The organism is Rahnella sp. 2050 (assembly GCF_040544515.1).
In the GTDB taxonomy this organism is placed as follows: Bacteria; Pseudomonadota; Gammaproteobacteria; order Enterobacterales; family Enterobacteriaceae; genus Rahnella; species Rahnella aceris.
Map to the genome: position 1 here is coordinate 113,540 of NZ_JBEPKE010000007.1, position 57,236 is coordinate 170,775.

The window sequence follows — 57,236 nt, forward strand, 5'->3', positions numbered from 1 at the left end:
GTCTCCGCCTCGACCGGTGAAATGAGCAAGCGCTACGGCTTCGTTTATGTCGACCGCGACGATGCAGGTAATGGCACGCTGGAAAGAAAGAGAAAGAAATCGTTCTGGTGGTACAAGAAAGTGATTGCCAGTAACGGGGGGGATCTGGGCTAATGCCGTAACGGGGAATATCCGCAGACCGGGTATTCCCCGTTACCGGAAGGTATTAATTAATCATTTCATTTACTGAAGTTATTTTCGTCATTATTTATTATAGTTTTAACGTTATTATTTCCTGTAACAAACATGCAATATAATTATCCCATTGCATCCACTCTGCTATTCTTTTTCTCCTTCTCCATTAATTCTATTTTAATTTCACCCTCTGTCACGCGGGGAAATTTGCCTGTTGGCTCAGCAAATTAGGTAAAAAGAGTGTGATCTTAATTGCAGAACCTGAGCATGCAAATTGCAGCTATTGTTCGCAGGTAATAAAAAGCAGCGAATAATATGAGTTAATGCATTTTAACATCAGGAGTGATGAATGAAAAAGCAATGGAGCAGGGAACAGGCGGCTGCGTGGAGTGAGCAACAGGGCTGGATTTGCGGATTTAATTATCTGCCGCGCACGGCGGTTAACTGGACCGAACTGTGGCAGCGTGAAACTTTTGATGCGCCGGTGATTGATCAGGAACTCGGCTGGGCACAGGAAGCGGGTTATAACCAGTTGCGTATCAATCTGCCGTTTATCGTCTGGCAGGCCGATCGCGACGGTTTGCTGGCGCGCATCGATCAGTTTCTCAGTATTGCCCGTCGTCATGACATCAGGGTCATGCTCACGCTGATGGACGATTGCGGATTCTCCGGCGACGAGCCGTTCCTCGGGCCGCAAAAAGCACCGGAACCGGGCAAACATAACAGTCAGGCGGCTGCCAGTCCGGGGCGGGATGTGGTCTGCAACCGCGATATGTGGCCGGAGGTGGAGATTTATGTGCGCGACATCATCCGTCATTTCCGCACCGACGACCGTATTGCCATCTGGGATTTGTACAACGAACCGGGTAACCGTGGCACGTTCGCCACCGGACTGGAAGAAACGATGTATGACGAAAAACTGGAAGGGTTTGCGCTGGAACTGATGCATAAGGCATTTGTCTGGGCGCGCGGGGAAGATCCCGTCCAGCCGCTGACCGTCGGTGCCTGGCATTGTTCACAGGATCCGGACCAGCCGGAAAGCGAGTTTTTCACCCATCCTATTGATGTGGCGGCGGCTGAACTTTCTGACGTCATCAGTTTTCACGCGTATGTCGCGACGCCGAAACTTTTACAGACACTGCGTTTCTGGCAGAAATTCAACCGCCCGATGTTATGTACCGAATGGCTGGCGCGCCATGTCGGCAGCGTGTTTGAGGAGCAACTGCCGCTGTTCAGCGCGTTCAATGCGGGCTGTTATCAGTGGGGATTAGTGCGCGGTAAAACCCAGACCACGCTGCCGTGGCCCTCAGTGCGCAAGGGCAATCACGATTATGCCCATTTATGGTTTCACGATGTGCTCGACGAATACGGCATTCCGTTCCGTCGCGCCGAAATGGATCTGGTCCGCCGTTTAACGCGCATTAAAAGTACAGGTTGATTATTCAGGTTTTGACATGCTGAATTATTATGCTGCTGAAACAGCATTATGTTTCCATGTTACAGGCCGAAATTTGAAAGAAAAGGCGTCCGTTGGCATCCGGGAAACTGCGTGCTGACGGACTTTTTTTTACTTCATTAAGTTGTTCATATTTTTTCGTGATGAATTCCCCTAAAAATTTAAGTTTTGTCAAAAACGGGCGATAAAAGAGAAGTACCGAATGGGTGACTGACAAACCCTGTCAGTGAGTTATGGATAATCACCACATCACCTCACTGTAGCTTTAGGATTAAACGATGGCGCGTCGCGTAAAATGCCGCTCGGCGGAGCGGCTGGTTGATATATTAACGGAGCTACACCTGAATGGCGTTGTTAAACGCAATTCGCTGATGGAGAAATTCTCAATCACTGAACGGACGGTCTATCGTGATTTGAATGCACTGTCGACGGTCATTGAGCACTGTGGCGAAGGTGAATACCGGCTTTCATCCGCCCTGCAATCGACACAAACGGAAAATTTGCATCATTCGCTGGCAAAATTTTTGCAGGCTGACAGTTACTTCCCCGAACGTGGAAGTGATTTTTGGCAGTATCTCGATGCCCGATTGAACGAAAAACATATCAGCATTCAGAATGCCAGCCCTGAACATACGTTAAAGGCCGATCTTCGTCGTCATTTCCCGGCCATCGAGAAAGCCATCAGACAGCGGAATCTCTGTAAACTGACCTATAAAGGTAAAGACCGGGAACTCCACCCGTACCGGCTTATCAATCAGCACAATATCTGGTATTTACAGGCGACAGATAAAGGGAAGCTGAAATCTTTTTCACTGAGTCAGATCGAGTGGCTGGATATTAAAAAAGAAACCTTTATTCCTGATATTACGGTAATGGCTTTACTGGAAAGCAGTCAGGATCCCTGGATTAGCCGGGAAGGCTTTGACGTGAAACTTCATGTGAAAGGACGCCATGCTCATTATTTCAAAAGACGTGACTTACTGCCTGAACAGAAAATGCTTCAGGATGACGGAAATGGTGTTGTCGTGAGTTGCCGGGCTGCGCATGAAAATCAAATATTACCGCTGATACTTTTCTGGTTGCCTGAGATAGAAATTCTTGAACCTTTCTGGCTCAGGGATGCGCTTTTCCGTTTATTAAAAGGCTACCTGTCCTCAGCTGAAAAATCCTTACTGCCCGCAGAGGCAAAATAATTTAAATAACAATGGAGATGTATTATGGCAATTCCTGTAATCATTTTAGGTGCCGCAGCAATTGCAACTGCCGTCGGCGGTAAAAAAGCGTACAAAGGCTATCAGGACAAATCTGAAGCCAATGAGATCCTTGAGGGGGCTAAAAATCGCTATGACAGTCGCAAGAAAGCCTTCGATATCGTCAATGATGACGCTTCCCGCAAACTTGAACGCCTGGGTAAAAAAGAATTAAGAATTGGCGAGGAATTCCGCGAGTTTGACACCATAGCTAAAGAACTTTTGGCAAAAATGGAGCAAGACGGCCATACCCAGTTGCGTCTGGAAATACCACAGCATCGTTTAAACAAGATTGAGAAGCTGGCTATTTCGGCGACCGAATATCTCGGAACTGTTGTGGGGGCCGGAACATCAGGTGCAGCGGCCGGATTCGCTGTTTACAGTGGTGTCGTGGCGTTTGCGGCGGCCTCCACCGGCACACCTATCGCAGCACTCTCAGGTGCAGCAGCCTATAATGCCACGATGGCTGCCATTGGCGGAGGCTCGCTGGCGGCAGGCGGTTGGGGTATGGCCGGTGGGGCGATGGTATTGGGCGGCGCGGTGGTTGCACCCATCCTGATGATCGCCGGCTGGGCTTATGCGGCACATGCGGAGAAAGCACTGGAAAATGCACAGGATGTCGCCCGTCAGGTGAGATCTGCCGTAGATAAAATGAATCTGGCCGAGTCGCATCTTAAAGTGGTGAATAAATATGTTGATTCTATTTATACTTCCTTGTCTCAGCTTCACACCCTTTTTGCGACCTATTTCACCCCGCTGAAAGAAATGCATCAGAAAATTCTCGAGCGTCGTAATAACAATATTCAGGATGCTATTGAAGACTCTGAAGAATGTCTGCGTATGATTGAGAATGGTTACATGCTGGCGGCTATTATGACTGATGTCATTACCACGCCGTTATTTAAACCAGTGACCAATGAAAAAAATGAAGCTGTTATTGAGAACGGTGTCGTGCAATTGCAGACCGATACGGATGGGATCAACGTGCTGAATAAACACGCACTGGATAAGGCGTTGGCTAAATCCGAAGTGGATAGCACGAAATATACCTTAAAAGCTTAAAACTGACCGGGCCTGCGTGCCCGGTATTTTTCAGAGTGGCTATTTATACAACAGGTGGCATTATCCTATGGCGACGCAGGAAATAGATTGGGGAAAGGAATTACATGAGACTGTGGTGAAAAGTCTCGCAACATCATTTGGCCTTGATTTTCTGCTGCTTAAAGATCAGGACGGCGGTGATGTTAATACGATTCAAAATGTCCGAAAGGGGATTTACGCTACTGAAGAAGAACGCACGCGGTATGAAAACCGTGCAGCCTATGATCCTGATGTCTACCATCAACATGCAAACTATAAAAAAAACAACGCCAGCGTCAGTGCGCAGCGCAAAGCCGGGACATTAACGGACAGCTACACGGGCGAAACGCTAAAGCCCAATGACAAGGTGCATCTTGACCATATTATTGCCGCCAACGAAATTCATCATGATGCGGGTCGGATCTTGTCAGAACTGAACGGAGCCGATCTGGCCAATGATGACAGCAATCTGACGCCGACCGGAGCAACGCTAAACACCTCTAAAAAAGCACAGCCGATGTCGGATTTCGTGAAAAAATTGCAAAAGGAATATCAGGTTAATCAGCAGGAAATCGCGACCTTAAAAAGTCAGCCGGTGCTGACGGAGAAACAGCAGAAGCGCCTGCAAAGTCTGGAAAACAAGTCTAAAGCAGATTTTGAACGGATGCAGAAAGCAGATGAAAAAGCACGGGGGCGTTATGAATCAGAAGTCAACCTCAGCTATTACACCAGCAGCAAATTTGCCCTGAATGTCGCCAGTGCGTCGTTATCAACCGGATTGCGGATGGGAAGCCGTCAGATGCTGGGGCTTATCCTCGCAGAGGTCTGGTTTGAAGTTCACGAACGCATCCCTTCCCTCTATGCCCGCCAGCGTAAACGCTTTGATGCCAGAGAATTCCTGGGTGATATCGGTGAAATATTGGTCGCCGCATGGGAACGGGTAAAAGCAAAATTTCGTGATTTTCTCACGGCCTTTAAAGACGGCGTATTGGGTGGCGTGCTGTCGGCTATCACCACGGCGTTGTTTAACATAGTTTTCACTACGAAAAAGATGCTGGTCAGATTGATCCGCGAGATGTGGAATAATCTGGTTCAGGCATTCAAAATCATGGTGTTCAATCCGGATAATCTGCCGCCAGGCCAGCAGGCCAAAGCAGCGAGTCGCGTGATAGCCGCGGGAATTGCCGTCGTAACGGGTGTGCTGATTAATGAATATCTGGCGAGCGTATTTCTGTTCCCGTTCGGCCCTGAACTTGCTGCATTTTGCAGCGCACTGGCGACGGGGATCCTCACGCTGACCATGAATTATTTTCTGGAAAGCAGTGCTCTGATGCAAAAACTATGGGCATTCCTCGACAGATTCAAGGATAAGTATCAGAAAGCGGTAGACTATTTCCAGAATGTGAATGCGGAGCTTGATCGTTATATTCTGGAATTAACCCGGATTGAGTTTGCTATGGATGCGGATGAACTTGCCGCATTTACCGGACATTTAGGGTTGATCAATGATGAAATTTGCCGCGGATTGCTGCTGAAAGCAGAGGCGGAGAAACGCAATATCAGCCTGCCTTTTGAGGCCGGAAATGCACAATCCACCCGAAGCTGGCTGAGTTCTTTATGAGTCTGACGCCATCTTTTCCCTGTAATCAGTGCGGTGCCTGTTGCCGCCATGTTCATCGGGCAGAGGAAACGCGCTATCTCGATCGCGGTGACGGTGCCTGCCGTCACTACGATGATACCCGCCGCCAATGTAAGGTTTATGACCAGCGCCCGCTGATATGTCAGGTCGAAAAACAGTTTTTACTGAATTATCAGCAGCAATATAGCTGGCCTGAATTTATCGAACTCAACCAGATAGCCTGCCGCGTACTTGAGACGTTGTAATCATCAATACGCGCGGGGACAGGCTACCTGCACCGGTATTTCATCTCCGGCACACTTCTTGCTTAACCTGATCAACCTCTGTCTGATATCAGGTTCCTCTATGTCCCTTTCTGCCCTTAGTTTCGTACTGGCATCGAAAAAAAGTGAAATCATCTGCCTGCAACAACTGCTGGAGATGGGCAAGCTGGTCGGCGCGGTCAGCCAGCTGATCCATGTGCTGCAACGTGAGCGGGGCACGGCGAACATCTATTTATGTTCGCACGGCGAACTGTGGGCGGAACAACTGAGTGAGCGGGCGTTACAGGTCCAGATGGCGGAACAGGCGGTGGACCAGCAGTTGCTTGCGCGGGATCTTAACGGACAGAGCATGGGCAATGCGCCGCGTCTGTTCAGCCGTATCGCTGCCGTCTTACACAGCCTCAGCACATTGCCGGTGCTGCGCCGTCAGGTGCGGGCGCTGGATATCAGCCAGCCGGAAGCCATGCGTCAGTACAGCGAGGTTATCCGCACGCACCTGGCGCTGGTATTTGAAGCCGCCGATATTTCGGGTGACCCGTCCATTTCACGGGCGTTACTGGCGATGTTTAGCTTTATGCAGGGTAAGGAACTGGCCGGGCAGGAGCGTGCATCAGGCGCTGCAGGGTTTGCCGCGCGGCACTTCGATGACGTGACGCATCAGTTGCTTTTAGATCTGATCGAAGGTCAGGAGCGGTGTTTTCAAACCTTCAGGGAATTTGCCGATGTCCGCTGTCTGGCGCTGTGGCAACAACAACTGAGCGCCGACAGCAGCGAGTTCGAGCGCCTGCGCAGGATTGCCTGCACCCGAACCACCCCGGCAGATGACGGCCCGGATGCTGCGCTGCGCTGGTTTGAGGTGACCACCGTGCGTATTGACGGCATGAAAGTGGTGGAAGATTTACTGGAAGACATTCTGATGGAGTGCTGCCGTGAGCGGATCCGCGAAGCGCAGGCGTCGCTTGCCCTTCAGCAGCAAGATATCGGAGAAATGCCGCAGCAGGAGTCGCATTATTCGGCGCTGATGCCGCCGCAGCTCAGCCGTTGCGTACTGGAGCTGGTCGAGCAGCAATCCCGTCAGTTACAGGCGCTCGATGCCGAACTGGCCGGGCTTCGCGCCACGCTGGCTGAGCGAAAACTGGTGGAACGCGCCAAAGGGTTGCTCATGCAACACCACGGCCTGACCGAACCGCAGGCGCATAAAACTCTGCGTGATATGGCGATGAACCAGAACAAGAAGCTGTCGGAGATTGCCGAAGCGATGCTTGCGGTATCGGCTGTATTAGGGAAGAAAGGCGACTAATCCCTAAGGAGTATCTGCACTGTCCGTGTGCCATTGTGATGTGCACTGCGTGCTGTGGCGGTGCACCAGGCGGTCAGGCGAGTGCGGGAAATGCGCTAACCGGCTGATTTTATTGCGATGCACGAAGTTGGCATACAAGCTGCATTGTTTTACAACATAAGGACTAAACCAATGGCGGTTTAGTCAGGATTACGGATAAAGGCGTCCGTCAGCGTTCAGGAAACTGAGCGCTGACAGGACGCTTTTTTTTTGCTCATTTTTCAACATTACAGGAAGCCGCAATGACGCAAGACGATAAAAAAACTCCGGGGCAATTCTCCCGCCGCCGCTTTATTGCCGGCAGTGCGGTGCTGGGCGGCAGCATGATGATGCCGGGCTTTATGAACAGCGTCTGGGCGGCCGGTTCAGATGCGCCCGAGAAAAAAGAAATCCGCGTCGGGTTTATTCCGCTGACCGATTGTTCGTCCGTGGTGATGGCGGCAGTGAAAAAGTTTGATGAGAAGTACGGCATCAAAATTATCCCCAGCAAGGAATCAAGCTGGGCGTCGGTACGCGACAAACTGGTGTCCGGTGAACTCGATGCCGCGCATGTGCTTTACGGGCTGGTGTATGGCCTGCAACTGGGTGTGTCCGGCCCGCAGCATGACATGGCGATGTTGATGTCGCTCAACAATAACGGGCAGGCGATCACGCTTTCAAATCAGCTGAAACAGGCCGGTGTCACCGATGCGGCTTCGCTGAAAAAAATGGTCGATGCCAGCGCCAAAGGCACCTACACCTTTGCGCAGACATTCCCCACCGGCACGCATGCCATGTGGCTGTATTACTGGCTGGCGAACGCCGGTATTCACCCGTTTAACGATGTGCGCAACGTGGTCGTACCGCCGCCGCAAATGGTGGTGAACATGAAGATCGGCAACATGAGCGGTTACTGCGTCGGTGAACCCTGGAACCAGCGCGCCATACAGGACGATATCGGTTTCACCGCCGCCACGTCACAGGAGATCTGGCCGGATCATCCGGAAAAAATTCTCGGAACGACGTCAGCCTGGGTCGCGGCCAATCCGAATGCCGCCCGTGCGCTGACCGCTGCCGTGCTTGATGCCTCACGCTGGATTGACACCTCCGATGCCAACCGTACCGAAACCGCGCAGGTCGTCGCCGCACGCGCCTACATCAATACGCCGGTGGCAACGATTCAGGGGCGGATGCTCGGTGATTACGAAAACGGACTGGGCAAAAAGTGGAAAGACGCCCACAGCATGCGCTTCTTCAACGACGGCGCAGTCAACTACCCGTATCTCTCCGACGGCATGTGGTTCCTGACCCAGCACAAACGCTGGGGATTGCTGGACAAAGATCCGGACTATCTGGCGGTCGCCAAAAAAATCAACCGCATTGACGTCTACAAACAGGCGGCGACGGCGGTCGGCGGCATCAACCTGCCGTCCGGGGATATGCGCAGCAGCACGCTGATGGACGGGAAAGTCTGGGACGGCAGTAATCCTGCTGAATACGCCAACAGTTTTGCCATGAAACGCTAAGTGAGGTCGCCGATGTCCATGAATTCAAAACCTAATGTTATCGCGCTGACCGAGCCGGTGAGTGCAGAAATTGTACCGATCGCCCCGGTAACGCAGAACGCCGCGCTGCCGGTCCGCGCCGCCAAAACGGCTTATCTCGCCCGGTTGCGCGTGGTGATGCACCGCGTGTTGCAAAAAGCCATTCCGGCATTGCTGGGCGCCATCGTCGTGATCGCACTGTGGCAGATTGCCGCGCTCAGCAGTAAAGGGTTTCCGACGCCGCTGAAAACCTGGGAAGCGGCCAAAGTGATTTTCGCCGATCCGTTTTACATCGCCGGACCGAACGACATGGGCATTGGCTGGAACGTACTGGCATCGCTCAAACGTGTGGCGATGGGCTTCGGGCTGGCGGCACTGATCGGCATTCCTGCCGGATTCCTGATCGGGCGTTTCAGTTTTATCGCCAGCATGCTCAATCCGATCATTTCATTGCTGCGGCCGGTCAGTCCGCTGGCGTGGTTACCCATCGGTTTACTGCTGTTCCAGCGCGCGGAACCCGCCTCGGCGTGGACCATTTTTATCTGCTCGATCTGGCCGATGATCCTCAATACGGCTGAGGGCGTAATGCGTATTCCGCAGGACTATCTCAACGTCGCGCGGGTGCTGAAACTCAGCGAATTCACTGTAATGCGTAAGATCCTGTTTCCGGCGGTACTGCCTTACATCCTCACCGGTGTGCGTCTGTCGATTGGTATCGCCTGGCTGGTGATTGTTGCCGCCGAAATGCTCACCGGCGGTGTCGGGATTGGTTTCTGGATCTGGAACGAATGGAACAACCTCAACGTGGAAAACATCATTATCGCCATCCTGCTGATTGGCGTGGTGGGCATGGTGCTGGAGCAGGGGCTGATGGCCATTGCCCGCCGATTCAGTTACGACAACCGTTAGGAGCCTGAGATGAAAAACGACAAAGCCATTATCCGCGTGCAGAACGTCAGCCAGAGTTTCCCGACCGCGAAAGGGCAGTTTCTGGCGCTCGACAACGTCAGCTTTGATATTGCGCAGGGCGAAACGGTCAGCCTGATTGGTCATTCAGGTTGCGGAAAATCCACCTTACTGAATCTGATTGCCGGGCTGAGTCGCCCGACGGAAGGCGTGTTGCTGTGTGATAACCAGGAAATCACCGGCCCCGGCCCGGAACGCGGCGTGGTGTTTCAGAACCATTCACTGCTGCCGTGGCTGACCACTTTTGAGAACGTGGCGCTGGCGGTGAATCAGGTATTTAAAGGGGTGATGAGTAAAAGTGAAATGCGTGACTGGATTTCGCACAACCTCGATCTGGTGCACATGGGGCATGCGGCTGACAAACGTCCGGGTGAGATTTCCGGCGGTATGAAACAGCGGGTGGGCATCGCCCGTGCGCTGGCGATGAAACCGAAAGTGTTGCTGATGGATGAACCTTTCGGCGCGCTCGATGCGTTAACCCGTGCACATTTGCAGGATGCGGTGATGGAGATTCAGTCGCGCCTGAAAACCACGATTTTGCTGATCACACACGACGTGGACGAAGCGGTATTGCTTTCAGATCGCGTAATGATGATGACCAACGGCCCGGCAGCGAAAGTCGGCGACGTGTTGCAGGTAGAACTGGCGCGTCCGCGCTCACGGCTGGCGCTGGCGAACGATCACCAGTTCCACCAGTACCGTCAGCAGGTGCTGCAGTTCCTGTATGAAAAACACCGGTCAGTTGCCTGATTCAGCAGGCGGGATAAGCGCAATGGATAAACCCACCCTGATAGTGATTGGCAACGGAATGGCGGGCGTGCGGCTGGTGGAACGGCTGTGCGAGCGTGCGCCGGAGCGTTACCGCATTGTGATCATCGGCGAAGAAAAACAGCCTGCGTATAACCGCATTCTGCTCACGCCGGTGCTCGCCGGTGAAAAACAGTTCGATGACATCGTGACTCATGATGCGCAGTGGTACAAACGTCACAACGTCACGTTTATCGCCGGTGCGGCGGCGACAGAAATTGACCGCACTGCCCGCAAGGTGCGGGCTGGCGGGCAGATGTTTGACTATCACCATCTGGTGCTCGCCACCGGTTCGCGGCCTTTTATGCTGCCGGTGCCGGGCGCACAACTGCGCGGTATTCACGGTTTCCGTCAGCAGCAGGATGTGGAAAACATCCTTAGGGGAGATTACGCCGGACAGCCGGTCGTGGTAGTGGGCGGCGGTGTATTAGGCGTGGAAGCCGCTGCCGCACTGGCGCTGCGGGGCATGCAGGTCAGCCTGTTGCATCGCGGCAACCATCTGATGGACAGCCAGCTCGATGAACATAGCGCAGAACTGCTTCGCGCCAGCCTCGCCACGCGCGGCATTACGACCCTTTTACAGGCGCAGACCGTGGCCTATGCCGGTGACCCCGCCGGGAATGTACGGGCGGTGAGGCTCAGCGACGGGCGTGAAATTCCCGCGCAACGCGTGGTGGTAGCCGCCGGTGTCCGGCCCGAGATTGCCCTGGCGCAGGCCGCCGGACTGGACTGTGATCGCGGCATTCTGGTCAGCGACACGCTGCAAACCTCCGACCCGGCTATTTCGGCCATCGGCGAATGTTGTCAGCAGGGGGAACTGACCGCCGGTCTGGTCGCGCCGTGCTGGCAACAGGCTGAGGCGCTGGCGGCCCGTCTGGCCGGTGCACCGGTGGTCTCTCCGGTGATGCACAGGGTGCCGCTGCGCCTGAAAGTGACCGGCATTGACGTGTTCTGTGCCGGTGAACTGCACGGCGGCGACGGCGCACAAATTCACACGGTATCTGACCCGGTTGACGGTCATTACCGCCGCCTGTTGCTGCGTGATAACCGGCTCACCGGCGTGTTGCTGTGGGGTGATATCAGCGACGGGCCGGAATATTTCGCCCGCATCAGCCATCCCGCCAACTGCCAGACGCCATTGAGCATATTCAGCCCCGGCGATGAACCGGCCATTAAATCAGAACAGTTACCCGCCGAGGTAACGAGGAGCACTGCAATGTCGAAACCCGTATTAGTCATGGCCGGACACGGCATGGTTGGCCACCATTTTCTGCAACAACTGGTCGAGCGTGAACTGCATCTGCAATATCAGGTAATTGTGTTTGCGGAAGAAAAATCACCGGCCTACGACCGGGTGCATTTGTCCGAGTTTTTCTCCGGTCGCAGCGCGGAGTCGCTGTCGGTCGTAGAAGAGGGTTTCTTTGCGTCGACCGGCATTGAACTGCGCCTCGGGCACAGCATCGGTCATATCGATACCCGTCACCGTTTTGTTGTCGATCATCAGGGGCGGCAGACGGCTTACGATTTGCTGGTGCTGGCGACCGGTTCTTATCCGTTTGTCCCGCCAATTCCGGGCAACGATGCGCCGGGCTGCCTGGTTTACCGCACGCTGGACGATCTGGCGGCGATTCAGGCCTGCGCTGCCACCGGCAAAACCGGTGTGGTGGTGGGGGGCGGTTTGCTGGGGCTGGAAGCCGCAAACGCCCTGAAACATCTCGGGCTGCAAACGCATGTGGTGGAATTCGCGCCACGGCTGATGGGCGTTCAGCTTGATGAAGGCGGTGCGGCGATGCTGCGCCGTAAAATTGAAGCGCTGGATGTGCAGGTCCATACCGGCAAAGAAACCCGCGCTATTGTGGCCGGAGAAGCCAGTCGTTATCGCATGGAGTTTGCCGACGGCGGTCATCTCGAGACCGATCTGGTGCTGTTCTCCGCCGGTATCCGTCCGCGGGATCAGCTGGCAAAAGAGTGCGGGCTGGAGGTCGGTCCGCGTGGCGGTATCGTGATTAACGATCAGTGTCGTACCTCTGATCCGGCCATTTTTGCTATCGGTGAATGTGCCTTGTGGAACGGGCAGATTTTCGGTCTGGTCGCCCCCGGCTATCAGATGGCGCGCACGCTGGCCGATACGCTTTCCGGCAGCGAGGTGGCGTTTAAAGGCGCGGACATGAGCACCAAACTGAAACTGCTGGGCGTAGAAGTGGCCTCAGTCGGCGATGCACATGGCCGCACGCCGGGCAGTCAGAGTTATAGCTGGGTCGACGGTCCGGCGGAAGTGTACAAAAAAATCGTGGTCTCGCAGGACGGCAAACGCCTGCTCGGCGCGGTGCTGGTCGGCGACAGCAACGAATACAGCACGCTTTTGCAGATGATGCTTAACGATATGCCGCTGCCCGCCAGTCCGGAAAACCTGATCCTGCCCGCCAGCGCCGGTGCAGCGCCACAAACGCTGGGCGTCGCGGCATTGCCGGACGGTGCGCAAATCTGTTCCTGCCATAACGTCAGCAAATCAGATATCTGTGACGCGGTGAAGGGCGGTTGCGGCGATATGGCGGCGGTCAGAGCCTGCACTAAGGCGGCGACAGGTTGCGGCGGCTGTGCAGCGCTGACCAAACAGGTGATGGAATTCGCACTCACCGAAATGGGCGTTGAAGTGAAAAAAGACGTCTGCGAGCACTTTGCTTATTCCCGTCAGGAAATTTATCACCTGGTGCGCATGGGCAATATCCGCAGCTTTGCCGAACTGATTCAGAAACACGGTCACGGCAGCGGCTGTGAAATCTGCAAGCCGCTGGCGGGATCCATTCTGGCGTCCTGCTGGAACGATTACCTGCTCAAACCGCAGCATTTGCCGTTGCAGGACACCAACGATCGTTATTTCGCCAATATTCAAAAAGACGGTACCTATTCCGTGGTGCCGCGCATTCCGGCTGGTGAAATCACGCCTGACGGGCTGATCGCCATCGGTCTGGTCGCCAAACGCTACAACCTCTACACTAAAATTACCGGCGGGCAACGGGTGGATTTATTCGGCGCCCGCCTCGAACAACTGCCGGAAATCTGGCAGCAACTGGTGGACGCCGGTTTTGAAACCGGTCACGCCTACGGCAAATCGCTGCGCACGGTGAAATCCTGTGTCGGCTCAAGCTGGTGCCGCTACGGTGTACAGGATTCCACCGGCCTGGCGCTGCAACTGGAGAACCGCTACAAGGGGCTGCGCTCCCCGCACAAAATCAAAATGGCGGTCTCGGGTTGTACCCGTGAATGCGCCGAAGCACAAAGCAAAGACGTGGGCGTGATTGCCACCGAAAAGGGCTGGAACCTGTACGTGTGCGGCAACGGCGGCATGAAACCGCGCCACGCTGATTTACTGGCGCAGGACATGAGCACGGAAGATCTGATCCGCACCGTAGACCGCTTTCTGATGTTTTACATCCGTACCGCTGACCGCCTGCAACGTACCAGCACCTGGATGGATAATCTCGAGGGCGGCATGGATTACCTGCGTCAGGTGGTGCTGGAAGACAGTCTGCACATCGGCGCAGAACTGGAAAGTGAGATGAACGCGGTGGTCGGCACGTACCAGTGCGAATGGCAAACCACGCTGGCAGATCCGGACCGGCTGGCGCTGTTCCGTCCGTTCGTCAACAGCAGCGAGCCGGATGAAGCGGTGGTGATGGTGACGGAGCGACAGCAGGTTCGCCCCGCGACGTCGCAGGAACGCGCCGGTATTTCCGTCAGCGCCGTTTCTCAGCCGGTGATGGCGGTGCAGGGCTGGGTGGAGCTGTGCGATCTCAGCGCCATTCCGGCCAATGCCGGTATGGCGGCGCGGCTGGCTAACCGGCAGATTGCGCTGTTCCATTTGCCGGAGCATCCGCAGCAGGTTTTCGCGCTGAGTAATCATGAGCCGGACAGCGACGCCAATGTGCTGGCACGCGGGCTGGTGGGCGATGTGAAAGGCGAGCCGGTGGTGATTTCGCCGCTGTACAAACAGCGTTTCCGTTTACACGACGGGCGCAGCGTGGACGACGCGCAACTGGCGCTGAGCGTCTGGCCGGTGAAAGTCGAAAATGGCCGTGTCTGGGTGCAGGAACAGCCGGGGGTGAAAACCGCTGAAACCATTGCGACGGTCAGCGTATGAAAAGACCTCCGGCAACAGCACCGGCGCTGACCACCTGCGCTTACTGCGGCGTGGGATGTGGCGTCAGCATGGAACCGCAGACCGGGGGTTTCAGCGCCCGTGGTGATAAAACGCATCCGGCTAATCACGGACGACTGTGCGTAAAAGGCAGCGCGCTGGGAGAAACGCTGGGGTTGCAGGGGCGGTTGTTACAGCCGGAAATCGACCGCCAGCCGGTAAGCTGGACGCGGGCGCTTGATACGGTCGCGCAGCGGTTACAGGCGGTGATCGACGAACAGGGGCCGCAGGCTGTGGCGTTTTACGGTTCCGGCCAGTTGCTGACTGAAGATTATTATGTCGCCAATAAACTGATGAAAGGCTTTATCGGCGCGGGAAATATGGATACCAATTCGCGGCTGTGCATGGCCTCTGCCGTGGTGGGTTACAAACGCGCGTTCGGGGCCGACGCGGTGCCGTGCAGTTATCAGGATCTGGAACGGGCCGACTGCGTCTTGCTGACCGGTTCGAATACGGCATGGGCACATCCGGTGGTGTATCAGCGGCTGGCGCAGGCCAAAAAGGACCGGCCGGAGATGCGCATTATTGTTATCGATCCGCGCCAGACCGCCACCTGTGATATCGCCGATTTGCACCTGGCGTTACGCCCCGGCAGTGATGCGGCGCTGTTCTGCGGTGCGCTGAACGCGATGGCGGAGAGCGGAAAACTCGACACCGCTTTCCTGCAACGCCATACACAGGGTGCTGAAGACGCATTGCGGGCGGCACGGGACTGGACAGTGGCGCGTACCGCCGCGTATTGCGGATTGCCTGTGGATCAGTTGCTGGCGTTTTATCAGATGTTGGGCGACAGCCAGCGGCTGGTGACGCTGTATTCGATGGGGATCAATCAGTCCGCTTCCGGCGTGGATAAATGCAACGCCATTATTAACCTGCATCTGGCGACCGGCCATATCGGGCGCGAGGGGTGCGGACCGTTTTCAATCACCGGCCAGCCGAACGCGATGGGCGGACGGGAAGTCGGCGGACTGGCGAATCAGCTGGCGTCGCACATGGGCTTTACGCCGGAAGATATCAGCCGCGTGGGGCGGTTCTGGCAGAGTGACAACGTCACACAATCAGCCGGGCTGAACGCCGTGGAGTTGTTCCGCGCGGTGGAAGAAGGCCGGATAAAAGCGGTGTGGATCATGGGCACCAATCCGCTGGTGTCGCTGCCGGATGCCGACCGGGTACGGGCCGGACTGGCGAGCTGCCCGCTGGTGATCGTCTCCGACATTATGCGCGACACTGATACCACCCGTGCCGCGCATATCTGCCTGCCCGCGCTGGGCTGGGGCGAGAAAAACGGTACCGTGACCAATTCTGAACGTTGTATTTCACGCCAGCGGGCGTTTCTGCCTGCACCGGGTGAGGCGAAACCGGACTGGTGGATCCTCAGTCAGGTCGCGCAGCGTTTAGGGTTTGCAGAGGCATTTTCGTATCAGCATCCGGCAGAAATTTTCCGCGAACATGCTGCGCTTTCCGGTTTTGAAAATCACGGTTCGCGGGCGTTTGATATCAGCGGGCTGGCGCAGCTTTCGGATGAGGAGTGGGACACCCTGCAGCCTGTGCAGTGGCCGGTGAATGCCGCCAATCCGCAGGGCACGGCGCGGCTGTTTACGGATAACCGGTTCTTTCACCCTGACGGCAAAGCGAAACTGATCGCCATCACGCCAAGGCTGCCGGTAAATTCGCCGAATGCGGCGTATCCGCTGATCATGAATACCGGCAGGGTACGCGACCAGTGGCACACGATGACGCGCACCGGTAAGTCAGCGCGTCTGATGCAGCACATCAGCGAGCCGTTTTGTCAGTTTCATCCTGATGACGCGCCGCATATCCAGCCCGGTGATCTGGTACGCGTTGCCTCCTCGCACGGCTGGTTGTTGCTGCGCGCCCAACCCGACAATCTGCAACCGCGCGGCAGCGTGTTTGTGCCGATGCACTGGAACAGCCGGTTCAGCCAGCAGGCGCGGGTCGATGCACTGATTGAAGCGCATGTTGATCCGCTGTCGGGACAGCCGGAAAGCAAACATATGCCGGTCAGCCTGAGCCGCTGGCCTGCCGCGTGGCAGGCCGAACTGTTTGTGCGTGGTGAAAATATTACACCACCGGTGACCACTTACTGGAGCCTGATCACCCAGCCGGGGGTGACCCACTTTACGCTTGCCGACTCTTCGCTACCGGCAGACTGGATGGCGTGGCTGAAGGAGTCTTACGCCACGGACAACCTGCTCTGCCAGACCGCGCAACTGGGCGATGACGGTTTCAGCCTGCTGGCCTGGTCTGACGGCGCGTTACAACTGGCGTTCTATGCCCGCCGCAGGCCGCCGTCACCCGACCGGCAGGCGGTGCTGGCGGCATTCACCACACCGCCGCACACGGCGCAACAGCGTCTGGCGTTGCTGGCAGGCCGTGCAGGCCGTGATAAAGCGCCCGCCGGTGCCATCATTTGTAGCTGTTATTCCGTGGGGGAAATCCCGATCACTGAAGCCGTCCGCCAGGGATGTCACAGCGTGCAACAGCTTGGCGAAAAACTAAAATGCGGCACAAATTGCGGCTCATGCATTCCTGAACTCAAAAAAATCATTGCCGGTCAGCTCGCCACGCTGACGGCGGGAGACAGCCAATGAACAACATTCCCGAAAGAACATTACAGATGCAGCAGATCGCGCAAATTCTGGCGGGTGCCCACCGGCGTAATCCGGTGTGTCGCGGTGAAGTCTGGCTGGTCGGCGCGGGGCCGGGGGATGTCGAGCTGCTGACCCTGAAAGCGCTGCGCGTGATCCAGCAGGCGGATGTGGTGGTGTTTGACCGGCTGGTGTCTGAGCCGGTGATGGCGCTGATCCCGGACGCGGCGCTGCGCATTGATGCCGGTAAATCGACGCGCAATCACACGCTGGGACAGGAAGAAATTAATCAGTTGCTGGTCAGTCTGGCGCTGGCCGGGCATCGCGTGGTGCGCCTCAAAGGGGGGGATCCGTTTGTGTTCGGTCGCGGCGGCGAGGAGATGGCACATTGCCAGCAGCACGGCGTAAGGTGCCACATCGTGCCCGGCATCACGGCGGCGATGGGGTGTGCGGCATCCACGGGTATCCCGCTGACCCACCGCAGTCTGGCGCAGTCAGTACGGTTTGTGACAGGTCACGGGGCTCAGGGAGAGCCGGATGTTGACTGGCGGGCGCTGGCCGAAGCGCGTCAGACGCTGGTGTTTTATATGGGCATTGCCAACAGCGAAACCATCAGCCACCAGCTGATGGCGCATGGCTTACCGGGGACGACCCCGGTGGCAGTCATTGAGCGCGGCACCCGGCCGGAACAGCGGGTGCTGACCGGCAGGCTGGAAACACTGGCAGACATGATCCTTACCGGACAGGTGCAAACGCCTGCGCTGCTGATTGTCGGTGACGTGGTGGGGATGTACCGGGGAGAGGGGCAACGTCAAGACCGTGGGGTGCCACCCACACCGGCCCAAAGGGTTTTAACCGAACCTCTTTGCAATCCTGCGTTTTTTTAACTGCGCGCTTTGCTGGCTGGCTATGCTTCAGTTACCGCAGTGACAGGCTGGAAATCTTGCCGCTGCGCGGTCCCTTCTCCCGGTCCTGGAGCCTTGGGTCTCCAGGCCGCTCCGTTCAGCAAGATTTCTGAATCGGCAGCACGCACAACTCCCCCGCACGATCATCCGAAAAGCTTATGCTTAATTGATCCATCTATATCCTTTTTTGTTAGTGGCATCGACCTCATTCCTTATGCAATTCTCTGACTCACAAAAGAAAAAAAATTAAATCTCCTGCTTTGTAAATTTGGGGCGCAAGCCCTCTGCAGACTATTCATAAGGAAAAACGATGACCGTTATTCAGTTTAATCAACGTCAAATGACAACAAGCAAAATTGCTGCCGGTCTGGTTCTGGCACTCAGCACGCTTTCCACCTTTGCCGCCCATGCGGACCAACTGGCGGATATCAAAAAAGCCGGTGTTGTGAAAGTTGCGACTTTCGATTCCAATCCGCCGTTTGGGTCTGTGGATGCGAAAACGCACGATATTGTCGGCTATGACGTCGATTTCGCCAAAGCGCTGGCGAAAACGCTGGGTGTGAAATTGCAACTGGTGCCGACCAATCCGGCCAACCGTATTCCGTTGTTGCAGTCCGGCAAGGCGGATCTGATTGTGGCTGATATCACCATCACGCCGGAACGCGCGAAAGTGATCGACTTCTCCGTGCCTTATTTCGTCACCGGCCAGCAGTTCCTGGTGCCCGCCGGATCGCCGGATAAGCTCGATGCGTATGCCACGGCGCGCATTGGTGCGGTGAAAGGCACCACCGGCGAGCAGGAGTTGCATAATCGCTTCCCGCAATCCCGCGTGCTGTCTTATGACGATATTCCGCTGGCGCTTTCCGCTTTACGTAACGGCAACGTGCAGGCGATTACCCAGGACAGCACCATTCTGGCCGGTTTGCTGGATGGCGCGCCGGACAAGGCGAAATACAAAGTGTTGCCTGAATTGCTGAGCAAGGAAGAGATTGGCGTTGGCGTGAAAAAAGGCGAAACCAGCCTGCTGAAAGTGGTCAACGACGAGCTGCTGAATCTGGAGAAAAACGGCCAGGCGGTCAGCATTTATAACGTCTGGTTCGGCCCGCAGACCAAATCTCCTCAGCCGCGTCTGTTCAAAATCGAAGCCAAATAATCTGTTTATGCAAGGTAAGGCACATGCCGCAAGACACTTACTCAACCGCAGCAACGTCTGCGGTTTTTTCACATTCATCCGCCGGTAAAACCGCTGCCGTCGAATTTCGTCAGGTCAGTAAATCTTTTGGTCCGCATGAAGTGATCCGCAACGTCGATTTGCGTGTGGACAGCGGCGAAGTGGTGGCCGTTTGCGGGCCTTCCGGCTCCGGAAAATCCACCCTGATCCGCCTGATTAATCAGCTTGAATCCGCCTCAGGCGGCGAGATCCTGATCGACAATCTGCCGACGCGAAACCTCAAAGGCGCGGCATTACGCCAGTTACGCACGCATATCGGTTTCGTGTTTCAGCAGTTCAATCTGTATGCCCATCTCACCGCCGAAGACAACGTCAGTCTGGCGCTGATCAAAGTGCATGGCTGGAAGAAAAGTGAAGCGCGGGAAAAGGCGCGGGCGCTGCTGACGCGTGTCGGGCTGGGGGATAAAGCGCGGCATTATCCCGAGCAGCTATCCGGCGGTCAGCAACAGCGCGTGGCAATTGCCCGGGCGCTGGTCACCGATCCGAACATAATTTTATTTGATGAACCGACTTCAGCGCTCGATCCGGAAATGATCGGCGAAGTGCTGCTGGTGATGCAGGAGCTGGCGAAAAGTGGCATCACCATGATTGTGGTGACGCACGAAATGAGTTTTGCCCGTGAAATCGCCGACCGGGTGATTTTCATGGATGGCGGAGAAATTCTCGAACAGGCGCAGCCGGAAGATTTCTTCCTGCGTCCGCAACATCCGCGCGCGCAGCGGTTTTTGCAGAAAGTATTGTTTCCGCTGCATCCGCAGGCAGGAGCAGAGCGATGATCTGGCATCCTGACTGGGCGGGCGTGCTGAGCGGCCAGCCTTTGCAATGGATTATCTCCGGCTTTCTCACCACGCTGTATGTCAGCCTGGCGGGCAGTCTGATCGCTACGTTACTGACTGTGCTGCTGATTGCGCTGCGCCTGAGTACCTCGCGTATTGCACGCGGCGCGGTGGCGGCGTTCGTCTCTGTTTTCCGTAACACGCCGCTGCTGGTGCAACTGCTGTTCTGGTATTTCGCGGCGTATGGCGCGCTGCCGCAAAGCTGGCGTTTTTACATTGGCGACAATCATCCGTGGGCGACGTTTCCGGGCAACATTGCCTGGCTGACGCCGGAATTTTTGTGTGCGGCCTGGGGGCTGGCGCTGTTCACGGCGGCGTTTCTGGTGGAAGAAGTGCAGGCGGGTCTGAATTCCGTGCCCAAAGGCCAGACTGAAGCGGCGATTTCGCAGGGGTTTAGCCGCAAGACATTGCTGCTTTCCATTCTTTTGCCGCAGGCGCTGACCAATGCGTGGCAGCCAGTCACCGGCCAGTATCTGAATCTGATGAAGCTTTCCTCGCTGGCGACCGGCATCGGTTTTTCGGAACTGACGTATCAGGTCAGTCAGATTGAAAGCTATAACGCACACGCCTTCGAAGGGTTTGCGGTCGGGACATTGCTGTATCTGGCGCTCGGGCTGATCCTCGGCGGGCTGATGACGGCGTTTGGTCCGAAACGTCCGCAGCGCAGGCCGCAGGCGGCAATGACGGAGGAAACCCGCGATGGAATTTGACGGGTCTGTTTTGCAGGATAATTTCACTTATCTGCTGTGGGGAAGACTGGCTGACGGTGAGCCGGGCGGGGTGTTGCTCACATTAATCATGGCGGCATCGGCGGGCGTTCTGGCGTTACTGGCCGGGGTTCTGATGGCGGCACTGGCGTGGCGTTTCGGCGGCTGGACGCGAAAAATTCTGTTTATCTGGGCGTCGTTTATCCGCGGCATTCCGCTGATTTTCGTGATTTTCTGGCTGTATTTCCTGCTGCCGGTGGTGTTTGGCGGATCGATCCCCGGTCCGCTGACGGTGATTCTGGCACTGGCCTGGTTTACCTCGGCGGCGGTGATGCATTCGACGCTGGCGGGTCTGGAAGCCTTGCCGCGCGGGCAAACCGAAGCGGGGATCGCGTCCGGCATGAGCTACGGCAAAGTGTTGTTGTTCGTGCTGTTACCGCAGGCGTGGCCGAATCTGCTGCCGTCCTATCTCGGACTGCTGATCTCACTGGTGAAAGACACATCGCTGGCGTTTATCGTCAACGTGCCGGAACTCACCACGGTGGCCGGACAGGTGAACAACCGGGTGCAAATTTACCCGGCAGAAATCTTCCTGCTGGTCGGACTGATGTATTACCTGCTGTGTGTGACGCTGGCGTATCTGGCGGGTAAATCGATAAAACGTCGTCAGGGTTTGCGGACGTAAACTAAAACCCCGCCTGTTTCGGGCGGGGGTTTTGCAGCGGAAAACCACGGCAACAATGCGGTTATCGTCTTTTGCTGACATTATGCGTAATGCCGGAGCGGATAATCTTTATTGTGCCGGTTTGAACTGACAACCGGCAGCGCATCAATCAGCTTTTTCGTCCACGGATGCACCGGGCGGTGGAACACATCATCGACCTTTCCGTGCTCCACGACGCTGCCGTCTTTCATTACCATCACCCGGTCAGCCAGATGATGCACCACGCCTAAATCATGCGAGATAAACAACAGTGCGGTGCGGTGTTCGGCCTGCATTTTTGCCAGCAAATCCAGTACCTGCGCCTGAATCGAAACATCCAGCGCGCTGACCGGTTCATCGGCCACCAGCAGCGCCGGATTTGGCGCAAAGGCACGGGCAATCGCCACACGCTGACGCTGTCCGCCGGACAGTTCACGCGGATAACGGTGCAGAAAACTGTCGCCAAGCTGCACTTCATCCAGCAACTGACGGACGCGGTTGCGCCGTTCTTCACCAAAAATGCCCACGCTGTCGAGGCTTTCGCCGATGATTTTTTCCACGTTATAGCGCGGATCAAATGAACTCAGCGGATCCTGAGCAATCAGCTGAATACCGCGCCGTTGCAGTCTGCGCTGCGCTTCCGGAACCTGGCTCCAGCGTTGCCCCTGAATTTCTATCGTGCCGGATACCGGTTCGGTCAGCCCGAGGATCATCCGCGCCAGCGTGGTTTTCCCTGAGCCAGATTCGCCGACAATGCCCAGCGTTTCACCGGCAAACAGTTGCAGACTGACGTGACTGACCACAGTTTTACCGGCGTACGCTTTGCTGAGGTGTCGGGCTTCCAGCACCGGATTTGTGAAGGAAATATTGCGTGCAGGCAGCGGTTCACCACGTTTGCCGGAAAGCTTAAACCCGCGCGTTGCCGGACTCGGAACCGCCGCCAGTAGCTGTTGCGTATAGGGATGGTCCGGCGCGGACAGCAGCTTTTCGCCGCGACCTTCCTCAACGACTTTGCCCTGATGCATCACCAGAATACGGTCGGCCAGTTGCCCGACCACCGACAAATCGTGGCTGATCAGCAGCAGGCTTTCGCCTTTATCGCGCCGCTGTTGCAGCAAATCCAGGATCTGTTTTTGCACCGTCATGTCCAGCGCGGTGGTCGGTTCATCGGCAATCAGTAAACCGGGATTTCCGGCCAGTGCGGTGGCAATTAAAACCCGCTGACGTAACCCTCCGGAAAGCTGATGCGGATAGGCACTCAGACGGTTTTGCGCATCGGGAAATCCGACCGATTTCAGGGAGGTGATCACCTGCCCGCTGAGCAACGTTGGATCGGTTTTGCGGCTGGCGGTCAGCGCATCGCGAAGCTGCCGCCCGACCTGCCGTAACGGATCGAGCGACACCAGCGCGTCCTGCAATACATAGCCAATCTGGCTGCCGCGAATTTTACGCCAGCGCCGCTGGCTGGCGCCAAGCATGTCTTCACCGCCAATCACAAAACGATCGGCAGTAATACGCGCTTTGACATCCTGTAAGCCAAGCAGGCTGCGGGCTGTCACGGTTTTCCCTGAGCCGGATTCACCGACAAACGCCACGGATTCCCCGCGACGCAGTTGCAGATTCAGCCCGCTGACGGCGGCTTTTTCACCGCCTGCCGCCGGGAAGTAAATCGACAAGTTTTGGATATCAATAAACAGTTCGTCGCTCATGGACGTTTTCCTTCAAAAGTGGCCTGCCAGTAACGCCCGAGTGTGTTGACTGAAATCACGGTCAGGGTGATGGCCACGCCCGGCCAGACGCCAATCCACCAGGCATTACGCAGATAATTACGGCCTTCGGCCAGCATCAGCCCCCATTCGGCGGTCGGCGGTTGCGGGCCCATACCGAGAAAACTCAGCCCGGCGGTGCCGATAATCGCCGTGCCCAGCCCGAGGGTCGCCAGCGCCGGAACGTGCGCAATGGCGTGCGGCAACACATGCCGCCAGACCAAAACGTGACGCTTCAGTCCCAGCGTGCGTGCCTGTTCGACATAGCCGGAAGACATCACCAGAAAGGTTTGTGCCCGCACTACGCGGGTGAAGCGGGGCACTGACGCCACGCCGAGTGCGAAAATCAGATTGGTGGTGCCGGGACCGGTAAAGGCAATCAGCATCAGCGCCAGCAGCAAATCCGGAAAGGCTGAGACCACGTCCACCGCGCGGCTGATCAGCTCATCCAGCGGCCCTTTGAGTAAACCCGCCAGCAGGCCAAGCAGGGTGCCGATACTGACCGCGACAACCATCGCCGCCAGGCTAATCAGCAGGGAATAACGGCTGCCATAAATGATGCGCGCCAGCACGTCGCGGCCTAACTGATCGGTGCCCAGCCAGTGACTGGCGGAAGGTGCAAGCTGTGCGTTAACCGGATCGGCATTGAGCGGATCGTAATGCGTGAGCAACGCGGGGAAGACAACCGCCAGCAGTACCAGAAATATAAAACCGGCTGCCAGCAAAACACCGGCAGAGAAACGGCGTGTATTGCGCCCGGAAAGCAGAATCTGACTCATGCGTTTTCCTCCCCGGCAGCGGGAGCGTCGCGCAAGCGCGGATCGATAAACAGGTACAAAATATCCACCAGCGTACTGAGCACCACGTACACCAGCGCCGAGAAAATTGCTACCGCCAGCACCACCGGCAAATCCTTACCCAGCACGGCATCGACGGTGATTTTGCCCAGCCCCGGACGGCCAAACACCTGTTCGGTGATCACCGCACCGCTGAGCAGACCGCCAATCAGCCAGCCGGTGAGGGTGACGGCAGGCAGCGCGGCGTGGCGCAGCGCATGGCGTAAACGGATGACAGTGTTGCCCAGTCCCCAGGCGCGCAGCGTCAGAACAAAGGGCTCATCAAGCGCATCTTCCAGCCCGCGGCGCAGCACCTGCGACACCACCGCGCCCTGCGCCAGTCCGAGGGAGAACGCCGGTAACACCAGCGACGAAAAACTGCGGTCACCGGCGACCGGAAACCAGCGCAAGGTAAAGCTGAAGATAAACAGCAGCACGATGCCAAGCCAGAAAGAGGGCGTGGACGCCAGAACCAGTTCGATGAAACCGGCGATGCGTTGCCCCCGGCGACGATGCGCGGTCGTGACCGCCATCAGCACGGCAAACACCAGACTGACCACCAGCGCCAGACCGGTGAGTTTCAGCGTCGGCCACAATTGCGACAGCACCAGCGAACTGACGTCGGTATTGAGCATGTACGAACGGCCAAAATCCCCGTGCAATACGCGCCACAGGTAATGCAGATATTGCAGATACAGCGGCTGATCCAGTCCCCATTCGGCGCGGATCGCCGCCTCAATCGCCGGTGTATGCACCTGTTCGCCCATCAGCAAACTGACGATATCGCCGGGCGCGAGGTAAACGCTGATAAACGACAGCGTAACCGCTGCCCACAGCACCAGCATGCCGGTGAGTATCCGCCGGATGATCCGCCCGCGCCACGACGGTCTGGCCTCAGGGCGACGGGGAGAAATAAATGCAGTTTCAGCCGACATATTCTGATTCCTTACTTCTGATTAATGCTTGCTCAGCCAGACGTCATAGGCGTTTTCAGGCATCTGTTTGAAAGGCCTGAAGCCGACACCGTGAACGTAAGACGCTGCCGCAATCTGGTCTTCCGGCTCGTAAAGCGGGATCGCCAGTGCCTGTTGCAACACCGCAAAATTCTGCAACTGACCGTAGAAGGTTTTGCGCTGTGCGTTATCCAGCGTCAGCGACGCGCCTTTGAGCAGCGGAATAATTTCCGGCGCATCGGTGCGGCTGTAGTTGATCGCACCGCCGCCATTGACGGGCAGATAGTGATTTTCGATATCAATGCCGTCGGTGTCGGTATTGGAGTTGGCAATCGATCCGAACTGGCCGGTTTTACGCACTTCGGTATAGGTGCCGGAATCGACATAACGGATTTTCAGATCCACGCCCAGCCGCTGCCGCGCCTGCGCCTGTATCGCCTGCAACAACACGTCGCGCTGGTCGCGCACGGTCGCCTGCGCCTGAATAATTTCAATGCTCAGTGGCTGGCCGTCTTTGGTTCGGATGCCGTCAGCGCCTTTGGTATTCCAGCCTGCTTCATCAAGCAACTGGTTTGCGAGCGTCGGATTATTGCCATATTTACCGCTCAGGCTGGCGTCGTACAAAGGATCGACCGGCGACGTAATGCCCCAGACACGCGTCCGTTCGCCGCGATAGATCGACTGCAAAATCGGTGAAATATCCAGCCCCTGTAAAATCGCCTGACGGACTTTGACGTCCTGCGTCGGGCCATATTTGACGTTGAGGAACAGCGAATACGGCGTGCCGGTATTGAGTGCGTGCTGATAAGAAAAATCAGGATTGTCTTTGAACTCACCGGCATCGTTACCGGAAACGCCTTCAATCACATCCACCTGACCGGACAGCAGCGCGCCGGTACGCACTGAGGATTCCGGCAGGAAACGGTACGTGATCCCTTCGAGATACGCCGGACCCTGATGTTTCGCATTCGCCGACGCCCAGCGGTAATCCGGGTTGCGCACATATTCAATCTGCTGGCCTTTCTCATAGCGTTTGAGAATAAATGGCCCGGTACCCGCGATGTCTGTACCACCGGATTTCAGCTGCGGTGAAGTCCATGAAGAAGGCGAAATCAGCTTCAGGCCGGAAGCAAAAGAAAGGAACGGGCTGTAAACGTCTTTCAGCGTAATGCTGACGGTGTGCTCATCCGGCGTGGTAACACTGGCAATTCGCCCGGCCAGCGCGCAAATACTTGACCCTGCGCAGTACGCCGGATCCTGTGCATGACGAAAGTTTTCGGCCACGGCGGCGGCGTTAAATTTCTCGCCATTAGAGAATTTCACGTCATCGCGCAGGGTAAACGTGTAGGTTTTGCCGTCGTCAGCCACCTGATAACCGGTCGCCAGCCACGGAATGTACGAACCGTCGGGCTTGCGCGCTAACAGCGATTCATAGGCCACACGCAGGATCAGTTCCGCTTTTGACTGGCCGTTTAGCTGTGGATTGAGCGTATTGGGTTCGGTTTCCACGCCCCACGTCAGATTCCCGCCTTGTTGAGGTTGTTCAGCGGCATACAGCGACTGGCCGGAGGAAAGCACTAACAGCGCGAGCGCAGAAAGAGAACGAACATTAACAGAGGATTTCATACATTTCCCGTCAGGTAATAAGCCATGAATTATTCGAATGAACTCAATAAATAGCGCCGCGTTATTCTGCGCGGCTGAAGGGATTATTAATGTCAGGTTGCTAAGTTGTAAAATCACAATATTTGCTTATCAGAAACAATAAATGACTTAGTAAATGAGTGGCATGGCCGAAATAAAATGAAGGAGAATATAATTCGCTATCGATATCTGTTTTTTGAGTGACTGCCTCAAATTCAGGGTTGCTGGCGTCGGCCCACACCGGCAGAACCTTGGGATCGCCGCCCACTCGGGCTCAAAGGTCAACACCTTGGGTTGCCACCCAAACTGGCCTCAAGGTCAAGGTCAAGGTCGTGTGCGTCGGCCCACACCGACCAGAGACCCGGTAACGCGCGGGCCTCTGGACTCCGCGCTTTTTTCACTTCGCGCTGTCGCGGGTATGACGGACATGTTCTGGTGCACTAGTCAGTGGCGCAAATTCAGGTGCTTCGCACTGCCTTCTCTCGGTCTTCAAGCCATAGGTCTTGAAGCCGCTCCGTTCAGCTGAATTTTGATCACGCCAATCCACTTTTCTAAAAGATCACAACATTCTGTCTTTGAATTTAAGATCGTGCGGGCGATTCAGAAAGCTTGCTGAACGGAGCGGCCTGGAGACCAGAGGCTCCAGGACCGAGTGAAGGAACCGCAAAGCGGCAAGCTTTCCAGCCTGTCGCTGCGATACCTGAAACATAGCCAGCGAGCGGAGCGCGCAGTGAAAGAGCCGGAGATTCCTAAGAGGCGCGGCGATAGGCGCCTCTTGGGGCCGGTTTGGGTGGCAACCCAAGGTGTTGACCTTAGGGCCGGTTTGGGTGGCAACCCAAGGTGTTGACCTTAAGGCCAGTTTGGGTGGCAACCCAAGGTCTTGACCTTAAAGCCCGTTTGGGTGGCAACCCAAGGTCTTTATGTGAAGATTGATTTTAAGACGCGAGTGCGGCGTCCCGCACAGAAACAAACTGATTCTCCGGCTCACTTAACCCCAGATTCCCCCGCAGGGTCTGTGCCTCATAGTCCGTCCGGTACAATCCCCGCGCCTGCAAAATTGGGATCACACGGTCGGTGAAATCATCAAACGCCGTCGGGGTGCCGCCCCGGACGATAAAACCGTCGGCCGCACCTGAGGTAAACCAGTGTTCCAGACCGTCGGCGACATCTTCGGCGGTACCGGAGAAGGTCGGTCGTGGTGTCGCGGCTTCCAGTGCGGCCTGACGCAGGGTTAATCCGCGTTCGCGGGCGTTGCGTTTGATCTCATCTGTGGTGCTGCGGAAGCTGTTTTGCCCCAACCCGCCGATGTCCGGGAATGGTGCATCCGGGTCGTATTGTGCAAAATCGTGATGCTCAAAGTAGCGGCCAAGATAATCCAGCGCGCTTTCCAGCGTCACCAGTTGGGCGGTTTCCTGATATCGACGTTCAGCATCGGCAGGCGACTCACCGATAATGACGCTGATACCCTGGAAGACGCGGATATCTTCGGCGGCACGGCCGTTTTCCACCAGCTGACGCTGTACATCGAGACGAAATGCGCGGGCCAGTTCGGGGGTTTCCTGACGGGTGTAAATGGCGTCAGCGGCTTCGGCAGCAAAGGCTTTGCCCTGTTCCGACGCCCCGGCCTGAAAGACGATCGGACGGCCCTGCGGCGAGCGTCCGACGTTCAGCGGCCCCTGCACCGAGTAGTATTTGCCGTGATGATTGAGTGTGTGCAGTTTCTCCGGCACAAAGAACTGGCCGGTGGCTTTGTTGCGCACAAATGCATCTTCTTCCCAGGAATCCCACAGCCCTTTCACCACGCTGACGTATTCACTGGCGATGCGGTAACGCTCGTCATGTTCCGGGTGCTTATCGCGGGAGAAGTTTTTCGCCGAGCCTTCCAGCGGCGAGGTCACCACGTTCCAGCCCGCCCGGCCACCGCTCAGATGATCGAGGCTGGCGAACTGACGCGCGACGGTAAACGGCTCGCTGTAGGAGGTGGATAAGGTGGCGACCAGTCCGATGTTGTGGGTGACCAGCGACAGGGCAGAAAGCAGGGTAATCGGTTCAAAACGGTTGAGGAAATGCGGAATAGATTTCTCAGTAATATAAAGTCCGTCGGCGACAAATAAGAAATCAAATTTAGCCTGTTCAGCTCGTTGCGCTAATTGCTGGCAGAACTGAATATTAATACTGGCATCAGCAACCGCATCCGGATGACGCCATGCAGACATATTTCCGGATGCGCCCTGAATAATGGCACCCAGGCGTATTTGTTTTTTCTGACTCATTGTTTCATCCTTAAGAATATATTATTCAGCCGCCGTTAAACCAGCGTGCGTAATTCAGCGATGGAGCGCACCAGCGGCGCCTGCTCCTGTGCTTCGAATGCCTGCTGGTTGAGAATTTTGCGCAGATAGACCAGTTCGACACCCAGCGGGTTGGTCGCGGTATGAAATGGCTCATAACCCCGTCGCTGATATAACCCGGTCAGCCACGGATGTTTCACCGCCGTTGCCAGATACACCGCCGGTGATTTCAGCGTGTCACGCAAAAACGTCTCTTCCACGTAGCGGATAATTTCATTGCCAAATCCCTGGCCTTTGGCATGTTCTGCCACCGCAAACCAGTGCACAAACGGCCACGGTGCAAGATGATTTTTTGCCGGTGTCCACAAAAAACGGGTGGTCAGCGTCGCCGTCAGTACGCCGTCGTTTTCCAGCACATAGGTGGTTTCATTGCGGATAACATCCCGCACGTCTTCAACGCTGGCGCGGGTGATGGTGAAATGAATGTTATGTTCCAGCAGCGGCTCGTAAGCCTTTTGCAAAAGGCTGTGCAGCGCCGCTGCTTCAGACTCCTGAGCAAGGCGGATCACGTGGCTCATATCCAGTTCCTGTTGTTCGCAACACATCGTTAACAACGATTATTAAAGTCAGGAACAAAGGATGTAAAACAACAATAGTTGCTATGCAGTTGCGGGAGATGGAATAGGGGGTGGGGTGGCCGCCCATACGGGCGTTAACTTCAAAGTCAAAACCGTGGGCGTCGGCCCACACCGACTTGGGGGGCGGCCTGCCGCCGCCCCCCAAGACCCCCTGGGCTCTTTCACTAATACCGCCGGACGAGGTTATAAACCGCGCTGACAATCCGTTTCGTCAGCATGGCGGTGAGGCTCATAACAAATTTTCCTGACGTTCCAGCCAGCGGGCGTGGCTTTTTTCATCGAGAATTTTTTTCATGTACAGCGTGGTGTGTCCTTTGCCGATGTCTCTTTCGAAGACCGGCTGAAAACCCAGTTTCAGGTACATGTCACGCAGCCACGGATGGCTGGTGGCGGTGCCAAGCGAGTAAGCCGGGGCTTTCAGTTCGCGGATCAGAATGTTGTCTTCCAGCCAGTCCAGCAGCTTCTTGCCGAGACGCTGACCGGTGTAATCCGGATGCGTGCCTAACCAGCCAATATGCGGCAGGCCTATGAGTCCCGGCATTGCACCCCACGGGAAGCGCAGGGTGACCGAAGCCACCATCCGCTGGTCATCAAAGAGCGCAAACACTGCATGATCGTTGAGATGTTGTGTCACGCTTGCCAGATCGGCGGTGGCAGCATCAAACTGAATCCCGAGTGCTTTGATTGGCGCATAAGCGTCCAGCATCAGCGCCAGATAATCGTGTTTATCATCCAGCGTCAGCCGCCTGAAATGTTGTGTCATAACCCGGATCCCTCAGAAGAAGTCAGATGACCGGACTGCACGGCAAAGCGGATGACCTCATCAACTTTTTGCGCGGCGCGGCCGGTGTAATGAGCCGGATCTCACCAGTGGTCAAGATCCCGTTCAGTAATATTGGCCGCCAGCACCGGATGTGCAAGCAGAACAGTTTTAAAAGATGGCTGTTTTTCAAACGCCTGCATGGCACAGTCATAAACCAGATGATGTGCAGTTTGTTTACCGGGTTATTGACCGTCAGACCGCAGGATTGCGTTTGTGTGGCATGGTGGTTGATCCGACAGGGGGGGTGCTGGTGGAAAGCCATAACAGCCTGCCCGAGCCTGACGTTAGCCACGGCTGCGATGTGCCGAATTCAGAGAGTTAGCCGGGAGAGGAAGAAAAAGGGCGTCTTTACAACGCCCTGAGATGTTTATGCTATTCGTCTGACGGGGGTTTCTTACCGGGCGTGCGCAATGGACGTTCAACAAATTGCATTGTGCGCTTATCGAAATACCGGCTTGGCCAGATAATCGAAGGTGGCACGCCGATAGCCTGGCTTATCAGCAATTCCCCTTCGGCCAGGGGCGGGTAAGCGCATTGGCTAATGTGGTTGAACATAAACCCGCAGCGCGTGAAACCGCAGACAAGGTGGTGCCTTTTTTGCGCAGTGCAGCAATGATGTCAGCGGGGTGCCAGTCCTGATTAATCAGGATTTCTCCCTCATGCTGCTGGATGTACGACGTAGGAAAAGGCAGGAAAGTCGGACTATGGGGCAGTTTCATAGGTATTCTCCGATGTGATAGTTAACCACCACCGGAGCTGCGAAACTCGTTTGGTGGTGGCTCAGACAAGGTTCGCAGTACCGGTCACATCGGAAGCCGGCCAGCCCGGAGGCTGCCTTGCCTGAGTCACCATAGGATGTACAAATTACAAGCATCTGTATCTGACAGGTGTACGGAGGCAAATACATAATTATTACATATGTATTTCCGATGTGGTATTCAGGCTGCGAAACCTAGCCGCGTATTTTTGACGCGACGAGGCGAATATAACGTAAGGAAGGGTTATAAACCAACTGGATAACGACATAGATGGGAGATGCTTTCCAGAGAAAACCCTCTGTAAAAGAGGATTACAGCAGGTTTTTTTGTCCGTGAGGACGAAGATAATAAAAGGGCAGGCGCATTGCCGAAAAACCGGTAATACGCCTGCTTAAACACTTTCAATCAGCGGGTCGGATGATTGACTTCCACCGGACGCAAATCAAACAGCAAGACTTCTGCCTGGTCGCCGTCCGTGAAGGTGAGTTTATCTTCCTGACGGATACGTGCACCGTCACCGGTTCTGAATTCAATGCCGTTCACTTTGATGCTGCCGCGTGCCACGTGGACATAGGCATAACGGTCAGGGTCAAGGTCGAACGTGGCCTGTTCCGCACCGTCGAAGAAGCCCGCGTAAATCTTCATGTCCTGACGCACGCTCAGTGAGCCATTGTCACCTGTTGGCGAGATAATCAGGCGGAACTGGCCGCGTTTTTCCGCTTCAGGCACAGACACCTGCTGGTAACCCGGTTTAGTCCCATTTTCAGATGGCACGATCCAGATTTGCAGGAAATGCACCTTTTCGTCACCGGAGTGGTTGAACTCACTGTGCGTCACACCGGAACCGGCGCTCATCAGCTGCACGTCGCCGGGGACAATCACAGAACCGGTACCCATTGAATCTTTATGCTCCAGCGCGCCTTCCAGCACATAAGAGATGATTTCCATGTTGCTGTGCGGATGCGCCCCAAAGCCGCGACCCGGTGCAACCTGATCATCGTTGATGACCAGCAGGTCTGAGAAGCCGACCTGTTTTGGATCCCAGTAACTGGCGAAGGAGAAGGTGTGACGTGAATGCAACCAGCCGTGGTCACCCAATCCGCGTTGTTCAGAGAGACGTTGTTCAATCATGATGTGCTCCTCAGTTTGTCAGGGGGGAAGCGCGTTTGCCCTTCCGATGAACAGAGAATACACGTAAACTAATTTGCTCAACAATGCGGTTGTTTGACTATTACTGTCACGTTTTGGTTGACAATAAATGGCGTGAGAATAAAGGGTGCGGATAAGATGCAGACAGAAGATCTTCGTATTTTTATTGCTGTGGTAAAAGCGGGGAGTTTTACCACGGCGGCTGAACAACTGATGCTTTCTAAACAATAGGTCAGTCGCCGCATGGCGTCGCTGGAGGCTGGCTTACATGCGCGGCTGCTCAACCGCAATACCCGCAAACTGTCGGTGACCGAGTCCGGCCAGTTGTTCGCGCAACATGCACAGCGCATCCTCGACGATATCGAAGAGGCCGAACGGGCGGTATCGCCCAGGCGGCAGGCGCTTCAGGGAACGTACCGCATCAGCATTCCGATGTCGTTTGGTATCAGCCACCTTTCGCCGCTGATTGCCGAGTTTTTAGGTCAGCATCCGGCGATTCAGTTTCAGGTAGAACTGGTCGATCGCTATGTGGATCTGGTGGGTGAAGGTTTCGATATCGCGCTGCGCATTGGTAATCTGGCGGATTCCTCGCTGGTGGCGCGGCGGCTTGGTGAACTGAAGCGGGTGATCTGCTGCAGCCCGGAATATCTTCAGCGTAAGGGGACGCCGGAAATGCCGGAGGATTTGCTCAACCATCATTGCCTGCGTTACGGGCGCGAAGGACAGACCGGCTGGGAGCTGGAGCTGGAGGGCAAACGTCGTCTGTTTGATGTGCGCGGGCCAATTGTCAGCAATAACGGCGAAGTGCTGCGCGATGCGGCCGTCGCCGGACTCGGGCTGGTATTACTGCCGGAATTTATCGTCGGACCGGCGCTGCAATATGGCGCACTGGTTCGCGTGCTGGATGCATTTCATCCCGGCGCACTCAGCCTGCATGCCATTTATCCGCAGCACCGTCAGCGCAGCGAAGTCACCCGGGTATTTCTCGATTTTTTACAGGAAAGGCTAAAGGCACAACTGCTGGTATCGGCCTGAGATAAGCACCGCAGAGGTGAGCAGACCTGCGTCACACTTTTTGGGCGATCACACATAAATCCAGTGTTTTGTAGGATTTGCATCGTTTTTTCCTATAAAAACTGCCGTACTTTTATGTTACGCAAACGTTAACTGAAGGGGCGGAAAATGAATCATTCATCTGAGCAATATCTTGCAGCGCTGGGCGCAACACAACCATTAACTCCGGCGCAGGCTGACGAGCTGGAGACGCGCGGATACCTTGTTATTCATAATGTTATCGACAAAGACTGGCTGGAAGAGATGCGCACCGCGTTTGACATGCTGGTGGACAAAGAGGGCGATAATCTCGCCGTCGAACACCATCAGGAAGCCACCGCGACCCGTATCGCCAACATGATCAACAAAGGTACCGTGTGGGAAAAAGTGTGGTCGCATCCGCTGATCCTGTCCGTCTGTCATCATATTTTTGGTGGCGCGTTTAAGGTTTCGAGCCTCAACGGACGCGAAGCGCTGCACCGGGGCGGCCATCAGCCGCTGCATGCTGACTGGAAAAAGCCGCGTCCGGATTTTCCGAAAGTCCATCTGGTCAATGCCATCGTGGCGATTGATGATTTGAGTGCCGCCAACGGCGCACCGCGCATTATTCCCGGCACCCATCACCGCCCGGAATTGCCGGAGGATGTGCTGGCGGATGTTGAATTACCGCATCCTGATGAAGTGGTGTTCGAAGCACCGGCGGGCAGCGTGATGATTTACAACGCTCACGCCTGGCACGGCGGCACCAATAACCGCATCGGCACCCGTCGCCGCGTGCTGCACAGTTTGTATATCGACCGCGCGGATGCACAGCAGCAGGATCAGCGTAAATGGCTGAAGCCGGAAACGGCAAGCCGCCTGACGCCTGCGCAGAAATGGTTGCTCGACGTGCTCTGAATTTCTGTTTTCCCCAGGCCTGGCCTGCCGGTCAGGCTTTTTCATGGCATTTTTACCGGCCTTTATGACGGACATCAGAGGGCGGTCACAGTGTGGCTGGCCGCATCACCGCGTATGTGTTACGTGTATGTTATTATGAAGAGAAAACCTCTGAGAGACTGCCATGCTGCAAGACGTGATAGAAACACTGTTCCGATCGGTGTCCGGCAGTGATGTGTTTGCTGTCAGGTTTCCTGATAATTCCCAGCCGCCGCCTGAACTGGCCTCCGTGGTCAGTTTTCCCCGTATTGAATTTGTCGTTGAAGGCGAAGTCCGCGATCGCAGCATTGCCACAGGCAAAGGGCTGCTCAGGCAGGGTGATGCGCTGTATATTCCGGGGGGAAAATGGAATCTGATGGTGTGGGACAAGCCCGCGATTGTGCTGAGTGTTCTGTTCAGCAAAGAAAAACTGGGGTTCAGTTTACAGTTTTGGGATGGCGTGACATTTACCGGCACGGATAAACAAAGTGTTTCCCGCCTTGGCCCGCGTGTAGGCTCGTTTCTGTTGCAGGCGATGAATGAAATTGTCTCCAGTCCTGACGACCAGCAAACCGCGCGCTGCGTGGTGGCGGGGCTGTTAAGTCATTGTCAGGAACAGCTCGCTAACAGGGCGCAGATCCTTACCCGCAGCGGGGCGCTGTTTGAGGTAATCAAAAAGTATATTGAAGAGAATGCCTCACTGCCGCTGACGCGCGAAAACGTGGCAAAGCGTTTCCATATCACGCCGAATTATCTGTCTCATTTGTTTCGTAAATCCGGAGATATCGGCTTCAGCGAGTATCTGAATCACGTCCGCCTGGAAAAGGCAAAACTGTTGCTTAAAGGTTATGAACTGAAAATCAAAGAAGTGGCGACCAGCAGCGGCTTCGTTGACAGCAACTATTTCTGCCGGGTTTTCCGCAAAAGCACCGCCCGTTCGCCTTCTGAATATCGCAGTCAGTGGCTGAGTCAGTTGTCAGAGCGAAAGTCGTAAACAGCCTGTAGCCAGAAAGTAAAACATTCCGCACCGCAATGGGGCGGGGTGTTTGTTTCTGGTGCAAAAAAACCGCATCTTCCGTTCACTTTTTACCCCCCGGCACATCCCATCCGCCGTAATCCGTGGCTTTTCACCCGCACAGAGAAGTTGGCATCCTGCTTGCTAGGTTGTACATACAAGTTAGTACATGTCAGGTCTGCAAAATAATCACACGCAGGCGCCTTATGAAAAACACTCCGTAATGTGGCTGGAAACGTAATGATTTCATTTGAGAGCATAAGCAAATTTTACGCAGATGGGACGGTGGCTGTAGACAGGCTGTCGTTCAGTGCGCCGACGGGACAAATTACTATGCTGGTCGGGCCTTCGGGCTGCGGAAAAACCACTTCACTGCGCATGATCAACCGGTTAACCGAGCCGTCTTCAGGCAACATTTTGCTGAACGGACAGCCGACCGCCGGAATGGATCTGGTCAAACTGCGCCGCAAAATAGGCTATGTGATCCAGAACGCTGGGCTGTTTCCGCACAAAACCGTGCAGGATAACATTGCAGTCACGGCGCTTCTCAACGGTGCGACACGCACGGCAGCGCGTAAAAAAGCCCTCGAATTACTTGAAATGGTCGGGCTTTCGCTGACGATGGCGGAGCGCTATCCGTGGCAGTTGTCCGGTGGTCAGCAACAAAGGGTCGGCGTGGCGCGTGCGCTGGCATCGGACCCGGAATTTATGCTGATGGACGAACCTTTCAGCGCCGTCGATCCGGTGGTGCGCGAACAGTTACAGGATGAGTTTTTAAGATTACAACGTGAAATCGGCAAGACCATTATTATGGTCACGCACGATATTGATGAGGCGATGAAATTAGGCGACCAGGTTGCGGTTTTCCGCCCCGGTGGTCGTCTGGCGCAAATCGCCTCACCGGTGAAATTACTTAATGAACCGGAGGATGCGTTTGTCGCTGACTTTATTGGCCGTGACCGCGGATACCGCAAACTTTCGTTCGATATGATCCCTGATAATATCAGCCTGACGAAAGAACCTGTGATCGCGCCGGGTATTTCCGTCAGCGAAGCCCGATCCCTTGCCGGAGAAAGTGCCTGGTTACTGGTGGTTGAAAATGAATGTCCGCTCGGCTGGTATGATGTGACACAAAATAAAACCACCGTGGACCCGGAAGATATTAATCTCGGCAGCACCTTTGCGCCGAAAAATGGCACGCTGCGTCAGTTAATGGATTCGGTATTAAGTTCTCCCTGTCAGCGCGGTATCGTGGTTGATGAACAGCAGCGCTTTATGGGTACGGCAAATATCGAACAGGTGTTTTCACTTTCTCATTCCCGTGCTGTGAGGTAATACCATGCGTTTTGACTGGTTATTTCAGCAGCGGGAAAATATATTAACGCTGCTCGGCTGGCATGTTTACCTGTCTGTTATTCCGGTATTAATCGGGCTGGCACTGGCTATTCCGGTCGGGGGTGTTTTGCACCGCTGTGGGAAATTTAAAGACGGCATTCTCAATATATTAGGACTGCTCTATACCATTCCTTCCCTGGCGTTATTTGTTTTATTACCCGGTCTGCTGGGCACGAAAATTCTGGATACCGTGAATGTCGTGGTGGCTCTGACACTTTATGCGTTTGCGCTGCTGATCCGTACCGTGTGCGACGGGCTGGATTCTGTTCCACATGAAACCCATCAGGCCGCTGTCGCCATGGGCTACCGGCCCTTGCAGCGTTTCCTGAGCGTGGAATTACCGCTGGCTGTGCCGGTAATCGCCGCAGGTATGCGGGTAGTGGTGGTATCGAACGTCAGTATTGTGTCGATTTCAGCACTGGTCGGCATGCCGCAGTTGGGGGCGTTATTTACTCAGGGTTTCCAGCTACATTTTCTGACGCCGATTATTGCCGGTATTTTCCTGTGCATTGTGCTGGCGCTGCTGCTGGATAATCTGGTGCTGCGCACCGGCAATAAAATGACCACCTGGCAACCGAAAAGGAATGCGAAATGATTAACTGGTTGCTGGACTCCGGTCACTGGCTCAACGATGACGGCTTGCTGGTGCTGATATTTCAGCATCTGATTTACAGCATTGAAGCGTTGTTTATTGCGGTGATTATCGCTTTCCCGATCGGTTGTTATGTCGGTCATACCGGCAAAGGTGCGATGTTATTAATCGGCAGCGCCAATGCCATGCGTGCGCTGCCCTCATTCGGGTTGATCATTTTACTGGTAATTCTGTTCGGGCCGGTATTTGAATCAGACCTGGCTTTTATTGTGCCTTGTCTGATTGTGCTGATCATTCTGGCATTACCGCCCATCATGATGGGGGTATATTCCGGCATCAGGGCGATTAATCCGGCGATTATTGACGCCGCAACCGGCATGGGATATTCACCGCTGAAATTACTGCTGACGGTGGAAATACCCTGTGCGATGGCGCTGATATTATCCGGCATTCGCAGTTCTGCGCTGCAAATTGTGTCTACGGCCACGATTGCTGCGTATGTTTCGCTTGGGGGGTTAGGACGGCTGATTATTGATGGCCGTGCGCAGAACGATTATCCGCAAATGGTTGCGGGTGCTTTTATGGTGGGAATATTAGCGTTACTGGTTGATGTATTTTTCTCTTTTTTAATTCGTTTCATTGTTTCACCAGGATTACGGCAGCGTGAACGCCGCCGTAAAAAAACAATTCCTTTATCGAATAACTGAATTATCTACTCACTCATTCCGGAGCCTGACAAAAATGAAATTGAAAAATCTGCTCGCCGTTGCCCTGTTTTCTGCTGCCGTCGTGCACGCCCCTGCCGCTTTCTCCGCTGAGACGGGTGGCACCATTATTATCGGTTCGGCGGACTTCCCGGAAAGCCAGCTGATTGCCACTATTTATCAGCAGGCGCTGGCGGCGAAAAACGTCAAGGTGGAAACCAAACTTAATATCGGCAGCCGTGAGGTGTATATGCCTGCGCTGCTTGACGGCTCAATCAACCTGATCCCGGAATACAGCGGTGCCACGCTGAGTTATCTCGACGAAAAAACCCAGGCGCATTCTGCTGAAGATGTGGCGGCGGCGCTGGCGAAAGCGCTGCCTGAGAAAATCAAAATGCTGGATATTTCTGCGGCGCAGGACAGCGATGTGCTGGCAGTGACTGAAAAAACTGCCAAAAAATACAATTTGAAAGATATCAGTGATCTGGCGCCGGTGGCGAAAACGCTGGTACTGGGTGGTCCGGCTGAATGGAAAACCCGTCGTGAAGGTGTGAAAGGGCTGAACGAAGTCTACGGCCTGACCTTTAAGAACTTCAAAGTGCTCGACGTCGCAGGTCCGCTGACGCTGTCTGCACTGACCAACAATCAGATTCAGGTCGCGGACATGACCTCAACCGATCCGGCGATGAAAACGAAGAATCTGGTGGCACTGGAAGATTCCAAACACTTATTCCCGGCGCAAAACATTGTGCCGCTGATTGCAAAAGACAAAGCCAGCGAGGTGGTTGAAACCACGCTGAACAATGTGTCCAGGCAACTGACCACCAGCGATTTGATCGTGATGAACGGCAAACTGGCGAATTTCGAAAGCGTGGATGCTGTGGCAAAAGAGTGGCTGACCGGGCACGGGCTGAATAAATGATGACGCGCACTGTCATCTTGGGCACGGCGGAAACCTCCGTCCGTGACATCGCCGATATCGCTTACGGGGCGCAGGTGCTGCCGGACCCGTCAGCATCGGACGCCATGCTGATCGTGCACGAGAAAATCAGGCAGGCGATTGATAACAATAAAGTGATTTACGGCCTGACCACCGGCGTGGGCGACCTGGTCACTCAGCGCCTGTCGCCGGAGCAAATTTCCGACGTGCAACTCAATATGCTGAAAAGCCATGCCTGCGGTACAGGGCCGGTTCTGGCGCAGCATGAAGTGCGGGCGATGATGGCGGTGATGATGAAATCCCTGTTGCAGGGATTCAGCGGCGTCAGCCCGGCGCTGGTGCAGACGATGGCCGATATGCTCAATAAGGGGGTGACGCCGTGGTCACCCGCCAAAGGGTCGGTCGGCTATCTGATTGCCACCGCACATATCGGGCTGTCAGTGTTCGGCTATGGAAAATCGTTCTATCAGGGCGAACTGTTACCGGCACGGGAAGCCCTGGAACGGGCGGGGATTGCCGTGCGCATTCCCGGCCCGCGCGAAGGCCATGCACTGGTCAGCGGTACGTATGAAATCACTGCGCTGGGTTGTCTGGCGGCGGAAACTTTCCGCGAATTGCTGCCGGTGGCGGATGCCGCGGGTGGCATGAGTCTGGAAGTGCTGAAGGGAAACATCCGCGGGTATGACGCCCGCCTTCATGCGCTGCGCCCGCACGACGGTCAGCAGGAAACCGCGCGGATTTTGCGCAGTTTACTGCGTGACAGTGAGATCCTCGATAAATACCGTGATTTTCGCGTGCAGGACGCGCTGAGCCTGCGCTGTATTCCGCAAATGCACGGCGCGGCGCGGGATGTGCTGAGTTATTGCCTGAAAACGCTGACCACGGAAGTGAATTCTGTCACGGATAATCCGGTGTTTATGGTCGAAGACGGCGAGCTGAATGTACTGCCGGGGGGCAACGGGCACGGTGCGCCGGTGGCGCTGTGTCTGGATGCGCTGGCGATTGCCATTGCGCAACTCAGCACCGGTTCGCAGGCCCGTTCTGACCGCCTGACGAACAGCCATCTCAGCGGATTGCCGGCTTTTCTGGTGGCCAATGGCGGGGCGCATTCAGGGATGATGATCCCGCCGTATGCAGCGGCCGCGCTGGCAGGGGAAAACCGTGCGCTGGCAGCACCGGCCAGTGTGCATACCGTGTCCACCTGTGCCGGACAGGAAGATCACATTTCCATGGGCGTGACGGCGGCACGCAATGCTATTGATGCCGTTGAAAATGCCATTGATATCGTGGCGATAGAAATCCTGTGTGCCACGCAGGCGGTGGAATTCCACCGGCCACTGCGCGCCTCGGCGGGCACGGAAACCGTGCTGTCTCTGGTGCGTGAGCAGGTGGCCTTCCGGCAGAGTGACGAGGAAATGTATCCGGATATGCTGGCTATCCGCCAGCTCATCAAACAGGGCGATATCTTGCGCGCGCTGACACCTTTGATTTTCGCAGACACCGTTGAGGGAGAAACCGCATGAGTGTATCAGCGACATCCCGGCCGCTGGAAGGGATCAAAGTGCTCGACCTTTCCCGCGTGCTGGCCGGGCCTTACTGCGCTTCGCTGCTCAATGATTTGGGTGCGGAAGTGATCAAAATTGAAATGCCGGGTAAAGGTGACGATTCCCGTGATTTCACCCCGCATGTTAATGGCGAAAGCACCTATTTCATGCTGCTTAATCACGGCAAAAAAAGCCTGACGCTGAACCTGAAATCACCGCAAGGCCGGGCCGTGCTGGAGCAACTGATCGAAAGCGCGGATGTGCTGGTGGAAAATTTCCGGCCCGGTGTGACCACCCGCCTGGGCATTGATTATGACGCCGTAAAGAAGATCAATCCGAAGCTGGTGTATGCGAGTATTTCCGGTTTTGGGCAGCAGGGACCGCTGGCGCATAAAGCCGCTTACGATCATGTGATCCAGGCGATGGGCGGCATTATGCAGGTCACCGGCTGGGCGAACGGCGAACCGACGCGGGTGGGGGATGCGATTGGTGATGTGGTGTCGGGTCTGTACTGTTCGTGGGGCATTCTGGCGGCATTGCTGCAACGGGGCATTACCGGCCTCGGGCAACATGTGGATGTCGCGATGCTTGATGCGATGGTGTCGATGCAAATGGTCTCGCTGACACAACTGCTGGGCGGTATGCCGCTGGCCGGGCGACTGGGCAATGCACATCCGATCAGCGCCCCCATGGACAGCTACCGTGCGGCAGACGGTTATCTGGTGATTGCCGTCGCCAATGACAGCCTGTTCCTCCGTCTGGCACAGGCCATTGGCAAACCGGAAATCGTACAGGATGCGCGCTTTGCGACGGATCCGCAGCGCCTGAAACATCAGTACGAATTACGGGTGCTGATTGAAGAGTGGTTGCACGACAAAACGGTGGCCGGGGCGCTCGCCCTGCTCGACGCCGGTGGTATTCCCGCCGCACCGGTCTGGGGGCTGGATGAACTGCTGCAAAGCCCGCATGCCGCCGAACGCGGATTACTGCATCAGGTGATGCATCCGGTTGCCGGTGAAATCAGTATCTTACCGCAGCCCGTGAAGCTGAGCGGCATGAACCAGCTACCCGATTTAATGCCGCCACAGCTTGGCGAGCACACCCGCGCCATTCTCAGTGCACAACTGGGGCTGTCTTCGCAGGAGATGGACACACTTGCGCAACAGGGCGTCATTTAACCTGAGGCAGATAATATGGAACCAACGCAGGTTGCAGTCATTGGCGCGGGCACGATGGGCGCGCGGATCGCTGCGGTATTTGCCGCCAGCGGCTTTAAGGTGGCGCTTTATTCACGCACTGAAAACTCGCTGCACAATGCGGCCAAAGTGATCGACAGTATCGACGCCGGGCTGACGGCGTCGGTCACGTTTACGACGTCCATGGCGGAATGTCTGAAAGGCGCGAAGATTGTTTCGGAGAATATCGCTGAGGTGCTGGCGCTTAAGCAGCAGATTTTTCAGGAGATCGAAAAACATGTCAGCGACGACTGTCTGCTGACCACCAACACCTCCAGCGTCCCGGTCGGGCAGATTGCCAGCGTACTGGCGGTGCCGTCGCGCTTTATCGGCCTGCACTGGTTTAATCCGGCGGATGTGATGCCGATGGTGGAAATTGTCTGCGGACCGCAAACCCATGAAAATACGCGTCAGCAGGCCGATGCGCTTTGTCAGCAACTGGGTAAACAGACGGTGACCATTCATAAAGAAGCGCCGGGTTTTATCGTCAACCGGTTGCAATACGCCATGCTGCGTGAGGCGTTGCATCTGGTCACAGCCGGAATTGCCAGCATCGAAGACGTGGACTTCGCTGTACAAAGTACGCTCGCCCCGCGCTGGTCGGCGATGGGGCCGCTGAAGCTGATGGATTTTGCCGGACTGGACACGGTGAAAAATGTCGCCGCGATATTACTGCCAGCCTTATCGCGCGACGAGGAGCTGCCGCCGTGGTTGCTGGCGCAAATTGAGCAGGGCAATCTGGGCACCAAAACCGGCGCCGGGTTTTATCCGTGGACGGCGCAGGCTATTGAAGAAGGTCTCGCGCACCGAAACGCCACAATCCTTGCCATCAGCGGGATGCAAAAACCATGAGCGAACTTATCCGCTGTGAACGTCATCAGGGCGTGGCGCATATCATTCTTAACCGGCCGGAAAAACTTAATGCGCTGAGTGCAGAAATGCTGACGCAATTGCTGGAGAAAATGCGCGAACTGGACGGTGATAAACAGATCCGCGCGATGGTGATTTCCGGCTCCGCGCGTGCGTTTGCTGCGGGTGCCGATACCGGCACGCTGGCCACCGCCTCAGCGATAGCCCTTTACACCAGCGGTTTCAGTGAAAAGTGGGATCAGATTGCCGCCATTGAAACGCCGGTTGTCGCGGCGTTATCCGGTTATGCACTGGGCGGCGGGCTGGAACTGGCGTTGCTGTGCGATATCGTGATTGCCGATGACACGGCCATCATCGGGCTGCCGGAAACGCACATCGGGATTATCCCCGGCGCGGGTGGCACGCAGCGGCTGGTTAAATCGGTGGGGAAATCACTGGCGATGGAAATCATCCTCGCCGGGCGAAAAATCACCGCCACAGAAGCGCTGGCCGCCGGACTGATCAGCCGTGTCACCACGCCGGAAACGTTAACGGAACAGGCGTTAAAGATTGCGCAGAATATTTCCCGTGCCGCACCGCTCGCCGTTAAGATGGCCAAAAAAGCCGTGCTGGCGAGTTTCGATATGGGCTTAACGGCGGGCATCAGTTATGAACGTTCGTTGTCGGCCCTGATTGCGGCCAGTGACGACCGCAGCGAAGGCATGCGTGCACTGGCGGCGAAAGAACAGGCGGCGTTTACCGGCAAATAACGTCCGGTGAAATACGCCAGCCGCCGTGCTCCGTGCGACATACAAGGCAGGAATAATGTCATCAAACAGAACGCTATCAGAAATCATTGCGGACGCCGGAGACGAGCCTTCTCCGCTGTATAAGCAGGTGAAACAGGGGATCATTAATCAGATCCTGCACGGACACTGGCAACCGCATCAGCGCGTGCCGTCAGAAAGTGAACTGGTCGCCGAGCTGGGGTTCAGCCGGATGACCATAAACCGGGCACTGCGCGAGTTAACCACGGAGGGCTATCTGCTGCGTTTGCAGGGCGTCGGCACCTTTGTCAATGAAATGAAAGCGTTCACGCCGATGCTGGAAGTGAATAACATTTCTGACGAAATTAAGAGCCGCGGGCACTTTCATACCTCCCGCGTGTTGCAACTGGGTAAGCAAAGTGCCGGTGACAGCATGGCGATGAAATTTATGCTGCTGCCCGGCGTGGTGTTGTTTCATTCGGTGATTGTGCATTACGAAAATGACATTCCGGTGCAACTGGAAGACCGGCTGGTGAATCCGGACATCGCCCCCTTGTATTTACACCAGGATTTCACTAAAACCACGCCTTTCGCCTATCTGACCCAACTGGCACCGCTGACGGCGGGCGAACATACCATTGAAGCGGTGATGGCCAGTCACGACGAACAGCGCCTGCTGAATATTCATCAGACCGAGCCGTGCCTGCAAACCCTGCGCCGCACCTGGCATCATGAAAAAGTGGTGACCTGCGCCCGGCTGTTGTATCCGGGCGGACGCTACAAAATGTTCGGCAGCTTTAAGAAATAAACTGAACAGGATCAGGCAAGGATTCAGGAGGACTGTGGCTTGTGACTTCGGCGGTAAATTCTATAGTTAACGGGTCATTAACGACTCAGGAGTTTACTGATGAAAACTGTTGGATTTGCTGCTTACGATCCTAAAAAACCGCTGGCGCCGTTTACGTTTGAACGCCGCGGCCTGCGTGATAACGATGTCGCAATGGAAATTCTGTATTGCGGCGTTTGCCATTCCGATTTACATACCGCAAGAAATGACTGGGGCTGGAGCTATTATCCGATTGTTCCCGGCCATGAAATCGTCGGACGTGTCACCAGCATTGGTAAAGGCGTCACCCGCTACAAACCAGGCGATCATGTTGCCGTCGGTTGCATGGTAGACAGTTGTCAGGAATGCGATCAGTGTAAAAAAGGTGAAGAACAGTTGTGCCGCGAAGGTAACACCGGGACTTACGCCGGTTATGATCGTTTCACCAAAGAGCCGACGCAGGGCGGATACTCCAAGCATTTAGTGGTGCGCGAGGAGTTTTGTCTGCGTATGCCGGAAGGGTTAGATCTCTCCAAAGCCGCGCCGCTGCTGTGCGCCGGTATCACCACCTGGTCGCCGCTGAAAACCTGGAACGTCGGGCCGGGCAGCCGTGTGGGCGTGATTGGTCTGGGCGGTCTGGGCCATATGGCGGTCAAACTGGCGGTCGGTCTGGGTGCAGATGTTACGGTGGTGAGCCGTTCAAATGCCAAAGAAGCCGATGCGCTGGAATTAGGTGCAAGCCGTCTGCTGGTCAGCGCCGACAGCGACGCGATGGCGCAGGCACACGATCATTTTGATTTAATCATCGATACCGTGCCGGTCAAACATGACGTCACGCCGTACCTGCCGTTGCTGGATGTGGACGGTACGCTGGTGCTGGTCGGGCAGGTCGGGCCGATGGACGAATTCAACACCGTACCGCTGTTGTTAGGCCGTCGTCGCGTGGCCGGTTCGCCAATCGGCGGCATCCGTGAAACGCAGGAAATGCTCGACTTCTGTGCTGAGAAAAACATTCTGCCGGATTGTGAAATGATCCGCATGGATGAAATTAACGAAGCGTTTGAGCGTATGGAAAAAGCCGATGTGCGCTATCGTTTTGTGATTGATATGGCCTCCCTGACCGCGCCTGCGGCGGTGTAATCTGTCGCAGCAATGAAGACAAAAATGGCTCCTGCGGGAGCCATTTTTTCAGGCAGAAACCGGTAAGGTTGCGCGTCTTTTCAGCGGCACGGTGATAAAAATCAGACAGGCAACCACCAGCCCGATACCTGTCCAGCCCAGCGGCGGCAGGCGTTCGCCCACAATCACCACCGCCAGCACGGCGGCGACCGCCGGTTCCAGCAGGGTGATGGTGGTGGCCATGCTGGCCGGAATGCGTGCCAGGGCATAACCGAAACAGACATAACCGACAAACATCGGGATAAGCGCCATGTACGCGCCGACCGCGGCGTTATTCCATGACGCCAGAAGGGGCGCGCCGGTCATCCACAGCACCGGCATCAGCAGTAAACCGCCCAGCCCGAACGTGGCGCCCATTGCCGCGCGGGAAGGGACGCCGCGCTGCATTAAATGACGCGCCGCCCAGGCATAAAGCGCGTAGGTCAGCCCGGCAATCAGCCCGAGTACCACACCGGCTATCGCGTGGTCGCCCTGACCGGCGGTGGAGTGACTGCCACTTTCACCGACGCAAAGTAACACCATGCCCGCCACGCCAATGGCGGCGCCGGTCATCCAGCGGCGGGTGAGACGTTGTCCGTCGAGATAATATTCAATCAGTGCGGATAACAGCGGCGCAGAACCGAGGGAAATCACGGTACCGACCGTGACGCCCGCCAGGTGCATCGAGGCGTAAAACGCCAGCGGATAAACTGCGACCGCCAGTGCGCCGGTAAATAACATGCGTGCGTTGTTCACCAGAGTTACCCGGCTGGTGACTATCCTTCTGGCGGAAATCAGCGCCTGCAACAATCCGCCCAGCCCCATGGCCACTGCGCCGATCGCCAGCGGGCTGACGTCGGGCGCAAATGTCGCCGCCGTGCCGGTCGACCCCCACAGAACGGAAGCAAATACCACGGCGAGTACGCCCGTCATGCGTTCACGAGGCGTTATCGTCATGGCACCTCCATCATTGAGGCCGCCATGTCCATCGCCTGACGGACACATTGACCGTTGCCTTCCAGACCTGCACGCGAAATCGCGCCTTCCAGTAAAAATGAAAAATGCCGCGCCATCAGGCGGGCTTTGGCCTCGTCAGTGGGGAACAGTTCGAGAAGATGCGCAGTCACGATAGCTTCAACATGTTCTTTATGCCCGCGCACGGCGTGCCTGCCGGGCGCTCCGGCGGGCAGTTCGGCGGCGGCATTCAGTAACCCGCAGCCACGAAAGCCGTGCTCATAGGCAAATTCAGCGTGATCGTCATACGCCTGAAACACGGCGAGCACTTTTTCTTTCGGTGTTTTAGCTTTTTCAACACGCCGGGCGTACAGCTCCAGCCATTCGTCATGACGTATTTCAATGTACGTCGCGACCAGTTCAGCCTTGGATTCGAAATTGTTGTAGAGGCTTTTTTTGGCGACACCGGCACGTTTGATGATTGCGTCAATCCCGGTCGCAGCAATGCCGTTGTTATAAAACAGAACCCGGGCGGCACCGAGAAGCCGGTCGCGGGCGCTTTCAGGAGAGGAGTCTGTGGTGGACATTTTTTTTACTCGTGTTGTTCATCTTGCCTGTATGTATACCAGTCTACCTACTCAATGTAAACACCGGCTGAGAATAAGAAAAAGTGACGACTTAACCGTGCCTTTCGTGTGGGAAACCGCCATAATCCGCTAAAAGTTGTGGAGAGACAGCAGGTTGAGGTCATCTGCGGCAGGCAGAATTATTGTTAACTTCCGGAGGGATAAAAATGCTTCATGAATGGCTCAATGCCTTGCACGTGATTGCGGGCGTATTGTGGATTGGCGGCATGCTGGCGATGGCGCTGGTATCGATGGCCTGTTCGCGGACATCCGGTACTGCGGAAAGTGCAGGGCAGACGTTGTTACTGGAAACCGTGCGCAAATGGACGCGCAGTGTCACCAGCCCGGCGATGATCCTGTTGTGGGTGGCGGGCATCGTGATGATCGTCAGTTATGGCAAATTCCCCCATGCCTGGCTGCTGATAAAAATGGTGGTGGTGCTGGTTCTCTCCGCGCTGCACGGGCTGCTTTCCGGCGATTTACGTCGTCGCGCCACCGGTCAGCAGGTGAAAGATTTCGCGCTGGTGCGCAACGCCAGCGCGGTGATTATTGTCGGTGTGATCCTCATTGGTATTTTGGCGATAATCAGGCCTTTCTGACATCCGGTTTCCCGCAAAACTCAATCCACGTGAAAGCGTGGATTTTTTTATGACTCGCCGTTCACCAGCGCAATCAGGGTGCAGGGCACCGGCGGAATATTGCCTTCCTTTAAAATTGTCAGCGAATGGTTTTCGCGCACGGCAAACGATCCCAGCCCGATAATAACCAGCATCAGCGGAGCCGACAGCAGCATAATCGTCCATTAAAAAGCCCGCAAATTTGCAGGCTTCTTTTTATTGCTTATTGTGCAGAAAACAAAATACTTATTTTTTCTTATAAACGTCAGCAGTACCGTGAATTTTATTGTTGGTATTACCGGAGGTTAATACAAATACATCGCCGCCTTTTTTATCGGCTTTCTTAGAAAGATCTTCAATGGCGCCGGACTGCGAGGTTTTATTTGAGGTGGTCACAGAGCCGACTTTGGTATACTCAGAAGCCACTTTTTCAAAATCTATTTTCTTCATTAATTCAGCAGAATAAGTGCTGAAAGAGACACAGCCCATCACAGCCACTGCCAGCAGAGCTTTAGATATTTTCATGTAATCCTCAGATTTTAAATTGCCCAGTAAATTGAAGGAAAGTAATAGAAAGCTGTTTATTTAGTGAAACCCTGTTAATCAATAACTCACTGTTTAAAAGAGTGAGTTATCACTGCCATTTAGTAATAGACAAGGAAGTCAATAATTACAAGGAGGGAAGAAAAAATTAAGCAACCGGTGCGGTTTTTAGTCTTTTGTGCCGGAGGTTTTGTACACAGTAATAGCAATCACATACTTTTCGTTTCGCCTGCGCATGTTATCCATCTGTTAACCCCCGTCCGAAATATGTTTCATTGCTAATAATTAACTTTGAAGTAGATCACATTTATGCTTTTCCCCTGCACGGGCAGATTGTCACGGGTGAAAAAGCCTCTGATAATGTTACCGATAACATGTTACCGGTAACATTGCGGATAAACATGAACAGGGTGGACATAACGAATAAAACCACTGACCCGTCTTTCGCGTTTTTTAACCAGTCGAGGAGCGCAACCGTGAACAATGATCAGAACCGAATTTATGTGTTTATGGGCGTATCAGGCAGCGGAAAATCAGCCGTCGCCAACGCCGTGGCACATCAGCTTTCCGCCGGTTTTCTTGACGGCGATTTCTTACATCCCCGCAGTAATATCCTGAAAATGGCCGCCGGTGACGCCCTCAATGATGACGACCGCGCGCCGTGGCTGGCCGCCCTCAATGATGCCGCGTTTGCCATGCAGCGTACCAATAATGTGTCGGTCATCATCTGCTCGGCATTGAAAAAACGTTACCGCGATCGTCTGCGCGCAGGCAACGCCAACCTGTCTTTCATCTATTTACAGGGCGAATTCCCGGTCATCGAAGAACGCATGGCCGCACGCAAAGGGCACTTTTTTAAATCGCAGATGCTGATCTCACAGTTTGCAGCACTCGAACAACCTGGCGCTGAAGAAAGTGACGTGATCACCATCGGCATTCATCAGCCGCTTGATGCGGTGATTGCAGAGACCCTGCAACACATCCGTAGTTTTCAGCAACAGGAGCATTGCGCGTGAATACAGTGACTTTAGTCGGTACTGCAGCGGGCTCCGTGTTGCTGCTGCTTTTTCTGGTGATGAAAGTGCGTATGCACGCGTTCGTCGCGCTGATGCTGGTGTCGATTGCCGCCGGGATTTTCTCCGGCATGCCGGTCAATACCATTGCCGACACCATGCAGAAAGGCATGGGCAGCACGCTGGGTTTTCTGGCGATTGTGGTGGCGCTGGGGGCGATGTTCGGCAAGATCCTGCATGAAGTCGGCGCACTTGACCAAATTGCGGCCCATTTACTGAATCGTTTTGGCAAAAACAAAGCCCATTATGCTCTCGGGATTGCCGGGCTGGTTTGCGCCTTGCCGCTGTTTTTCGATGTGGCGATTGTGCTGCTGATTGGCATCGTGTTCGCGGTGGCGCGCCGTACTGACGGCAACATCGTCAGGCTGGCGATCCCGTTATTTGCCGGTGTCGCGGCAGCGGCGTGTTTCCTGCTTCCGGGACCGGTCCCGATGCTGCTGGCGTCGCAGATGAATGCCGATTTTGGCTGGATGATCGCCATCGGTCTGGTGGCCGCGATTGCCGGCATGCTGATCGCCGGTCCGCTGTACGGCAATTTTATCAGCCGTCATGTCAGCTGGCCGATGCCTGTTGAAGAAAATGCCCCGACGCTCAACAAAGATAACCTGCCGTCATTCGGTTTCAGTCTGGCGCTGATTTTGTGTCCGCTGGTGTTGGTGGGAATGAAAACCATCGGCGCACGCTTTGTCACGGCGGGTACGCCATTGCACGACTGGCTGGAGTTTATCGGCCATCCGTTTACCGCCATTCTGATTGCCTGCCTGATTGTCATTTACGGGCTGGCAAAACCACGCGGCATGACCAACGAACAGACGCTGGCCATCTGCTCAGCCGCCGTTCAGCCCGCCGGGATCATCCTGCTGATGACCGGTGCGGGTGGCGTATTCAAACAAATTCTGGTGGATTCCGGCGTCGGCCCGGCCATTGGTGACGCGATGATCGGCACCGGCTTACCGATTGCCGTGGCCTGTTTTGCACTGTCAGCGGTCGTGCGGGTTATTCAGGGTTCAGCCACCGTGGCCTGCCTGACCACTGTCGGGCTGGTATTGCCGGTAACCCATCAGATGGGGCTCAACGGCGGTCAGCTGGCCGCACTCGCCATCTGCATTACCGGCGGTTCCATTGTGCTCAGCCACGTAAACGATGCCGGTTTCTGGTTATTCGGCAAGTTCACCGGTGCCAGCGAACTGCAAACGCTGAAAACCTGGACGGTGATGGAAACCCTGCTCGGCACGACTGGCGGGATCATCGGCATGATTGCTTTCACGATGCTTTAAGAAAGGGGACAACATTATGATTAACAACACTGTGGCCCGTGTCACGCAGCGGATCATCAACCGTTCCGCATCCACCCGTGAAGCCTATCTGGCGCGTATGGATGCTGCCCGTTCGCAAACCGTTCACCGTGCGCAACTGGCCTGTGGCAATCTGGCGCATGGCTTTGCCGCCTGTCAGCCGGATGAAAAGAATTCCCTGAAAAATATGGTGCGCAGCGATATCGCCATTATTACCGCCTACAACGACATGCTGTCGGCGCATCAGCCCTACGAGCATTACCCGCAACGCCTGAAAGACGCATTGAAATCGGTGGGTGCGGTCGGGCAGGTGGCGGGCGGCGTACCGGCAATGTGTGACGGTGTCACGCAAGGGCAGGACGGCATGGAGTTGTCGCTGATGAGCCGTGACGTGATTGCCATGTCGGCGGCCATCGGCCTTTCACACAACATGTTCGACGGGGCGTTGTATCTGGGTATCTGCGACAAAATCGTGCCGGGCTTAGTGATGGCGGCGCTGTCATTCGGCCATCTGCCGGCGGTATTTGTGCCCGCCGGGCCGATGAGCACCGGTTTGCCGAACAAAGAGAAAGTGCGTATCCGTCAGCTTTATACCGAAGGCAAAGTAAACCGTCAGGCATTACTGGAAGCGGAAGCCGCGTCGTATCACGGCATCGGCACCTGTACATTTTACGGCACTGCCAACACCAATCAGATGGTGATGGAAGTGATGGGGCTGCATCTGCCGGGTGCATCGTTTGTGCCGCCGGATTGCGCGCTGCGTGATGCACTGACCGATTCGGCAGCACGTCAGGTCACCCGTCTGGCCGAAACCACCGGCAACTATCAGCCACTCGGCCAGATGGTGAATGAGAAAACCGTGGTGAACGGCATTGTTGCGCTGTTAGCCACCGGCGGTTCCACCAATCTGACCATGCACATGGTCGCTATGGCGCGTGCGGCAGGCATTGTCATCAACTGGGATGACTTCTCTGAGTTGTCCGATGCGGTGCCTTCGTTATGCCGTATTTACCCGAACGGCCCGGCGGATATCAACCAGTTTCAGGCGGCGGGCGGCGTGCAACTGGTGGTGCGCGAATTGCTGAAAAACGGCCTGTTACATCAGGATGTCAACACCGTGGCTGGTTTCGGATTAGACCGTTACACGCAGGAACCGTGGCTGGAAAACGGCGAACTGGCGTGGCGCGAAGGCGCAGAGCATTCGCTCGACACAAACGTCATTGCCAGCGTGCAACAGCCGTTTGAGCATCACGGCGGCACAAAAGTGTTGTCGGGTAATCTCGGGCGTGCGGTGATGAAAACCTCGGCGGTGCCTGCGGATAATCAGATTATCGAAGCCCCTGCGGTGGTATTTGAAAGCCAGCATGACATTGTTCCGGCATTCGAGGCCGGTAAGCTGAACCGCGATTGTGTGGTGGTGGTGCGTTTTCAGGGGCCGCAGGCCAATGGCATGCCTGAGCTGCATAAACTGATGCCGCCGCTTGGCGTATTAATGGATCGCGGATTCCGTGTCGCACTGGTCACCGACGGTCGTTTGTCCGGCGCTTCCGGCAAAGTGCCTTCTGCTATCCACGTGACGCCGGAGGCTTTCAGCGGCGGCATGTTAGCAAAAGTGCGTGACGGCGACATTATTCGCGTCAACGGGCGAACCGGCGAACTCGAATTGCGTGTTGATGCTGCCGAACTGGCTGAACGAAAAGCGTATCAGCCTGATCTGAGCGCAGAACATATCGGTTGTGGCCGTGAGCTGTTCAGTGCCTTGCGCAGCCAGCTTTCCGGCGCGGAACAGGGCGCCTGCTGCATTACTTTTTAATTTATCGAAACGGATGAGAAGACAAGAATGAAAAACTGGAAAACAAGCGCAGAACACATTCTGACGGCGGGGCCGGTTGTGCCGGTCATCGTTATCAATAAACTGGAACAGGCGGTTCCGCTGGCGAAAGCGCTGGTGGCCGGTGGTGTTCGTGTGCTGGAAGTGACGTTGCGCACCGCCTGTGCCATGGACGCCATTCGTGCCATTGCCAGCGATGTGCCGGAGGCGATTTTGGGCGCGGGTACTGTGCTGAATGCGCAGCAACTGCAAGATGTCACCGACGCTGGCGCACAGTTTGCCATCAGTCCGGGGCTGACAGACGAATTGCTTGCCGCCGCGACCGCCGGTTCCATTCCGCTGATCCCGGGTATCAGTACCGTTTCTGAACTGATGCTGGGTCTGGATCACGGTCTGCGCGAATTCAAATTCTTCCCGGCGGAAGCTAACGGCGGGGTGAAAGCATTGCAGGCGATCGGTGGTCCGTTCCCGCAGGTGCGTTTTTGCCCGACAGGCGGGATTTCACTGGCGAATTACCGCGACTATCTGGCGCTGAAAAGTGTGCTGTGCATCGGCGGATCCTGGCTGGTGCCAGCCGATGCGCTGGAAAGCGGTGATTACGATCGTATTACTGCACTTGCCCGCGAAGCTGTGGCAGGGGCGAAATAGGTTTTAGCCGTTCGAAATAATAGCGATAAAAACCCACGTGAGTACGGATGCCCCGTACTCACTCCTTTATTTCTTCCGCAGTGCCCCGCGTCCCCTTTAAGAATTCCTTAACGTAACGCCTGTAGGATGGCGTTTTGACTGCCGGAAGTCTGGAATTCTCATCGCAGATATTTTGAATGAAGGGGCATCGTCATGGTATTGAACACCGCAGTGATCGCCGCACTGGGCAGTGTACTGATCACCCTCCAGTTTTCCTCTCTGTTGATCGCCTGGTGGCGAATGCGCCGCGGTATCCTGCGCGATGAAGCGCATGAAACCTCGGAATTTATCGTGCTGGTCAGGCCTTTGTGCGGATATAACGCCTTTGAAGAGGAAACACTGCGCTCCAGTTTTTATCAGGACTATCCCGCTTACGAAATTGTGTTCTGCGTGGCGTCACGCTTTGATCCGGTGATCCCGCTGGTGGAAAAGCTGATGGCTGAATTCCCTGATAAGCCTGCACGCCTGCTGACTGGCGATGACAAAATATCTGCCAACCCGAAGGTGAACAATCTTAATAAAGCCTGGAGTCATACCACCGCAGGCGTGGTGGCCATGGCAGACAGCAACCTGTTGTTACCGCCGGATTATCTGCGTTCACTGATGAATACCTTTGACAGTCAAACCGGACTGGTGAGTTCTCCGGCAGTCGGGATGATTCCGGAGAATTTCTGGGGTGCCGTGGAAGCCGCCATGCTGAACACGCATCAGGCGCGCTGGCAGTATTTGTCGGATTTTCTCGGTAACGGCTTTGCGCAGGGGAAAACGTTGTGCTGGCGGCGCGAGGTGCTTGATAATGGCGGCGGAATGGCGGCGCTGGGTAGTGAGCTGGCGGAAGATGTCGCCTCAACCAAACTGGTGCGCCGCGCCGGGCTGAAAGTCCGTTTACCTGCACAGCCTTTTGCGCAGCCTATCGGGCATCGCAGTCTGGAAGCGGTCTGGAGCAGACAACTGCGCTGGGCGCGTATCCGCCGTGCCGGTTTTTTCTGGCTGTTTGTGCCTGAAATTATCATTGGTTTCTTGCCCGTGCTGGCGGCGGTGCTGTGGCTGACTGCCCGCGGTGATTTGCCACTGTTTGCTCTGCCGGTGCTTTTTGTGCTGTGGTATGGCGGTGAATGGGTGCTGGCCAAAGCGCTCGGCTGGCCGCATCAACTGAGAGATATTCTGGCAATGTGCATCCGCGATATCCTGCTGCCCGCCTTGTGGTTATGGTGCTGGACCGGGCGCGGCTTTACGTGGCGGGGCACAGTTTTAGGTGAAAGGCACGTAGATAAAAAACACCCCGCATCTGCCAGCCAGCCGTCGGGGAAATAAGGACAGTATGTTTTCTCTTGAAACACTCGAAACGCTTATCAGAGCCCACGGCCTGCTGATCATGACGCCGCTGGCTATCCTTGAAGGGCCGGTAGTGACGGTGATTGCAGGCTACTTCGTTCGTCTCGGCTATTTCAGTTTGTCCGCCATGTTGACCGTGGTGATGATCGGGGAAGTGCTCGGGGATATTATTTTTTACTCGCTCGGGCGCTGGGTGATCAAAGCTGACGGCCAACCGCCCGCCTGGCTGGCCCGTCTCGGGCTGACCCAGCCGCGACTGGAAAAAATGGTGAAAAGTTTTGACCGCAAAGGCGGGCGGTTGCTGGTGCTGGCCAAACTGACTCATTCCGCTGGCGCACTGGTGCTGACCGGCGCGGGCATGGCGCGCATGCCGCTGGTGCCTTTTCTGTTCTATAACATCATCGCGGCTGTTCCCAAGAGCCTGTTTCTTCTGGGTATCGGCTGGATGTTCGGCGATATCATCGCACAGGTGAACAACTGGATAGCCTGGGTATCCCTGGGTTTGTTCATCCTGCTGGCCGTCACCGGTGTTATCTGGCTTAAGTCTAAACAATGATCACGGTGAGTTGCATTATTCCGGCACACAATGAGGGCAGCCGCATCGGCAGGGTGCTGGATGTGGTGCAGAACCATCCTTTACTGCGGGAGATTATCGTGGTGGATGACGGCTCCGCCGATAACACCGCACAAATCGCGCAGGGCAAGAACGTCAGGGTGATCAGCCTGCCTGAAAATCGCGGTAAAAGTTATGCCGTTGCCGAAGGCATTGCCGCAGCAACGGGCAGCCATCTGCTGATGCTGGATGCGGATCTTGTCGGGCTGAGTTATGACGATATAACCGCGCTCATCAGGCCGGTGATGGCGCATCAGGCGGAGGTCTCGATAAGCCTGAGGCGCAACAGCCCGTGGATCTGGCGGTTTATCGGGCTGGATTATATTTCCGGTGAACGGGTGTTTGCGCGCGAGTTAGTCGCACAGCATCTCGCAGCCATCCGCCGGTTACCGCATTTCGGGCTGGAAGTCTGGATTAATCAGCAGTGGATTGCCGCCGGATTGCGCGTGCAGGTTGTCAGCTGGCAGGGCGTTATCAGCCCGTATAAAGCCGCTAAAATGGGCTGGTTGCGCGGATTAAAGGCCGATGTGTCGATGATACGCGATATATTCTGTACCATCAGTTTGCGTGAATCCGTGCGGCAAATTATCTGTCTTAAGCGCAAAAGTCGGGTCTGAACAGTACAGAATATCAGTCAGCATTTTCTGTACTGTTGTCAGCCAGCGGCTATTTTTTAGTGAATTTTTTATTTGGTTACAAATAAACCACGCTTTACATCATATTCATATTTCTCCAGCACTCTGTTGCAAATCCTCATACTCCATTTCTTCCCTGGCGTTCAGTCAACTGATATCAATTATCATTAATAATTTGATAATGCGTCTTGTTGCCTGGAGTTTGCCCTTTGTTAGCCACATTTATTATCGGTCTTCGTGAAGGTCTGGAAGCGGCGCTTATCGTCGGGATCATTGCGGCATTCTTACGCAAAAACGGTAAAAGCCTTTTCGCGATGTGGATGGGCGTCGGGCTGGCGCTGATGCTTTCGGTGATGGTCGGCGTGGCGCTGGAGATGACCGAACGCGCGTTACCGCAGGCAAGTCAGGAAGGAATGGAGTCGGTGATCGGCCTGATCGCTGTTTTCTTTGTCACTGGCATGATCATGTGGATGAACACCCACGCTCACACCATGAAAAATGAGCTGGAAAGCGAAGCCGCGCAGGCGATAAGCCAGTCAGGCGCCAGGGCGCTGGCGAGTATGGCTTTTCTCGCCGTGCTGAAAGAAGGCTTTGAAACCAGCGTGTTTCTGCTCGCCACATTCTCGGTAGCGCAGTCAGCCATGTGGGCGGCGGCCGGCGCGGTAACCGGCCTGCTGGTGGCGATGGGCATCGGCTGTGGCATTTATTTCGGCGGCATCCGCATCAATCTCTCGCGCTTTTTCCGCTTCACGGGGTTGTTCCTGATCCTGGTCGCAGGCGGATTAATCATTAACGCGTTGCTGACAGCACACGAAGCGGGCTGGCTGAATATCGGGCAGCAGCGCGTGGCGGATCTCGCCTGGCTGGTGCCGCCGGGCACTGTCCGCTCAGCGCTGATTACCGGCGTGCTGGGCATTCCGCCGGATCCGAACCTGATCCAGACTGTCGCCTGGCTGCTCTACATTGTCATTGTGTCGCTGCTGATTTACTGGCCTGCACACCGCCGTCCCTCCGCGATTAACGGTGCGCGGCTGCGGCTGGCATTTGCCGGTGTGATGGTCGTGTCAGCAGTGGGATTGCGCCTTTTTTACCCAAACTACACACTGCAACTGCCTGCCAGCGCACCGCTGGTAAGTAATGACACCCGGAACACCGCACCGGCGGGTGAGGTAAAACTGTTGTCTGATACGAACGGCTATCAGCTGAATGTGACGCCTGCGGACGGCAACGTGAGGGTGACCGTTCTGCCCGCCAGCGCCGCCATTGCCGGTCATCATGGCGGCCTGCAAACCCGCGAATGGCAAACCAAATCTCGCTTTACGCCTGCGGATGCGCCTGCCGTTCTGACGCTTGATCAACTGGTGGCATTCTATGGCAACCGTATTCCCATTGGTCTGAATCCGGCGATGCATCCGGGGCCTTATCAGGCGCAGTGGTCGGTCAGTTGCACTGTTCAGGCCTCTGTGGCGCAGGGCGTGTTGCTGGGGGCC

Annotated in this window: 51 protein-coding genes and 3 pseudogenes (2 of these 54 running past the window's edge); 40 read left to right on the forward strand and 14 right to left on the reverse strand. The window is 55.6% G+C overall.

Annotated elements, in window-relative coordinates; translation table 11 throughout:
* From ABIC79_RS21355 to ABIC79_RS21435, 17 genes are all read left to right on the forward strand, one after another.
* On the forward strand, positions 1–153 hold the final stretch of the coding sequence (locus ABIC79_RS21355; protein ID WP_131637773.1) for a 6-phospho-beta-glucosidase. Its footprint begins 1,278 nt before the window's first position; 153 of the gene's 1,431 nt are visible here — the last part of the coding sequence; its start codon lies off the left edge, out of view; the stop codon is at positions 151–153.
* Positions 154–523: 370 nt separating this feature from the next.
* On the forward strand, positions 524–1,612 hold the full coding sequence (locus ABIC79_RS21360) for a glycoside hydrolase 5 family protein (RefSeq protein WP_112198693.1): 1,089 nt from the start codon (positions 524–526) through the stop codon (positions 1,610–1,612).
* A 296-nt stretch (positions 1,613–1,908) separates the two neighbouring features.
* On the forward strand, positions 1,909–2,823 hold the full coding sequence (locus ABIC79_RS21365; RefSeq protein WP_013575703.1) for a helix-turn-helix transcriptional regulator: 915 nt from the start codon (positions 1,909–1,911) through the stop codon (positions 2,821–2,823).
* Between the two features lie 24 nt (positions 2,824–2,847).
* Positions 2,848–3,942: a chemotaxis protein gene (locus ABIC79_RS21370; protein ID WP_354568428.1), complete on the forward strand. Its 1,095-nt coding sequence runs from the start codon at positions 2,848–2,850 to the stop codon at positions 3,940–3,942.
* Positions 3,943–4,009: 67 nt separating this feature from the next.
* Complete coding sequence (locus ABIC79_RS21375; RefSeq protein WP_354568430.1) at positions 4,010–5,581, forward strand: cobalamin adenosyltransferase; 1,572 nt, start codon at positions 4,010–4,012, stop codon at positions 5,579–5,581.
* Positions 5,578–5,844, forward strand: a complete 267-nt coding sequence (locus ABIC79_RS21380; protein WP_013575700.1) for a YkgJ family cysteine cluster protein — start codon at positions 5,578–5,580, stop codon at positions 5,842–5,844. The genes ABIC79_RS21375 and ABIC79_RS21380 overlap by 4 nt, the downstream gene beginning before the upstream one ends.
* Positions 5,845–5,944: 100 nt before the next feature.
* Positions 5,945–7,162, forward strand: a complete 1,218-nt coding sequence (locus tag ABIC79_RS21385) for a nitrate regulatory protein (protein WP_013575699.1) — start codon at positions 5,945–5,947, stop codon at positions 7,160–7,162.
* A 281-nt stretch (positions 7,163–7,443) separates the two neighbouring features.
* Entirely contained in the window at positions 7,444–8,706 is a 1,263-nt protein-coding gene (locus tag ABIC79_RS21390) for a CmpA/NrtA family ABC transporter substrate-binding protein (RefSeq protein ID WP_112152399.1), read from the forward strand.
* 12 nt (positions 8,707–8,718) lie between these two features.
* Positions 8,719–9,633: a nitrate ABC transporter permease gene (gene ntrB / locus ABIC79_RS21395; protein ID WP_112152400.1), complete on the forward strand. Its 915-nt coding sequence runs from the start codon at positions 8,719–8,721 to the stop codon at positions 9,631–9,633.
* A gap of 9 nt (positions 9,634–9,642) precedes the next feature.
* Positions 9,643–10,440 carry an ABC transporter ATP-binding protein gene (locus ABIC79_RS21400; protein WP_119261701.1) on the forward strand — a complete coding sequence of 266 codons (798 nt, stop codon included), beginning with the start codon at positions 9,643–9,645 and terminating at the stop codon, positions 10,438–10,440.
* A gap of 22 nt (positions 10,441–10,462) precedes the next feature.
* Positions 10,463–14,638: a nitrite reductase large subunit NirB gene (gene nirB / locus ABIC79_RS21405; protein WP_354568433.1), complete on the forward strand. Its 4,176-nt coding sequence runs from the start codon at positions 10,463–10,465 to the stop codon at positions 14,636–14,638.
* Positions 14,635–17,307, forward strand: coding sequence for a nitrate reductase (locus ABIC79_RS21410; RefSeq protein ID WP_354568435.1), 2,673 nt, complete (start codon positions 14,635–14,637; stop codon positions 17,305–17,307). Before nirB ends, ABIC79_RS21410 begins: the two co-directional genes overlap by 4 nt.
* A 26-nt stretch (positions 17,308–17,333) precedes the next feature.
* Positions 17,334–18,191 carry a uroporphyrinogen-III C-methyltransferase gene (gene cobA, locus ABIC79_RS21415; protein ID WP_502947790.1) on the forward strand — a complete coding sequence of 286 codons (858 nt, stop codon included), beginning with the start codon at positions 17,334–17,336 and terminating at the stop codon, positions 18,189–18,191.
* A gap of 358 nt (positions 18,192–18,549) precedes the next feature.
* Entirely contained in the window at positions 18,550–19,362 is an 813-nt protein-coding gene (locus tag ABIC79_RS21420) for an ABC transporter substrate-binding protein (protein ID WP_371687420.1), read from the forward strand.
* A gap of 23 nt (positions 19,363–19,385) precedes the next feature.
* Positions 19,386–20,216, forward strand: coding sequence for an amino acid ABC transporter ATP-binding protein (locus ABIC79_RS21425; RefSeq protein ID WP_013575691.1), 831 nt, complete (start codon positions 19,386–19,388; stop codon positions 20,214–20,216).
* Positions 20,213–20,986: an amino acid ABC transporter permease gene (locus ABIC79_RS21430; RefSeq protein ID WP_013575690.1), complete on the forward strand. Its 774-nt coding sequence runs from the start codon at positions 20,213–20,215 to the stop codon at positions 20,984–20,986. The genes ABIC79_RS21425 and ABIC79_RS21430 overlap by 4 nt, the downstream gene beginning before the upstream one ends.
* The gene (locus ABIC79_RS21435; protein WP_121019276.1) at positions 20,976–21,668 is read left to right on the forward strand and encodes an amino acid ABC transporter permease; all 693 of its coding nucleotides are present in this window, start codon (positions 20,976–20,978) and stop codon (positions 21,666–21,668) included. Before ABIC79_RS21430 ends, ABIC79_RS21435 begins: the two co-directional genes overlap by 11 nt.
* 80 nt (positions 21,669–21,748) lie before the next feature.
* On the opposite strand, the gene ABIC79_RS21440 is transcribed toward ABIC79_RS21435, so the two are convergent.
* The 8 genes and pseudogenes from ABIC79_RS21440 to ABIC79_RS25680 all read right to left on the reverse strand — a co-directional run.
* Positions 21,749–23,395, reverse strand: a complete 1,647-nt coding sequence (locus ABIC79_RS21440; RefSeq protein WP_354568441.1) for a dipeptide ABC transporter ATP-binding protein — start codon at positions 23,393–23,395, stop codon at positions 21,749–21,751.
* Positions 23,392–24,231: an ABC transporter permease gene (locus ABIC79_RS21445; RefSeq protein WP_354568443.1), complete on the reverse strand. Its 840-nt coding sequence runs from the start codon at positions 24,229–24,231 to the stop codon at positions 23,392–23,394. The genes ABIC79_RS21440 and ABIC79_RS21445 overlap by 4 nt, the downstream gene beginning before the upstream one ends.
* The gene (locus tag ABIC79_RS21450) at positions 24,228–25,223 is read right to left on the reverse strand and encodes an ABC transporter permease (protein ID WP_354568445.1); all 996 of its coding nucleotides are present in this window, start codon (positions 25,221–25,223) and stop codon (positions 24,228–24,230) included. The genes ABIC79_RS21445 and ABIC79_RS21450 overlap by 4 nt, the downstream gene beginning before the upstream one ends.
* Positions 25,224–25,244: 21 nt before the next feature.
* Complete coding sequence (locus ABIC79_RS21455; protein WP_354568447.1) at positions 25,245–26,867, reverse strand: ABC transporter substrate-binding protein; 1,623 nt, start codon at positions 26,865–26,867, stop codon at positions 25,245–25,247.
* Positions 26,868–27,820: 953 nt separating this feature from the next.
* Complete coding sequence (locus ABIC79_RS21460; RefSeq protein ID WP_121019281.1) at positions 27,821–29,158, reverse strand: LLM class flavin-dependent oxidoreductase; 1,338 nt, start codon at positions 29,156–29,158, stop codon at positions 27,821–27,823.
* 35 nt (positions 29,159–29,193) lie between these two features.
* Positions 29,194–29,754 carry a GNAT family N-acetyltransferase gene (locus tag ABIC79_RS21465; RefSeq protein ID WP_013575683.1) on the reverse strand — a complete coding sequence of 187 codons (561 nt, stop codon included), beginning with the start codon at positions 29,752–29,754 and terminating at the stop codon, positions 29,194–29,196.
* Positions 29,755–30,043: 289 nt separating this feature from the next.
* Positions 30,044–30,577: a GNAT family N-acetyltransferase gene (locus ABIC79_RS21470; protein ID WP_112152407.1), complete on the reverse strand. Its 534-nt coding sequence runs from the start codon at positions 30,575–30,577 to the stop codon at positions 30,044–30,046.
* Positions 30,574–30,816 (reverse strand): annotated as a pseudogene (locus ABIC79_RS25680) (adenylosuccinate lyase); the annotation flags it as partial. The gene ABIC79_RS21470 and the pseudogene ABIC79_RS25680, both read right to left, overlap by 4 nt.
* Between ABIC79_RS25680 and ABIC79_RS21480 the strand changes: the two are divergent.
* Positions 30,753–30,959 (forward strand): hypothetical protein, encoded by a 207-nt coding sequence (locus ABIC79_RS21480; RefSeq protein ID WP_314522819.1) that lies wholly within the window; start codon positions 30,753–30,755, stop codon positions 30,957–30,959. The pseudogene ABIC79_RS25680 and the gene ABIC79_RS21480 overlap by 64 nt on opposite strands.
* Before the next feature lie 50 nt (positions 30,960–31,009).
* Here ABIC79_RS21480 and ABIC79_RS21485 read toward each other — a convergent pair.
* Positions 31,010–31,284 (reverse strand): annotated as a pseudogene (locus ABIC79_RS21485) (helix-turn-helix domain-containing protein).
* 516 nt (positions 31,285–31,800) lie between these two features.
* Positions 31,801–32,526 carry a pirin family protein gene (locus tag ABIC79_RS21490; RefSeq protein WP_013575680.1) on the reverse strand — a complete coding sequence of 242 codons (726 nt, stop codon included), beginning with the start codon at positions 32,524–32,526 and terminating at the stop codon, positions 31,801–31,803.
* Positions 32,527–32,682: 156 nt separating this feature from the next.
* Between ABIC79_RS21490 and ABIC79_RS21495 the strand changes: the two are divergent.
* The 13 genes and pseudogenes from ABIC79_RS21495 to ABIC79_RS21555 all read left to right on the forward strand — a co-directional run bounded on the left by ABIC79_RS21495 (position 32,683) and on the right by ABIC79_RS21555 (position 45,519).
* Positions 32,683–33,579, forward strand: a pseudogene (locus ABIC79_RS21495) (LysR family transcriptional regulator).
* Between the two features lie 147 nt (positions 33,580–33,726).
* Positions 33,727–34,494, forward strand: coding sequence for a phytanoyl-CoA dioxygenase family protein (locus tag ABIC79_RS21500; RefSeq protein ID WP_013575678.1), 768 nt, complete (start codon positions 33,727–33,729; stop codon positions 34,492–34,494).
* A 163-nt stretch (positions 34,495–34,657) separates the two neighbouring features.
* Positions 34,658–35,506, forward strand: a complete 849-nt coding sequence (locus tag ABIC79_RS21505) for an AraC family transcriptional regulator (protein WP_013575677.1) — start codon at positions 34,658–34,660, stop codon at positions 35,504–35,506.
* A gap of 261 nt (positions 35,507–35,767) precedes the next feature.
* Positions 35,768–36,862, forward strand: a complete 1,095-nt coding sequence (locus ABIC79_RS21510; RefSeq protein ID WP_037035704.1) for an ABC transporter ATP-binding protein — start codon at positions 35,768–35,770, stop codon at positions 36,860–36,862.
* Positions 36,863–36,866: 4 nt separating this feature from the next.
* A complete protein-coding gene (locus tag ABIC79_RS21515; RefSeq protein WP_013575675.1) occupies positions 36,867–37,517 on the forward strand; it encodes an ABC transporter permease in 651 nt (216 codons plus the stop codon).
* On the forward strand, positions 37,514–38,221 hold the full coding sequence (locus ABIC79_RS21520; RefSeq protein ID WP_015689988.1) for an ABC transporter permease: 708 nt from the start codon (positions 37,514–37,516) through the stop codon (positions 38,219–38,221). The genes ABIC79_RS21515 and ABIC79_RS21520 overlap by 4 nt, the downstream gene beginning before the upstream one ends.
* A 34-nt stretch (positions 38,222–38,255) precedes the next feature.
* Entirely contained in the window at positions 38,256–39,140 is an 885-nt protein-coding gene (locus tag ABIC79_RS21525; RefSeq protein WP_013575673.1) for an ABC transporter substrate-binding protein, read from the forward strand.
* A complete protein-coding gene (locus ABIC79_RS21530) occupies positions 39,137–40,681 on the forward strand; it encodes an HAL/PAL/TAL family ammonia-lyase (RefSeq protein WP_112198449.1) in 1,545 nt (514 codons plus the stop codon). The genes ABIC79_RS21525 and ABIC79_RS21530 overlap by 4 nt, the downstream gene beginning before the upstream one ends.
* Positions 40,678–41,880 carry a CaiB/BaiF CoA transferase family protein gene (locus ABIC79_RS21535; RefSeq protein WP_013575671.1) on the forward strand — a complete coding sequence of 401 codons (1,203 nt, stop codon included), beginning with the start codon at positions 40,678–40,680 and terminating at the stop codon, positions 41,878–41,880. The genes ABIC79_RS21530 and ABIC79_RS21535 overlap by 4 nt, the downstream gene beginning before the upstream one ends.
* Before the next feature lie 15 nt (positions 41,881–41,895).
* The gene (locus ABIC79_RS21540; protein ID WP_112198448.1) at positions 41,896–42,789 is read left to right on the forward strand and encodes a 3-hydroxyacyl-CoA dehydrogenase family protein; all 894 of its coding nucleotides are present in this window, start codon (positions 41,896–41,898) and stop codon (positions 42,787–42,789) included.
* Positions 42,786–43,556, forward strand: a complete 771-nt coding sequence (locus ABIC79_RS21545; RefSeq protein ID WP_013575669.1) for an enoyl-CoA hydratase — start codon at positions 42,786–42,788, stop codon at positions 43,554–43,556. Before ABIC79_RS21540 ends, ABIC79_RS21545 begins: the two co-directional genes overlap by 4 nt.
* Before the next feature lie 55 nt (positions 43,557–43,611).
* Positions 43,612–44,361, forward strand: a complete 750-nt coding sequence (hutC, locus tag ABIC79_RS21550) for a histidine utilization transcriptional repressor HutC (RefSeq protein ID WP_112198385.1) — start codon at positions 43,612–43,614, stop codon at positions 44,359–44,361.
* Between the two features lie 99 nt (positions 44,362–44,460).
* Positions 44,461–45,519: an NAD(P)-dependent alcohol dehydrogenase gene (locus tag ABIC79_RS21555; RefSeq protein WP_354568454.1), complete on the forward strand. Its 1,059-nt coding sequence runs from the start codon at positions 44,461–44,463 to the stop codon at positions 45,517–45,519.
* Positions 45,520–45,567: 48 nt separating this feature from the next.
* Here ABIC79_RS21555 and ABIC79_RS21560 read toward each other — a convergent pair whose 3' ends face one another.
* The gene (locus tag ABIC79_RS21560; protein WP_013575666.1) at positions 45,568–46,494 is read right to left on the reverse strand and encodes a DMT family transporter; all 927 of its coding nucleotides are present in this window, start codon (positions 46,492–46,494) and stop codon (positions 45,568–45,570) included.
* On the reverse strand, positions 46,491–47,078 hold the full coding sequence (locus ABIC79_RS21565) for a TetR/AcrR family transcriptional regulator (RefSeq protein WP_013575665.1): 588 nt from the start codon (positions 47,076–47,078) through the stop codon (positions 46,491–46,493). The genes ABIC79_RS21560 and ABIC79_RS21565 overlap by 4 nt, the downstream gene beginning before the upstream one ends.
* A 206-nt stretch (positions 47,079–47,284) precedes the next feature.
* Between ABIC79_RS21565 and ABIC79_RS21570 the strand changes: the two genes are divergently transcribed.
* Positions 47,285–47,716, forward strand: coding sequence for a CopD family protein (locus ABIC79_RS21570; protein WP_015689981.1), 432 nt, complete (start codon positions 47,285–47,287; stop codon positions 47,714–47,716).
* 47 nt (positions 47,717–47,763) lie between these two features.
* Here ABIC79_RS21570 and ABIC79_RS21575 read toward each other — a convergent pair whose 3' ends face one another.
* Positions 47,764–47,910, reverse strand: a complete 147-nt coding sequence (locus ABIC79_RS21575; protein WP_013575663.1) for a hypothetical protein — start codon at positions 47,908–47,910, stop codon at positions 47,764–47,766.
* Between the two features lie 70 nt (positions 47,911–47,980).
* On the reverse strand, positions 47,981–48,259 hold the full coding sequence (gene yahO, locus ABIC79_RS21580; RefSeq protein WP_013575662.1) for a DUF1471 family periplasmic protein YahO: 279 nt from the start codon (positions 48,257–48,259) through the stop codon (positions 47,981–47,983).
* Positions 48,260–48,753: 494 nt separating this feature from the next.
* Between yahO and gntK the strand changes: the two genes are divergently transcribed.
* The 8 genes from gntK to efeU all read left to right on the forward strand — a co-directional run.
* On the forward strand, positions 48,754–49,293 hold the full coding sequence (gntK, locus tag ABIC79_RS21585; protein WP_015689980.1) for a gluconokinase: 540 nt from the start codon (positions 48,754–48,756) through the stop codon (positions 49,291–49,293).
* Positions 49,290–50,627, forward strand: coding sequence for a gluconate transporter (gene gntU, locus ABIC79_RS21590; protein ID WP_015689979.1), 1,338 nt, complete (start codon positions 49,290–49,292; stop codon positions 50,625–50,627). Before gntK ends, gntU begins: the two co-directional genes overlap by 4 nt.
* A 16-nt stretch (positions 50,628–50,643) precedes the next feature.
* On the forward strand, positions 50,644–52,458 hold the full coding sequence (gene edd / locus ABIC79_RS21595; protein ID WP_015689978.1) for a phosphogluconate dehydratase: 1,815 nt from the start codon (positions 50,644–50,646) through the stop codon (positions 52,456–52,458).
* 27 nt (positions 52,459–52,485) lie between these two features.
* On the forward strand, positions 52,486–53,124 hold the full coding sequence (locus tag ABIC79_RS21600) for a bifunctional 4-hydroxy-2-oxoglutarate aldolase/2-dehydro-3-deoxy-phosphogluconate aldolase (protein WP_112198389.1): 639 nt from the start codon (positions 52,486–52,488) through the stop codon (positions 53,122–53,124).
* Between the two features lie 192 nt (positions 53,125–53,316).
* Positions 53,317–54,477 carry a ceramide glucosyltransferase gene (locus ABIC79_RS21605; protein WP_037035689.1) on the forward strand — a complete coding sequence of 387 codons (1,161 nt, stop codon included), beginning with the start codon at positions 53,317–53,319 and terminating at the stop codon, positions 54,475–54,477.
* Positions 54,478–54,484: 7 nt separating this feature from the next.
* Complete coding sequence (locus ABIC79_RS21610; RefSeq protein WP_013575657.1) at positions 54,485–55,054, forward strand: DedA family protein; 570 nt, start codon at positions 54,485–54,487, stop codon at positions 55,052–55,054.
* On the forward strand, positions 55,051–55,728 hold the full coding sequence (locus ABIC79_RS21615) for a glycosyltransferase family 2 protein (protein ID WP_354568460.1): 678 nt from the start codon (positions 55,051–55,053) through the stop codon (positions 55,726–55,728). Before ABIC79_RS21610 ends, ABIC79_RS21615 begins: the two co-directional genes overlap by 4 nt.
* 227 nt (positions 55,729–55,955) lie before the next feature.
* Positions 55,956–57,236, forward strand: the 5' portion of a protein-coding gene (gene efeU, locus ABIC79_RS21620) for an iron uptake transporter permease EfeU (RefSeq protein WP_354568462.1). It continues 348 nt past the right edge of the window; only the first 1,281 of its 1,629 coding nucleotides appear in the window; the start codon lies at positions 55,956–55,958; its stop codon lies off the right edge, out of view.

What these genes read in the sequence shown, in the direction of transcription:
- ABIC79_RS21360 (WP_112198693.1), top strand. Translation starts at nt 524, where the DNA reads ATGAAAAAGCAATGGAGCAGGGAACAGGCGGCTGCGTGGAGTGAGCAA.
- ABIC79_RS21365 (WP_013575703.1), top strand. Translation starts at nt 1,909, where the DNA reads ATGGCGCGTCGCGTAAAATGCCGCTCGGCGGAGCGGCTGGTTGATATA.
- ABIC79_RS21370 (WP_354568428.1), top strand. Translation starts at nt 2,848, where the DNA reads ATGGCAATTCCTGTAATCATTTTAGGTGCCGCAGCAATTGCAACTGCC.
- ABIC79_RS21375 (WP_354568430.1), top strand. Translation starts at nt 4,010, where the DNA reads ATGGCGACGCAGGAAATAGATTGGGGAAAGGAATTACATGAGACTGTG.
- ABIC79_RS21380 (WP_013575700.1), top strand. Translation starts at nt 5,578, where the DNA reads ATGAGTCTGACGCCATCTTTTCCCTGTAATCAGTGCGGTGCCTGTTGC.
- ABIC79_RS21385 (WP_013575699.1), top strand. Translation starts at nt 5,945, where the DNA reads ATGTCCCTTTCTGCCCTTAGTTTCGTACTGGCATCGAAAAAAAGTGAA.
- ABIC79_RS21390 (WP_112152399.1), top strand. Translation starts at nt 7,444, where the DNA reads ATGACGCAAGACGATAAAAAAACTCCGGGGCAATTCTCCCGCCGCCGC.
- ntrB (WP_112152400.1), top strand. Translation starts at nt 8,719, where the DNA reads ATGTCCATGAATTCAAAACCTAATGTTATCGCGCTGACCGAGCCGGTG.
- ABIC79_RS21400 (WP_119261701.1), top strand. Translation starts at nt 9,643, where the DNA reads ATGAAAAACGACAAAGCCATTATCCGCGTGCAGAACGTCAGCCAGAGT.
- nirB (WP_354568433.1), top strand. Translation starts at nt 10,463, where the DNA reads ATGGATAAACCCACCCTGATAGTGATTGGCAACGGAATGGCGGGCGTG.
- ABIC79_RS21410 (WP_354568435.1), top strand. Translation starts at nt 14,635, where the DNA reads ATGAAAAGACCTCCGGCAACAGCACCGGCGCTGACCACCTGCGCTTAC.
- cobA (WP_502947790.1), top strand. Translation starts at nt 17,334, where the DNA reads ATGCAGCAGATCGCGCAAATTCTGGCGGGTGCCCACCGGCGTAATCCG.
- ABIC79_RS21420 (WP_371687420.1), top strand. Translation starts at nt 18,550, where the DNA reads ATGACAACAAGCAAAATTGCTGCCGGTCTGGTTCTGGCACTCAGCACG.
- ABIC79_RS21425 (WP_013575691.1), top strand. Translation starts at nt 19,386, where the DNA reads ATGCCGCAAGACACTTACTCAACCGCAGCAACGTCTGCGGTTTTTTCA.
- ABIC79_RS21430 (WP_013575690.1), top strand. Translation starts at nt 20,213, where the DNA reads ATGATCTGGCATCCTGACTGGGCGGGCGTGCTGAGCGGCCAGCCTTTG.
- ABIC79_RS21435 (WP_121019276.1), top strand. Translation starts at nt 20,976, where the DNA reads ATGGAATTTGACGGGTCTGTTTTGCAGGATAATTTCACTTATCTGCTG.
- ABIC79_RS21440 (WP_354568441.1), bottom strand. Translation starts at nt 23,395, where the DNA reads ATGAGCGACGAACTGTTTATTGATATCCAAAACTTGTCGATTTACTTC.
- ABIC79_RS21445 (WP_354568443.1), bottom strand. Translation starts at nt 24,231, where the DNA reads ATGAGTCAGATTCTGCTTTCCGGGCGCAATACACGCCGTTTCTCTGCC.
- ABIC79_RS21450 (WP_354568445.1), bottom strand. Translation starts at nt 25,223, where the DNA reads ATGTCGGCTGAAACTGCATTTATTTCTCCCCGTCGCCCTGAGGCCAGA.
- ABIC79_RS21455 (WP_354568447.1), bottom strand. Translation starts at nt 26,867, where the DNA reads ATGAAATCCTCTGTTAATGTTCGTTCTCTTTCTGCGCTCGCGCTGTTA.
- ABIC79_RS21460 (WP_121019281.1), bottom strand. Translation starts at nt 29,158, where the DNA reads ATGAGTCAGAAAAAACAAATACGCCTGGGTGCCATTATTCAGGGCGCA.
- ABIC79_RS21465 (WP_013575683.1), bottom strand. Translation starts at nt 29,754, where the DNA reads ATGAGCCACGTGATCCGCCTTGCTCAGGAGTCTGAAGCAGCGGCGCTG.
- ABIC79_RS21470 (WP_112152407.1), bottom strand. Translation starts at nt 30,577, where the DNA reads ATGACACAACATTTCAGGCGGCTGACGCTGGATGATAAACACGATTAT.
- ABIC79_RS21480 (WP_314522819.1), top strand. Translation starts at nt 30,753, where the DNA reads ATGGCTGTTTTTCAAACGCCTGCATGGCACAGTCATAAACCAGATGAT.
- ABIC79_RS21490 (WP_013575680.1), bottom strand. Translation starts at nt 32,526, where the DNA reads ATGATTGAACAACGTCTCTCTGAACAACGCGGATTGGGTGACCACGGC.
- ABIC79_RS21500 (WP_013575678.1), top strand. Translation starts at nt 33,727, where the DNA reads ATGAATCATTCATCTGAGCAATATCTTGCAGCGCTGGGCGCAACACAA.
- ABIC79_RS21505 (WP_013575677.1), top strand. Translation starts at nt 34,658, where the DNA reads ATGCTGCAAGACGTGATAGAAACACTGTTCCGATCGGTGTCCGGCAGT.
- ABIC79_RS21510 (WP_037035704.1), top strand. Translation starts at nt 35,768, where the DNA reads ATGATTTCATTTGAGAGCATAAGCAAATTTTACGCAGATGGGACGGTG.
- ABIC79_RS21515 (WP_013575675.1), top strand. Translation starts at nt 36,867, where the DNA reads ATGCGTTTTGACTGGTTATTTCAGCAGCGGGAAAATATATTAACGCTG.
- ABIC79_RS21520 (WP_015689988.1), top strand. Translation starts at nt 37,514, where the DNA reads ATGATTAACTGGTTGCTGGACTCCGGTCACTGGCTCAACGATGACGGC.
- ABIC79_RS21525 (WP_013575673.1), top strand. Translation starts at nt 38,256, where the DNA reads ATGAAATTGAAAAATCTGCTCGCCGTTGCCCTGTTTTCTGCTGCCGTC.
- ABIC79_RS21530 (WP_112198449.1), top strand. Translation starts at nt 39,137, where the DNA reads ATGATGACGCGCACTGTCATCTTGGGCACGGCGGAAACCTCCGTCCGT.
- ABIC79_RS21535 (WP_013575671.1), top strand. Translation starts at nt 40,678, where the DNA reads ATGAGTGTATCAGCGACATCCCGGCCGCTGGAAGGGATCAAAGTGCTC.
- ABIC79_RS21540 (WP_112198448.1), top strand. Translation starts at nt 41,896, where the DNA reads ATGGAACCAACGCAGGTTGCAGTCATTGGCGCGGGCACGATGGGCGCG.
- ABIC79_RS21545 (WP_013575669.1), top strand. Translation starts at nt 42,786, where the DNA reads ATGAGCGAACTTATCCGCTGTGAACGTCATCAGGGCGTGGCGCATATC.
- hutC (WP_112198385.1), top strand. Translation starts at nt 43,612, where the DNA reads ATGTCATCAAACAGAACGCTATCAGAAATCATTGCGGACGCCGGAGAC.
- ABIC79_RS21555 (WP_354568454.1), top strand. Translation starts at nt 44,461, where the DNA reads ATGAAAACTGTTGGATTTGCTGCTTACGATCCTAAAAAACCGCTGGCG.
- ABIC79_RS21560 (WP_013575666.1), bottom strand. Translation starts at nt 46,494, where the DNA reads ATGACGATAACGCCTCGTGAACGCATGACGGGCGTACTCGCCGTGGTA.
- ABIC79_RS21565 (WP_013575665.1), bottom strand. Translation starts at nt 47,078, where the DNA reads ATGTCCACCACAGACTCCTCTCCTGAAAGCGCCCGCGACCGGCTTCTC.
- ABIC79_RS21570 (WP_015689981.1), top strand. Translation starts at nt 47,285, where the DNA reads ATGCTTCATGAATGGCTCAATGCCTTGCACGTGATTGCGGGCGTATTG.
- ABIC79_RS21575 (WP_013575663.1), bottom strand. Translation starts at nt 47,910, where the DNA reads ATGCTGCTGTCGGCTCCGCTGATGCTGGTTATTATCGGGCTGGGATCG.
- yahO (WP_013575662.1), bottom strand. Translation starts at nt 48,259, where the DNA reads ATGAAAATATCTAAAGCTCTGCTGGCAGTGGCTGTGATGGGCTGTGTC.
- edd (WP_015689978.1), top strand. Translation starts at nt 50,644, where the DNA reads ATGATTAACAACACTGTGGCCCGTGTCACGCAGCGGATCATCAACCGT.
- ABIC79_RS21600 (WP_112198389.1), top strand. Translation starts at nt 52,486, where the DNA reads ATGAAAAACTGGAAAACAAGCGCAGAACACATTCTGACGGCGGGGCCG.
- ABIC79_RS21605 (WP_037035689.1), top strand. Translation starts at nt 53,317, where the DNA reads ATGGTATTGAACACCGCAGTGATCGCCGCACTGGGCAGTGTACTGATC.
- ABIC79_RS21610 (WP_013575657.1), top strand. Translation starts at nt 54,485, where the DNA reads ATGTTTTCTCTTGAAACACTCGAAACGCTTATCAGAGCCCACGGCCTG.
- ABIC79_RS21615 (WP_354568460.1), top strand. Translation starts at nt 55,051, where the DNA reads ATGATCACGGTGAGTTGCATTATTCCGGCACACAATGAGGGCAGCCGC.